The organism is Hyunsoonleella ulvae, from assembly GCF_016827605.1.
GTDB lineage: Bacteria > Bacteroidota > Bacteroidia > Flavobacteriales > Flavobacteriaceae > Jejuia > Jejuia ulvae.
In genome coordinates, this window is the sequence record NZ_JAEPJQ010000002.1 from 634,384 (window position 1) to 692,054 (window position 57,671).

The 57,671-nt window shown below is 35.1% G+C and carries 40 protein-coding genes and 1 tRNA gene (2 of these 41 only partly in view); 15 read left to right on the forward strand and 26 right to left on the reverse strand.

What is annotated here, in order from left to right:
- The 5 genes from JS605_RS08200 to JS605_RS08220 form a co-directional block, all read right to left on the reverse strand.
- Positions 1-1,605, reverse strand: partial view of a T9SS type A sorting domain-containing protein gene (locus tag JS605_RS08200; protein ID WP_203257211.1) — the 5' portion only. 1,491 nt of this gene lie to the left of the window's left edge; 1,605 of the gene's 3,096 nt are visible here — the first part of the coding sequence; the start codon lies at positions 1,603-1,605; its stop codon lies off the left edge, out of view.
- A gap of 327 nt (positions 1,606-1,932) precedes the next feature.
- On the reverse strand, positions 1,933-3,180 hold the full coding sequence (locus JS605_RS08205; protein WP_203257212.1) for an NAD(P)/FAD-dependent oxidoreductase: 1,248 nt from the start codon (positions 3,178-3,180) through the stop codon (positions 1,933-1,935).
- An 8-nt stretch (positions 3,181-3,188) separates the two neighbouring features.
- Positions 3,189-4,199 carry a 4-hydroxyproline epimerase gene (locus JS605_RS08210; protein ID WP_203257213.1) on the reverse strand — a complete coding sequence of 337 codons (1,011 nt, stop codon included), beginning with the start codon at positions 4,197-4,199 and terminating at the stop codon, positions 3,189-3,191.
- A 6-nt stretch (positions 4,200-4,205) separates the two neighbouring features.
- Positions 4,206-5,729: an aldehyde dehydrogenase (NADP(+)) gene (locus tag JS605_RS08215; protein ID WP_203257214.1), complete on the reverse strand. Its 1,524-nt coding sequence runs from the start codon at positions 5,727-5,729 to the stop codon at positions 4,206-4,208.
- 72 nt (positions 5,730-5,801) lie between these two features.
- Positions 5,802-6,758: a dihydrodipicolinate synthase family protein gene (locus JS605_RS08220; RefSeq protein ID WP_203257215.1), complete on the reverse strand. Its 957-nt coding sequence runs from the start codon at positions 6,756-6,758 to the stop codon at positions 5,802-5,804.
- Positions 6,759-6,922: 164 nt separating this feature from the next.
- Here JS605_RS08220 and JS605_RS08225 point away from each other — a divergent pair, with 164 nt between their 5' ends.
- Positions 6,923-7,765: an AraC family transcriptional regulator gene (locus JS605_RS08225; protein WP_203257216.1), complete on the forward strand. Its 843-nt coding sequence runs from the start codon at positions 6,923-6,925 to the stop codon at positions 7,763-7,765.
- A gap of 443 nt (positions 7,766-8,208) precedes the next feature.
- Here JS605_RS08225 and JS605_RS08230 read toward each other — a convergent pair whose 3' ends face one another.
- The 16 genes from JS605_RS08230 to JS605_RS08305 all read right to left on the reverse strand — a co-directional run bounded on the left by JS605_RS08230 (position 8,209) and on the right by JS605_RS08305 (position 39,340).
- Positions 8,209-9,663: a hypothetical protein gene (locus JS605_RS08230; protein ID WP_203257217.1), complete on the reverse strand. Its 1,455-nt coding sequence runs from the start codon at positions 9,661-9,663 to the stop codon at positions 8,209-8,211.
- A 598-nt stretch (positions 9,664-10,261) separates the two neighbouring features.
- Positions 10,262-11,707 (reverse strand): hypothetical protein, encoded by a 1,446-nt coding sequence (locus JS605_RS08235; protein WP_203257218.1) that lies wholly within the window; start codon positions 11,705-11,707, stop codon positions 10,262-10,264.
- A gap of 276 nt (positions 11,708-11,983) precedes the next feature.
- Entirely contained in the window at positions 11,984-14,767 is a 2,784-nt protein-coding gene (locus JS605_RS08240) for a sugar-binding domain-containing protein (RefSeq protein ID WP_203257219.1), read from the reverse strand.
- Between the two features lie 34 nt (positions 14,768-14,801).
- Positions 14,802-16,676 carry a sulfatase family protein gene (locus tag JS605_RS08245; protein ID WP_203257220.1) on the reverse strand — a complete coding sequence of 625 codons (1,875 nt, stop codon included), beginning with the start codon at positions 16,674-16,676 and terminating at the stop codon, positions 14,802-14,804.
- A gap of 5 nt (positions 16,677-16,681) precedes the next feature.
- Entirely contained in the window at positions 16,682-18,193 is a 1,512-nt protein-coding gene (locus JS605_RS08250; protein WP_203257221.1) for a sulfatase family protein, read from the reverse strand.
- A gap of 14 nt (positions 18,194-18,207) precedes the next feature.
- Positions 18,208-21,510, reverse strand: a complete 3,303-nt coding sequence (locus JS605_RS08255) for a DUF5107 domain-containing protein (protein WP_203257222.1) — start codon at positions 21,508-21,510, stop codon at positions 18,208-18,210.
- A 27-nt stretch (positions 21,511-21,537) separates the two neighbouring features.
- Complete coding sequence (locus tag JS605_RS08260) at positions 21,538-24,384, reverse strand: sugar-binding domain-containing protein (RefSeq protein WP_203257223.1); 2,847 nt, start codon at positions 24,382-24,384, stop codon at positions 21,538-21,540.
- 23 nt (positions 24,385-24,407) lie between these two features.
- On the reverse strand, positions 24,408-25,130 hold the full coding sequence (locus JS605_RS08265; RefSeq protein ID WP_203257224.1) for an SGNH/GDSL hydrolase family protein: 723 nt from the start codon (positions 25,128-25,130) through the stop codon (positions 24,408-24,410).
- Positions 25,131-25,143: 13 nt separating this feature from the next.
- Positions 25,144-26,544, reverse strand: a complete 1,401-nt coding sequence (locus JS605_RS08270) for a sugar porter family MFS transporter (RefSeq protein WP_203257225.1) — start codon at positions 26,542-26,544, stop codon at positions 25,144-25,146.
- 41 nt (positions 26,545-26,585) lie between these two features.
- Positions 26,586-28,151: a sulfatase gene (locus JS605_RS08275; RefSeq protein ID WP_203257226.1), complete on the reverse strand. Its 1,566-nt coding sequence runs from the start codon at positions 28,149-28,151 to the stop codon at positions 26,586-26,588.
- Between the two features lie 77 nt (positions 28,152-28,228).
- Positions 28,229-29,800, reverse strand: coding sequence for a glycoside hydrolase (locus JS605_RS08280; protein ID WP_203257227.1), 1,572 nt, complete (start codon positions 29,798-29,800; stop codon positions 28,229-28,231).
- A 126-nt stretch (positions 29,801-29,926) separates the two neighbouring features.
- The gene (locus JS605_RS08285) at positions 29,927-31,354 is read right to left on the reverse strand and encodes a hypothetical protein (RefSeq protein WP_203257228.1); all 1,428 of its coding nucleotides are present in this window, start codon (positions 31,352-31,354) and stop codon (positions 29,927-29,929) included.
- A gap of 87 nt (positions 31,355-31,441) precedes the next feature.
- Entirely contained in the window at positions 31,442-33,067 is a 1,626-nt protein-coding gene (locus JS605_RS08290) for a glycoside hydrolase (RefSeq protein ID WP_203257229.1), read from the reverse strand.
- 32 nt (positions 33,068-33,099) lie between these two features.
- Positions 33,100-34,683: a RagB/SusD family nutrient uptake outer membrane protein gene (locus tag JS605_RS08295; RefSeq protein ID WP_203257230.1), complete on the reverse strand. Its 1,584-nt coding sequence runs from the start codon at positions 34,681-34,683 to the stop codon at positions 33,100-33,102.
- A 4-nt stretch (positions 34,684-34,687) separates the two neighbouring features.
- Positions 34,688-37,726: a SusC/RagA family TonB-linked outer membrane protein gene (locus JS605_RS08300; protein ID WP_203257231.1), complete on the reverse strand. Its 3,039-nt coding sequence runs from the start codon at positions 37,724-37,726 to the stop codon at positions 34,688-34,690.
- A gap of 183 nt (positions 37,727-37,909) precedes the next feature.
- The gene (locus tag JS605_RS08305; RefSeq protein ID WP_203257232.1) at positions 37,910-39,340 is read right to left on the reverse strand and encodes a hypothetical protein; all 1,431 of its coding nucleotides are present in this window, start codon (positions 39,338-39,340) and stop codon (positions 37,910-37,912) included.
- A gap of 460 nt (positions 39,341-39,800) precedes the next feature.
- Here JS605_RS08305 and JS605_RS08310 point away from each other — a divergent pair, with 460 nt between their 5' ends.
- Positions 39,801-40,688: an AraC family transcriptional regulator gene (locus JS605_RS08310; RefSeq protein WP_203257233.1), complete on the forward strand. Its 888-nt coding sequence runs from the start codon at positions 39,801-39,803 to the stop codon at positions 40,686-40,688.
- 136 nt (positions 40,689-40,824) lie between these two features.
- On the opposite strand, the gene JS605_RS08315 is transcribed toward JS605_RS08310, so the two are convergent.
- Positions 40,825-40,899: transfer RNA gene (locus JS605_RS08315), tRNA-Pro, on the reverse strand.
- 115 nt (positions 40,900-41,014) lie between these two features.
- Between JS605_RS08315 and JS605_RS08320 the strand changes: the two genes are divergently transcribed.
- The 11 genes from JS605_RS08320 to JS605_RS08370 all read left to right on the forward strand — a co-directional run bounded on the left by JS605_RS08320 (position 41,015) and on the right by JS605_RS08370 (position 52,169).
- Positions 41,015-43,312, forward strand: coding sequence for a TonB-dependent receptor family protein (locus JS605_RS08320; protein ID WP_203257234.1), 2,298 nt, complete (start codon positions 41,015-41,017; stop codon positions 43,310-43,312).
- 28 nt (positions 43,313-43,340) lie between these two features.
- Entirely contained in the window at positions 43,341-44,468 is a 1,128-nt protein-coding gene (locus tag JS605_RS08325; RefSeq protein ID WP_203257235.1) for a PQQ-dependent sugar dehydrogenase, read from the forward strand.
- Between the two features lie 11 nt (positions 44,469-44,479).
- Positions 44,480-44,884 (forward strand): c-type cytochrome, encoded by a 405-nt coding sequence (locus JS605_RS08330; RefSeq protein ID WP_203257236.1) that lies wholly within the window; start codon positions 44,480-44,482, stop codon positions 44,882-44,884.
- Between the two features lie 67 nt (positions 44,885-44,951).
- On the forward strand, positions 44,952-45,557 hold the full coding sequence (gene udk / locus JS605_RS08335; RefSeq protein WP_203257237.1) for a uridine kinase: 606 nt from the start codon (positions 44,952-44,954) through the stop codon (positions 45,555-45,557).
- Positions 45,558-45,887 (forward strand): FtsB family cell division protein, encoded by a 330-nt coding sequence (locus JS605_RS08340; protein ID WP_203257238.1) that lies wholly within the window; start codon positions 45,558-45,560, stop codon positions 45,885-45,887.
- Positions 45,880-47,247, forward strand: a complete 1,368-nt coding sequence (locus tag JS605_RS08345) for a methylmalonyl-CoA mutase subunit beta (RefSeq protein WP_203257239.1) — start codon at positions 45,880-45,882, stop codon at positions 47,245-47,247. Before JS605_RS08340 ends, JS605_RS08345 begins: the two co-directional genes overlap by 8 nt.
- A gap of 5 nt (positions 47,248-47,252) precedes the next feature.
- The gene (locus tag JS605_RS08350; protein WP_203257240.1) at positions 47,253-47,933 is read left to right on the forward strand and encodes a hypothetical protein; all 681 of its coding nucleotides are present in this window, start codon (positions 47,253-47,255) and stop codon (positions 47,931-47,933) included.
- A gap of 12 nt (positions 47,934-47,945) precedes the next feature.
- Complete coding sequence (locus tag JS605_RS08355; protein ID WP_203257241.1) at positions 47,946-48,587, forward strand: hypothetical protein; 642 nt, start codon at positions 47,946-47,948, stop codon at positions 48,585-48,587.
- Positions 48,587-50,707, forward strand: coding sequence for a methylmalonyl-CoA mutase (gene scpA, locus JS605_RS08360; RefSeq protein WP_203257242.1), 2,121 nt, complete (start codon positions 48,587-48,589; stop codon positions 50,705-50,707). Before JS605_RS08355 ends, scpA begins: the two co-directional genes overlap by 1 nt.
- A 126-nt stretch (positions 50,708-50,833) precedes the next feature.
- Positions 50,834-51,364 (forward strand): RNA polymerase sigma factor, encoded by a 531-nt coding sequence (locus JS605_RS08365; RefSeq protein WP_203257243.1) that lies wholly within the window; start codon positions 50,834-50,836, stop codon positions 51,362-51,364.
- Between the two features lies 1 nt (position 51,365).
- Positions 51,366-52,169: an anti-sigma factor gene (locus tag JS605_RS08370; RefSeq protein ID WP_203257244.1), complete on the forward strand. Its 804-nt coding sequence runs from the start codon at positions 51,366-51,368 to the stop codon at positions 52,167-52,169.
- A 161-nt stretch (positions 52,170-52,330) separates the two neighbouring features.
- Here the strand turns inward: JS605_RS08370 and JS605_RS08375 are convergent, their stop codons facing one another.
- The 3 genes from JS605_RS08375 to JS605_RS17630 form a co-directional block, all read right to left on the reverse strand.
- Positions 52,331-53,629, reverse strand: coding sequence for a tetratricopeptide repeat protein (locus JS605_RS08375; RefSeq protein WP_203257245.1), 1,299 nt, complete (start codon positions 53,627-53,629; stop codon positions 52,331-52,333).
- A 76-nt stretch (positions 53,630-53,705) separates the two neighbouring features.
- Positions 53,706-54,260: a DUF4331 family protein gene (locus JS605_RS17625; protein WP_203257246.1), complete on the reverse strand. Its 555-nt coding sequence runs from the start codon at positions 54,258-54,260 to the stop codon at positions 53,706-53,708.
- Between the two features lie 28 nt (positions 54,261-54,288).
- Positions 54,289-54,939, reverse strand: a complete 651-nt coding sequence (locus JS605_RS17630; RefSeq protein ID WP_203257247.1) for a DUF4331 family protein — start codon at positions 54,937-54,939, stop codon at positions 54,289-54,291.
- 148 nt (positions 54,940-55,087) lie between these two features.
- Between JS605_RS17630 and JS605_RS08390 the strand changes: the two genes are divergently transcribed.
- Together JS605_RS08390 and JS605_RS08395 are read left to right on the forward strand one after the other, a co-directional pair.
- Complete coding sequence (locus JS605_RS08390) at positions 55,088-56,260, forward strand: LETM1-related biofilm-associated protein (RefSeq protein ID WP_203257248.1); 1,173 nt, start codon at positions 55,088-55,090, stop codon at positions 56,258-56,260.
- Between the two features lie 218 nt (positions 56,261-56,478).
- Positions 56,479-56,976, forward strand: coding sequence for a hypothetical protein (locus JS605_RS08395; protein ID WP_203257249.1), 498 nt, complete (start codon positions 56,479-56,481; stop codon positions 56,974-56,976).
- Positions 56,977-57,165: 189 nt separating this feature from the next.
- Here the strand turns inward: JS605_RS08395 and JS605_RS08400 are convergent, their stop codons facing one another.
- Positions 57,166-57,671 carry the 3' portion of a Fic family protein gene (locus JS605_RS08400; protein WP_203257250.1) on the reverse strand. The gene runs 448 nt beyond the window's last position, so the window shows 506 of its 954 coding nt (coding positions 449-954); its start codon lies beyond the right edge, outside the window — the gene reads right to left on this strand; the stop codon is at positions 57,166-57,168.

A 57,671-nucleotide genomic window follows, 5' to 3' on the forward strand; every position in this document is an offset into this window, starting at 1 on the left:
CACTCTTAAGACATCAGTGTTAGCCTCTCTTGCTGCTGGTATAGGTATGGTTTTATCATAGTCATTATCTCCTGAAAAACTTTGCGACCCTCTGTCTTGATTACCTGTGTAAACCAAATTATACTTTTCGCTAGTTTCAGCATCATAGCACATAGTGGTTGGGTTACCCCTACTTACACTTATCCAAGAATTCCAATCTTCTGGTGCTCCTGAATAATACGTCCCGAAATCGTATCCAGATATAGTAAGAAATGTACCATCTTCTTTATCAAAAGTTTTGAAATGTTGTAAATCCCAAACATAAATATCATTATTACTTAAAACATGTTGATTTCTCGTCCAATTCACACCATAATCTGTAGAAATCCATAATTCAACAAATCCTTTAAAAACTATATTAGGTTGCGTTGGGTGCACCTCAATAATATTTCTACCAGTATCACTTGAGGTAACACTTTGTGTCCATGTTGCTCCTTCGTCTCCTGAATAAAATATGGTAGTATTACCATAACTGATATAAAAATGTGTATTTCCTGACACGGTAGTTCCTTGTACAGAATCAAGTGCATCAACAGTTGTTGTTGGTTCATGGATTAGAGAAAAATCAGCGTCATTTTCTCCCATTTTATAAACATACAACTTAGAATCACTATTGCGTTTTGCTAAAAGGTATACATCTCTACTTCCATGAGGTTTAAGTATCTCAACATCAAATGCATTACTCTTGAAATTCAGTGTGGATGTTGTATAGTTTAACCCATAATCTGTGGATATATAAACATAATCGTACCAAGCGTTACTATCTGCAGCATTTCTTCTCGCACCATGTGCCACTATACGTTTACTACTATTATTTTTTGTAACCGCGGTGGTGTAGTTTGCACCACCTTCAAAAAAAGCTCCATTGGCATCCATCCATGTTCTACCCTCATCATCTGAAAATTCCATGCTACCATTACTTTTTTGATTCAGTAATCTAAAAGAGCCGTCTGGCAAATTAACTCCATTAAATTCATCACCCAAAAAGCTCTTAGAATGATTTCTGAGCGACCACTTTACTGGAGCATCTTCATCTATTTTATAAATATGTCCTGCGGATGAAAGCACATACATTTCTTCGTTTATTGGATCATATAACGATCCATCAGTTCTAAAGCCCCCTTCATTATAACCTGGATTCGTAGTGGACGTCATGTGTAAATATTTCTGATCCCATCGTCCTGAAAGTGTACTATTAGCGTAGTAGTACTTTTCTGGTGGAGGCATAGACATGTTGGTTTTTGCAGATTTGAAATATGTATTAAAATCTTTAGGACTACTGAATGTAAAACCTGATTTTTCTATGTCTGTGTACCAAGAGTTATAGGCATCCAAATCATTACCTTCTAAATTTTGGAAATTAAAAGGTTTTGGAAATGCCTCCTTGTCCATAGCCATTTCTATAGCTATCTCCTCAGGTGTTTCTTCTAGGTAATGTTCATTATCAGCATCATAATCAAAATCTGATGCTCCTACATCTTCTTTTAAAAATTCGCCTCTAAAAAATAAAAATAACGCAATAGTAAGACTGAAGAATACCAGTCCCAACAAACGGTTCTTTCTCATAATAATATCTTGATAATTTAGTTTAGAACGTAAATTTATGAGAACCTAGAAGCAAATACATGAAATAAATTACTGTAAACATGTACAAAAACACTTAAATTGAGACAAAAAACCAATATTCTACAGTGTTTATCATATCGCTGTTTTATATAAGGAATTATGTATGCATAATGTAGCAAACAATCAATACTATTTTATATTTCTATTTAATGTTAGTCACAAAAATTCATATACGAAAACACTACCTTTTCTCCTGCTAAATATTTTCTGTTTGAATGACATGAAAGTGCCACATATAATTTGGAATCATATAAATACAATACTAACTTAAAATTGTCTCTCTGGATGAAAACAAGTAAGTGGTAATGTTGTTTTCTTGTCTGAAATGATTTCTGAAACTAACCTACCTGTTGCCGGCCCTAAACTCCAACCCATCATGGCATGACCTGTAGCTATGGTTAAGTTTTTGTGCTTTGAGGTTTTACCAATATACGGCAAACCATCTGGTGTACAGGGACGCAATCCACATCTTGCTTCTGCTTTTTCTTCTGGAGTAATCTTAAGCTGATTGTAGTATAAGGCACTGGCTTCCGCTATTGCATTTACACGTACAGGGTTTACGCTATGGTTTATGCCTGCTAGCTCCATGGTGCCTGCAAAACGTGTAAAACCATCCATAGGTGTTACGGCGACTTTAGCTTCACATAAAATAGCTGGGATGGTAATGTGAGTATCACGTTTTATATTTAAGCTATAGCCTTTACCTGCCTGAAGCAACATTTTTAATCCTAATCTTTCACTTAGTTTTGGACTCCAACTTCCTGCTGCCAAAACAAGCTCATCGCAAGTTAAACGCTGCTGATTAGTTATAATTTTTGAAATGCTATGATTATTTATTTCTACATCAATAACCTCTTCATTCCTGTAAATTGATACGCCACTATTTATTAGGTACGACATCATCTCTTGCATGAAATTATTTGGGGTCATGTGGGCATCAGAGTGATAATACACGGCACCCTTTATATTTAAATTAGCTTTGGGTTCTAATTTTGAAACCTCTGATGCCGATAAATGCTCAACTTGTAGACCTTCACTTATACCCCGTTTACCAACTTCCCATTCTTCTTCGCCCAACTTATCGGTCTTATAACACATTAAAAGTCCTTTCTTTTCATAATGAAAATTAAAGTCTTTTGAGTGTTTTAAACTTTCATATAAATCTCTACTAAGTAAATTAATATCCAATATGGGCTTTATGGATTTTTCTACTTTTGAAGGTGTTGCCGATTTTTTAAATGCCCAAGCCCATTTTAAGAATTCTGAATCTAATCTTGGTTTTATGTAGAGCGGACTTTTAGGGTTAAACATCCATTTTAATCCTTTTGAAATCATACCTGGGGCAGCTAATGAAATAAAATGACTTGGCGCTATATAACCGGCGTTGATATGAGACGCCCCAGAATCCATATTGGATTTGTCAATAACCGTTACTTGATATCCCTCTTGTAGAAGGTAATAGGCTGAGCACAATCCAATAATTCCACCTCCAATAATAATTACATGCTTTCCCATACCAACATTTATATTACTTGAAATCCGTGCGCATATGGATCATCTTTATCATCTATAATTATGGTGTTGTAACCATAAACTTTTGCCCAACCTTTTATACTGGGAATTATTGCTGGTTTGCCATCAATTGAAACCTCAGCTTCAACACGCCCTACAAATTTACTTCCTATATAACTTTCGTGTATAAAGTCTTCCCCCTTTTTTAATTTTCCTTTGGCATATAATTGTGCTATTCTTGCTGAAGTACCTGTTCCACAAGGACTCCTATCTATGGCTTTATCTCCATAAAACACCGCATTCCTCCCAGAAGAACTGGGATCTAACGGTTCTCCCGTCCAAAGCAAATGCGACACATCCCTGATAGTATCATTTTCTGGATGGATAAATACATTTGGATATTTCTTGTTGATACGTTGACGCAATTCTTGGGAATACTGAATAATTTTGCTTGCTGAAACATCTTGAACTCCATAAAAATTCTCTTGAGGGTCTATTATAGCATAAAAATTACCTCCATAGGCTACATCAAAAGTTAATTGCCCTAGTTCTGGGCATTCTACACTTAAATCGGTTTCAGCCAAATAGCTTTTCACATTGGTTAAACGCACCCAATCTACCTTATTCCCTGTTTGTTGATATTCGATTTCCACTAACCCTGCAGGCGCTTCCATCTTCATTTTACCTGGTGTTTTTGGTGTTACCAACCCTTCTTCTACAGCAATGGTTATGGTGCCAATTGTGCCATGTCCACACATGGGCAAACATCCAGAGGTTTCAATAAACAGGATAGCAAAATCATTTTCAGGATTATGTGGCGGATACAAAATGCTGCCACTCATCATATCGTGTCCACGAGGTTCAAACATTAAACCTTTACGAATCCAATCATACTCCTTTAGAAAATGTTGGCGCTTTTCACTCATAGTTGCACCAAGTAACTCTGGCCCGCCTTTTTTTACAACGCGAACTGGATTTCCACAGGTGTGCGCATCAATACAAACAAATGTATTTCTAGCCATTCTTGTTTATTTTAAAGCTTCTGGTAATAGTTCCTTTGGAAAGGATTGATAACTTAAGGGGCGTACCCATCGTTTTATAGAATTAGTTCCTACTGCCGTAAATCTAGAATCTGTTGATGCTGGATACGGCCCACCGTGCTGCATTGACGGACACACTTCTACTCCTGTAGGCACACCGTTAAAAATAATTCTACCAACGCGCAACTCTAAGGCATCTATAATATTTTGCAAATTAGAATACTCTTCTTCTTCAGCAATCACGGTTCCTGTTAATTGGCCTTCTAAAGCATTGATGATAGCGATTAATTCTGATTCATCCTTTGCTTTTACCACCAATGAAAAAGGCCCGAATACTTCTTGTTGTAATTTAGGATTTTCTAAAAAGTCTTCTCCCGAAACACTTACAATTTGTGATACTGCATAGTTAGTTGCTACTTCGGTATCAATTTTAGCAATAACTTGGACACCTTTTTGAGAGGTTACTGTTAATCCATTTTGCTCAAAACCTTTTTTAATTTTTGGATGTAACATACATTGCGCTTCTGCAGCAATGGTTTTACTTGCCAGATCTTTTATAAATTCTTTTGTGTTTTCACTATCAATCGTCAAAATTAAACCTGGGTTGGTACAAAACTGTCCCGTTCCTAAAGTAATTGAACCCGCATACTGAGATGCTAAAGCTTCTGAACGGTTTTCGATAGCTTTGGGAGTAATAATTACAGGGTTTATACTGCCCATTTCTGCAAAAACAGGTATAGGCTCATTACGTTGTGACGCCAAATCGTAAAGCGCTCTTCCACCTGTTACACTACCCGTAAAACCTACAGCCTTTACATTTTGATGTTTTACTAGCTGCGTACCAACCTCTACTCCATTACCATTTAAGTTGGAAAATACGCCGTTTGGCATTCCTGTTTCTTTAGCTGCTTTAAGTACTGCCTTAGCCACCAATTCTCCTGTACCAGAATGCATAGGGTGAGATTTTACAATTACAGGACAACCTGCAGCCAACGCGCTTGCCGTATCCCCTCCTGCTGTTGAAAATGCGAGTGGAAAATTACTAGCACCTAGCACCACTACTGGACCAAGTGGAATGGATGTTTTTCTCAAATCTGCCTTTGGCAATGGTGTTCTATTTGGGTCTGCAGTATCAAAACTGTTATCTCTCCATTGCTCATCTGCAATTAATTCAGCAAAAGAACGCAATTGAAAAATGGTTCTTCCACGCTCGCCAATAGCTCTTCCTTCAGGCAGTCCAGATTCGGACATATACATGTCGATAAGTGTTTGGTCCAATGCTAAAATTTCATCTGCTATGGCGTTTAAAAATTCGGCACGTTTTGCTCCCGATACTTTTCTGTATACTTTAAAAGCGTCCCAAGCTAGGTTTACGGCTTCATCTATTTCATCTTCAGTCGCATCAATAAACGCCGTATCGTTTTCAATGTTCAATTTTGGGTTAACGGTTTTATATGTTTTAGCTCCAGAGGCTTTTAAGGTTTGCCCGATATAGTTTTTTCCAGTAATCATATTGACTTATTTTTTTATTCTTTATCCAAATTTACTCGTTTGCAAACTTCTTTTTTTCACAATTTAAAAGAATCAACTTATTAAGTCCAGTGCTTCAAGCCTTTCTTTTGCTAGAATATATCTTGCACGGACATCATCAATTTGCTGTTTAGTTAATTTCTTACCAAAAGTACGCAGTCCTCCAGCAATATCATTATGATGAATTCCCATAGCAAGTTTAAGATATTCCAAAAGCAACGGCTGAGCATCTAGATACGATATGGAATTTAAAGCCTGAGAAATTTTATTTGCCTTAGTCCATTCTCCATTTAAAACATATTCCTGCATGGTAACACTTGCTTTTGGGAAGATATTGCCTACACCAGTAATCCCACCACATGCTCCAGCAAGTCCTGCATGTACTGTAACTGTATCTACTCCTGCCAAAACTTTTAAATCTTTGTTCTCCAGCATCAGAGTTTCAATAATCGAAACATCTATAGTCGATATTTTAAGAGCAGTTACTTTAGGAAGCACAGAAAGTCTTAAAAGAAGATCAGTTGAAAGTGAATGGTAACCAGCTGCATCAGGATTGTTATAAGGCATCATTGTTACACCTACATCCTTTGCAGTTGCTTCAGAAAGTTCATAATACTCATACATTTCTTTTTCAGAAGGAACCGCCTTAGTTGTTGGTGGCATGACCATAACCGTATCAACTCCAACTGTTGCAAGTCCTTCAATAATTTTGGCAAGCTCTTCCTTAGTTTCTGCTGAAGCGCCGCTGATTAACGGAACGTTGTATTCTTTAGCAACCTCAGAAAGGCATTTAAGTAAAGAAAGACGCTGTTTGCTACTTAGGTAGCTATTCTCACCCAGAGTACCAGAACCTACAAGTCCGCTCATTCTGCTTCCGCCCTTTCCTTGAGCTTTTAAGATACCTGCTGCCTGTTTTTGTGTTGTATCAAAGTCAATTTCAAGAGTACCAGACTTTGACTCTTTCAACCATGTAAACACTGCAGGCATTACGCCATCCCAATTGGATTTCATCTTATTTTATTCTTATTAATGAGTCATAAAACTATATAAATATTACTAGCAACAGTACTACTAAATTATTCATTTATAGTATTATATTATCCATTAATTTACATCATTTTTATATTTTTGGAATATTATTCATGTATTTTTAACATGAAAATTGAGAATAAACCATGAAGGTTTTACCCTTTAAAATACCTAAACCCGAGTTAAATGCTGTTGTTTTTCAAGAAGACAGGGGAACGACTTTCTTTGGAAAATTACATCAGCATGAAGAAATCCAAATTAGTTTAATACTTTCGGGCGAGGGCAATTTGATAGTTGGAGATACTATAAATCGGTATAAGGAAGGGGATATTTTGGTAATAGGGAGCAATATTCCGCATGTATTTAATAGTGACACTCAAAAGAAAAAACAATCTAGAATGTTCACGGTATTTTTCTCAAAACAGTTATTGGGTGATGCCTTTTTTAAGTTGAATGAACTTAGAGAAGTTTCCAATTTTTTTAAGCGTTCAGAATATGGATTCAAAATTAATTCTAAAAAAAGATGGGCTACCGATTTAATTCTAAAAACTGAAACTGCAAGTCAATTAGAGCACCTTATCATTTTAATCCAACTCTTAAAAATTGGAAGCGAAGCCAGATATACACCACTTTCTACGTTTATATATACCAAGAATTATACTGATAATGAGGGTAACAGAATGCGTGATGTTTTTGAATATACTATGGCCCATTACAAAACCACTATTACTTTGGAAACCATTGCTAATGTCGCCAACATGACCAAAAATGCGTTTTGCAAATATTTTAAAAAACGTACCAACAAAACCTATATTACGTTTTTAAATGAAATACGTGTGGAGCATGCCACTCGATTATTGGAGCACCAAAAAGATTTATCTATAGTTGAAATAGCTGAACTTTCGGGATTTAACAATCTATCTAATTTCAATAGGCAATTTAAACAGGTAAAAGGGTTGGCGCCTTCTGAACTTAGAAAGACTACTTAACATCTTCATCTTGTAGTTCTTAGATGTCTTGTGCTTCTCCCAAATCTTGATTTAAAGCCTATTAGATAAATACCTTTTAAAGTCCCTAATCTTTACCTTTTAATGTTTCTATGATTGAAGAAAAACTATAAAATATTGTTCTGGGTCGCTCTCTATCAATTTGGAAAAAATCTCTGGATTTTCTCATTCTGGGTCTTCCCATAATGCTAAACCATAAATCACACTACAAATAAAAAAGTGAGCTTCTCTTTATTATTTATTTAATCTTCAATTAAATAACAATCCTTGTACTCATGTCTATTATCAGTCCAACTTAATGTTCCTATTATGTGCTTTATCTTAAATTAACAAACACGTAATTGTTTTTACATATTTAGCTGAGATACCTCGATACTTTGTATCGAGGTATCTTCATCCAGTAAGTTATGAGACATAAATTACTACTAATTCACATCGAAAATTAAGCGATGTATTGAGTATTCTGATTGTGCATTCACATTAAATTGATATCCAGTAAAACTGCTATTATAGGTAGAAGGGTTTGTTGTTATTGTCATTGGTACCGCTGCTGCTGTATTAGAAGTATTTCCTGGTAGGAAAATATTTGATGACACTGGTGTTGTTTGTGGATTAGATCCCACTACACGTAAACGTACCAATGTATTTGGTTCATCCATACCTGCAACATATACCGTAATTCTATTACCATCTCTTGATGCAACAGCTCTTATGTCTCCATTTGTAGTCGTAGCCAAAGCATCTCCTGTATAGTTTTGAGACATGTCTCCAAAAAGTTGTGCCGTTGGATACGTTACATTATAATTATCACTAAACAAACCAAGTCCTGGGATAGATGGATTTTTTGGTGGCCAAAATGCTGCAGCATCAGCACCAGATCGTGCAAGTTCATGTGTAAGTTCCACCAAAACGTTTGCTCCTTGAGCGTATACTTTATTGTTATTATAAGCCTTAGATGGTGCCCACTCTGATAAATGCACGTAATTTTTTCCAAAGTTATCTCTACATGCTATAATATTAGATTTCACATCAACAATATTATGGGTTGTAGTATTATAACCTGCATAAGGATGTAGCGCAACTCCATCGGCAAAACTAAGGTCGCTTCCAAATATATTACTCATAGTGGTAAACTCACTAGGAACCGTAAAGTCTCCATTAACTAATATTTTAAAGTTAGCATTTGGAAAGGTTTGACGAATATGCTTCACAACACGTTTTGCTATATGAGAATAACTACTCAATTTTGAAGCACGCGAAACGCCTCCTCCCCATTGTAACCACCACTCATTTCCTACTTCTACGCTTAGTATATTGTTGGCCTCAGCAGTATTGATAGCATCTACAGCTTTTGATTTTAGTGTTTGAATGGCAGCCCACCACCCTGTTGACCACTGCGCTAGATTCATAGCGTCAACCGTTGGCACAACAATACTTAGACTAGGTGGGTTAGTTCCCAGTACAGTGGAGATAGACGCTCCAGGAGTTGCTGGGGCATTTGGCCAGGTTGGAGTTGTATTAGTACTCCAATCATAATATTCAGATTCCCAGCCTCCTGGAAATCTTATGCCCTGATAATTTATAGATTCTAATTTGTTTTCAAAAGTAGCATAATCAGAATCTGTTATTGTTCTCCAATTATTATTTACACCAAAAAACTCGTTAGATATAGCTACTCGGTTATTAGTATACAACCAAATATCTACGGTTTGTTGTGCTGTCATTTGACTGCTAGAATTTGCAGTCAAACTCATTTCGGCAGTATTTTCTGCATTGTTTTGATCTAGCATATCTTCTTCATTTGTGTTACATGACACAAAGCCAAAAATTATGGTAAATAAGATTAAAGTTGATTTTTGTAAATAAAAATTTTTTTTCATTTTGGAATAGTTTAGTTGTTTAACTGACTAAATTACAGAAAACAACACGATACACTTATGGATAATTTTTCTCATTAGATAGACGTTAACACTTTCATTTTTTATTATATCCTGAAAAAGTTATGTGATTTTTTTCCTTAAAATTAATGGTTTAAGGACTGGGGAAACACATAATATTTTAAGTTATACTTAGTTATGTAGCCCTAACTACCACCAGAATAAATACATTATGAGCGACGAGATCTCTAAATATGATTGGGTTCCTACTTGGTTACCATAAAACAAACTTTTAATGAGAATATATGTTGACTTCTGTAACGTTTGGAAAAGCCTAGTCGTAATATTCAAACAAACAAGCCATTGATTAATAAATGATTAAACATCTAACTGAATTAAAACATAAATTACTACTGTTCAAAAGAGTTTACTATTTAAGTTAGAATCTTTTGCAGCACCTCTTTTACCATAAAAAAGCTTGGTGCAATGGAACACACTAAAAAAAGACGTTATCGTTTTAGCAAAGAACCTCGACACTTTGAGTGTCGAGGTTCTTGATTTTACTAACTAAATTTTATACTGTAACTATTATATAGTCACACTATTTTAACTCAAAAATTAAACGTTGAATTGTATATTGAGATTTCTCATTTACATTAAACTCAAAGCCTTTAATATCCTCATTATAGCTAGAAGTATTTGATGTCAATTCCATAGGTAATGACTTTGCTGTATCAGATATATCTCCTGGCAGATAAATGTCTGATGACACTGGATTTGTTTTGGGATCAGACCCAACTACTTTTAAACGAACTTTTGTATTTGGTTGCGCCATACCAGCTACATATACTGTAATTCTATTTCCATCCCTAGACGCTACAGCTCGTATATCACCATTTGTAGAGGTCTCTAACGCATCTCCTGTATAGTTTTCAGCCATATCTCCAAAAAGTTGGGCTGTTGGGTACGTTACACCAAAATTAATATTAAATAAACCAAGCCCAGGAATTGATGTATTTTTTGGAGGCCAAAAAGCTGCAGCATTAGCACCAGACCTAGCAAGCTGATGTGTTAACTCCACTAACACATTAGCTCCTTGAGCATAGATTTTATTATTGTTATACGCCTTAGACGGTGCCCATTCAGATAAATGGATGAATCTTTTTCCGAAATTATCTCTACATGCTATAATATTAGACCTTACATCAGCAATATTATGTGTATCACTGTTATACCCAGCATAAGGATGTAAAGCAACCCCATCTGCATATTTAATATCTTCCCCAAAGATATTTTTCATTGTAGTAAACTCGCTTGGCACTGTAAAATCTCCATTTACTAAAATTTTAAACTTGGCATTAGGAAAGGTTGTGCGAACATGTTTTGCTAGCACCTTAGCTATATTAGAATATTTATCAAGACTCTTAGAGCGTGTTGCACCACCACTTGCTTGTAACCACCACTCATTTCCTATTTCTATACTTAATATATTACCCGCTCCTGTAGCATTAACAGCATCTACAGCTTTAGTTTTTAGAGTTTCTAAAGCTTTCGTCCAATTAGCATCCTCTTCTCCATCTTTTAAATTCATAGCATCAACTGTAGGTATAACTATACTAAGTGTTGGTGGTTTAGTACCCAATACAGTGGAAATAGACGCCCCCGGTGTTTCTGGATTATTTGGCCAATTTGGAGTTCTATCCGTATTCCAATCATAATATTCTGATTCCCATCCTCCAGGGAATCTTACACCTTGATAATTGATTGATTCTAATTTGCCTTCAAAAGTGGTATAATCAGAATTTGTTATTGTCCTCCAATTATTATTCACACCAAAGAAAGCATCAGATATTGGCACCCGGTTATTGGTAAAAACACTAATATCTACGGTCTGTCCATTTGCTTGGCTACTTGAATTTGCTTCTAGATTACTTTCTGCTGACGGTTCGATTACTTCTTCCTCTTTTGCGTCGCATGAGACTAAACTGAGAGTTGCAACTAATAGGATAAAGATTGTTTTCTGTAGTTTTTTTTTTGTTGTTTTCATGATAAGTAGGTTTTAATAAATTTATATGTTATCCAAAATTAGAAAAAGAAAGAGGTCTTAACATGGACTATCATTTTGATTAAATAGACAATCTGCCTTTTAACAACTTTTAACATAACATACTGTTTTTCAATATTTTAACAAGAAAAATAATCATAAAAAAGTCACAAAAAAACCTGAACCCTTTTCTTGGGTTCAGGCTGTATTTATAACTCCGTATACAATTTCTAAACTACATAAAGATTAATTACATATGTAGTCTTAGTAACTCTAGTATCAATCATATATATCTTCTGTAGAAAACTTGTTTTGTTTCTTAACTGATCTTACAGCTTCTAAATCTTTCATGGTTAAAGAATTTGTTGGTGCAAAAGCATCACTTTCCATATATTCTAACAAACTATGGCGTAGTTGTCTAGCTACTGGTCTTTCATTTAAATTTGAAGTTAGATCTATAGATGAGAACACCAAGGTACCGTTGCCAACCTTAGCTTCAAAAACATTTGCTAAGTGATGATTGGTAACAAAATTATCTATTACCCTAACTATAGGCTTAATATTTATGCCATCTGTAATTACAGACTTCGAGTTGATACACAAATCCCACCATTGCCAGTCGCTATGCGTATCGGTTGGAAATTTATTTAAAGCTGGGTGCTCTACATCTGCCATTACCCCCATAGTTGCTGGTTGATTTGGAAAATGTACTGGACTCCAAAATACAGGCACAAAGCGTCCTTCGATGCCATTCAGTGTTTTAAAATCTGGATTTAACAGCACTTTACTCCCTTTGTTTAACGCCTGTTCAGCCACTGCAAAAGACGATGTAAATACCACATCTTTCTTAGACAAATCTACAGTTTTAGGATACACCCAAATATTCCACGAGTTTTTGTACTTAGTACCTTCTATACTTACTTCTATTTTAAGTTTTTTAGCTGTATCTGTATTAATATTAAAAGCAATTTCTCCTAAATTAGTATTGTTGCCAATGGTTAAATTGGCTTGGATTTGAGAATTGCTCAATGTATTTCCAGCTTCATCAGTAATGGTCCAATTTATATTTTGGTTTTCCATTGGTTTAAAGAAATTAGCTACCTCGATTAAGGCTTTAAAAGTGTCTCCACTTTCGTAAATTGCTTTTTCAAACCTTAAAAGTGATACCAACTCACTATTAAATTGACTAAATTCCTCTGCTGAAATAACCCCTTTAGATTCCCAAAAAGCATTCAGTAAACCTACAAGTGCCGTACCTTGGCCTGGGAAATCTTGTAACTGTAATAATTGAAACCCATCAAAACTTGGTGTTTTCATGGCGCGCTCAATTTCTTCTTTATATAAAATGGCCGCTAACTTTCCTGAGTTATATGTAAAATCTGGAGCCAATTCCAACAAACCTTTTTTCTCCAAATCATTTTTTACTGCTATGAAGTTTAATGGTTCTAAAACTCCAGTATATTTTTCAATCTCGCTCAAATCTGGATAAACAGAATATTGCCCTATCTCATGAGACACTAATGGAATTTCAACAAATTTGGCTCCCGCTGTAAAATCGGCATCAAAATGCGGTGGCTTATTATTAAATACCCCTTGACCACGAATCCAACCATTTTTGGTCCATTGGGCTATAAAAAATTCATCTTCTGGTTCAGGACGTGTTCCTGCTGGTCGTTGAAATGAAAAAGCTGTAGTCGCATACAAATGTCTATTATCCGTTGGTTTTAATTCTGCTACCAAACTATTAAGTTGTGCCATATCTCCCTGTAACTCATTCCCCATAGCCATAAAAATAAACGACGGATGGTTACCATAGTCTTTGAGTATTTTGTGTGCTTCAGAGGTTAAAAATTCAACTGTCTTAGCATCTTCTCCAAATTTTAAACTCCAATGTGGTAATTCCACTTGAAAGTAAAACCCAGCTTCATCAGCTGCTTGAAAAGCAGTTTTTGGAGGACACCAAGAATGGAATCTTAAGTGATTTAAACCATAAGCTTTAGCTTGCCCAATAAGTTTAGCCCATTCTTCTTTTGTTGTTGGTGGATGTCCTGTTAATGGAAAAATAACACACTCTAAATTTCCACGTAAAAAGATACGTGTACCATTTAAGGTAAGGTTGCCATTATCATTTGCTACAAATTTGTAACCAAATCTAGTATTTACTGCCCCAGTTGAAGTGGCAACAACTACATCATATAAATTAGGGTTAAACTCATCCCACAATTCTACATCCTCTGGTTTAGCAATTTCTAATGCATATAGATTTTTACCAGCTTTAGAAACTTTTACTTCCTCGCTATAAATAGTATTTCCTGCAACTGTTTTAATCTCCAATTTCACAGGAGTTTCTTCTGCTACTGATTGATTAAAAGTAACTTTTAATTTGTCTAAATCTTTACTAGGATATACTTGTAGGTTATTTGGTGCATTGTTGCTTGAAGCTTTTAAAATGATGTCTCCCAAAATACCATTCCATTTAATTTGGGTATGATTGGTATAGGCATGTGCCATATCCTGATTTACTTTAACAGGATACTTGGTCCCTGCAACATTGATATCTGGAAATTTATTTGAGTTATCGATTACGATGGTAAGCGTGTGTTTTCCCGGGGTTATGTCTGTTAATTTAAACTCATGTGTACCAATTAAGCTATTAGCTGAGCCTATTTTTTTGCCATCTACATAAACGGTTGATTCCCAAAGCACGCGCTCTAAACTCAATGTTATTACATCACCTTCCCAGTTAGAGGGTACTTCAATTTCTTTTTGATACCATGCTTTACCAATGTATTGATGTTTTCTGGCTAAATTGGACATTACATAGTTGTTGATAGCTGGTTCCAACGTATTGAGAGCTCCTAATCCTGCTTCATCTAAAGTTCCAGGTAAACTCATCGTTGTGCCATTAATTTTTGATGAAGCCCAATTTTCTCCTTCGCCAATATTGGTAGCATCTAATTTAACCTGCCATTCTCCTGACAAATCAATTTGCCCTACTTTAGGTGTTGTACAAGCGCTTAAAACTAGGGCAATAATAATAACTGTGGTTTGAAATAATCTCATTGTAGTTTAATCTATTCTGTTTAGAAATTAAAATTTAAATGTTGTTGCTAAGTCTTTCGCTTTCTTTAAAATCTAAACATGCATTTTTTACATGCGAGTTTAGTTTAGAATTTCTAAGTAATGCGTCAATAGTAGCTTCAAATGGTGTTCTATCTTGAAAATAGAGCATGAAATTTATAGCCATTAAAGACAAATGCCAATTGTTATCCTTGCTAAAATTGTTTAAGATTTTTGAAGCTTGCTCACTATCAAATTTCGTATATAAAATTACTGAAATGGTTATTGAAACTGGAGCATAATTATCTTGAATCGCTTTTTCCAATTCCCTCATATACGGTTTTAATAGCATCTTATCTTGAGACACCAAGCCAATACTTGCCCAATACCTAACAATTTCATCTTGATGTTTTAGGTAATCTATTTGAGCTTTAATAACGTCTTCTCCTTTTTTACCTGACAAGGAAGCAACTTTGTAAATCTCGTTAAAATTATAATGGGTATCATCTAGACGATATTCATAGGGTGTTTGCGTTTTTGAAATTCTAGCCATGTCGTACTCTGGCATAAATAATATGTCCTTGGATTCTAAAAGAGTACTATCTAAAAACTGTCGCATACCTTCTAAAACGGACTGGTACTTTGGGTTTTTAGCTAGGTTGTTTTCCTCCCAAATGTCGTTTTCAATATCATACAACATCTCGAATGGACGTTCCTCAAAAATACGTGATTGAAATGCATTCAGATTTCCTTCTTTTAAATCTTTACGCATGTGTTTTGTGATATCGGCAATCTCTAAATAATTGATATAACGTACTTCTGGAATAAATGGCATATAGTTTCTTGAATACACAAACCTACCATCGGTTACACTTCTTGTCAAATCTAGACCATTATCCACCCTGTCGTTGGACAACGTTACGTATTTTGGTATTGCTCCGGAATCACTCTTTAAAAAAGATCTTCCATTCATATAATCAGGTACTTGACCACCTAATGCATCAATCATTGTTGGTCCTAAGTCCTCAAAACTTATGAGTTCATTTGTTGTTGTTCCTATTTCCCACGGTGATAAATGCTTAAATTTTTCAGGGAACCATACTACAAAAGGCACGCGATACCCTAAATTTATGCCATTGGTTTTCGCTCTTGGAATCCCCTCTCCATGGTCGGCATAAAAGAAGATTATGGTATCATCTTTTAAACCATCGTCCTCTAGCTTTTGTAATAATTCGCCTATTCTATTATCCGTTAGTTTAATGGAATTATAGACCCTTGCAAATTGCTTACGCATGTCTGGTGTATCATTGTAAAATGGTGGCATTTCAAAAGCATCGTCTGCTATTCTATCTTCTTCAGATAAATGGTTCCAAACATGTTTTTCATATTGTTTAAAAGTCCAAGACATGGTACGCGATTGGTGGGACTCTGCAAAATTAAATACTGCAAAAAAAGGTTGTCCTTCTGCTCTATCTTTCCATGTGGCTTCGTTAGAGCTTTCATTCCATGCTTCTTTTACAAATTCCTTTTCATTTGCAATGTTATAATCTGTTTTTGAATTATTAGTAGTGTAGTACCCCAATTGCTTTAAGTAATAGGGAAAACCTTTGATGAAACTTGGGATAGGATACTGACTTCTTTGATGCCCAGTACCCATCTTGTAAGTTCTGGTGCCTGTAATTATGGTGGATCTGCTTGCTGAACATACCGTACCTGTAGAAAACGCATTAGTAAAACGCACACCTTCTTCCGCCAGTTTATCAATAACTGGGGTACTGGCACTTTCGTTCCCATAACAGCCAATAAATTGTGGAGAGGTATCCTCAATAGTAATCCAAAGAATATTGGGTGTATCTTGAGTTTTACAGGAAAAGATTGAAACGAAAGACAATATGTAAAAAAGCTTTTTCACAGGCATTATTCTCCAAGAGTTTCTTTTAATTTGGATTCCATTTTAGCAACGATTTCAGGATTATCACTGGCTATATTAATTGATTCTGAAGGATCATGTTCTAAATTGAACAACTGTGGTTCGGGTCTAAATCCAGGGTCGACAAACTTTTGAACAATCCATTTAGGTACAGGTTTATCCTTAGGTTTGATGTATTTCCAGTTATCCATTCTAAAACCAAAAGTGTATGACTCTTCCAATAAAAATTTGCGCCCTTTATTTGATTTTCCTAACCATGAGCTCATGAAGTTTTTACTATCAATAGCATCTTCTTTTCCAATCTTTTGATTGACTAACGATGCTAAGGAAGCATATAAATCTACTTGGGATAACAATGCAGAACTTGTACCTGGTTTTACTTCTTTGGGCCAATGCACAATTGTAGGCATTCGTGTTCCTGCTTCGTAAGCAGAATATTTGCTCCCTCTGTAAATACCTCCAGGTTTATGATCCCCAACTAGTTCTCGAGCGTAATCTAAATACCCATCGTCTAAAATTGGGCCGTTATCACTGGTAAATATAATCAGGGTATTTTCTAACAAACCTTGCTTTTCTAATGTTTCTGAAATTTGACCAACACACCAATCCATTTGCGCAATAACATCGCCTCGAGGCCCCATGGTACTACTTTCTACAAACTTGATGTTGGCTATCCTAGGTTGGTGGATATCATGTAACGAAAAATACAGAAAGAAAGGCTTACTCTTGTTGGTATCAATAAAAGCTTTTGCTTTATTGGTTAACACATAAGGAATTTCCTCATCGACCCACAATGCATCTTTCCCACCTTTCATATACCCGATTCGGCTTATACCATTTATAATAGCCCCTTGATGGTAAGGGTCTGTGTGTTGTTTTAAAAGTTCAGGCCGTTTAAAGCCCCATGGATATCCTTCAATCCTAGTTCCGTAACTTACTGTTATGGGATCGTTAGGATCTAAACCAACTACTTGTTGGTTTTCTAAAAACACACAAGGCACTCTATCTCCAGTGGCTGGTATTAAAAAACTATAATTAAAACCAACTTCTTCAGGACCTAACGGTATTCTTTTATTCCAATTGATTTTTCCTTTACCAAGCCCCAAATGCCATTTGCCCACCACACCAGTTTCGTATCCTGCTTTTTGAAGCATTTTGGGCAAGGTCTGCATATTTGGATCTATGATCAAAGGCGCATCACCTTCTAAAATTTGCGCTTGATTCCTAAAAGCATAACTACCTGTTAACAGTGAATATCGTGATGGTGTACAGGTGGATGCCGAACAATGGGCGTCTGTAAAATTTAAGCCATTTTTGGCTAGTGTATCTATATGCGGTGTTTCTACTCCAATAGCACCATTCACACCAATGTCCCCAAAGCCTAAATCGTCAACATAAATGATAACAATATTGGGGTTAGTTCTTTGTGCGCAAGCATTAAATGCTATACAACACAAAGAAGCTAACACTAGACTTTTAAGACATGCTAATACATTCATAGATTTTAAAAAAATTAAGATTTAATACCTACTAGTGCCTGATGTATATGTGCAGGAATATGTGACAAATTAGTATTGATAACTTTTCCGAAAGACTCAGTTGCTTCAGAATCGTTGCCTTTTCCTAATTGCCCTAAACCAATCATATAGTTACAGTGAATATTGTTGATCACATTAAGATCTTCTTCCCAAATTAATAAATCCGGTAATGATATGGCGAAGTAATCCAGCTTCACATTATCATTAATATGCTCTTTACCATAGTTCAACAAATTATCGAACCTCTTGTTAGCTTCATCGCTACGTCCTAATTTTAACAATGCCAATCCTTGATAGAATATTTTGTCTGGTTGTTGGTCGTTGTAAAAAATCGCTGGGCTTGGGTCACTTAACCCTTCTGAGGCTAATTCAAAATAGGCTTTGGCTTTCTCATCATTCCCTAAGCCTTCATAAGCACAACCTAACCAGTAGTCTATATCATTTTCTACAGTTCCATGTAACTTACCTTCGCCTAAATTGTGTGGGTAATCTTTTGACTGTATTAAAAGCTCAATAGCCCCATCGTAATTTTTAACTGCTATATACTTCTTAGCTAGTTCTATATTGCTTGTTAAATACTGAAATGGCACCTTTCCTTCACCTCCTTCCCATGGATGGAACTGACGTTTATCTATTAGTGATTTAGCTTTTTCAAAATTACCTAATAAATTATATAATGCAATACGCTCCAAGTACAAGTCGTCTCTAGAATTCGTCAAATCAATATACTCTTCCAATAATGCTAAACGTTTTTCTAAAGGCACATTAATTTTTTTGTATAACTGATCTAACTCCATAAGCAACCTAGCATCGGTATTGTCTAATTCAAACGCTTTTTCCAAGTGCATTACTGCTAAGTCTTTTTGTTCTGCTTTGTTGTAGTACAATAATGCCAAATTACGGTGCGTAATAGCAAAACTATCGTCTAGTTTTACCGATGTTTCCCAACATGCTTGCGCCTCAGTGTATTGCCTGTTAGCATACCAGAAGTTCCCTAGGTAATAGAATGCCTTTGCATCTGATGGGTTAGCTTTACTTGCCGATTGTAACGCTATGACTTCTTCAATTTTATTAGGGAAACAATAGGTATCAGACATTTGTGAAGCCTTTTTGTATGCTTCTAAAGCACCAGCACTATCTCCTTTTTGGTCTAAATACCATCCCATAAAATAGTATACCATTGGGTACACTCCGGTATTGGCATCGGTATGTATTTTTAATAGGGCAACAGCTTCGTCATATTGCCCTGCTATAGCATAATCTAAAGAAAACTCAATGTAATTATGCGCGTAATTCCTAAGAATATCCTTAAATGCTTGCAAATCTTCTTTAGCATTTGATAGTACATATTTTTCAAAAAGTACACCAAAATTGAATTTATCAATAGCTAGCGAATCTTCAATTAACTGTTTTGCTTCTTCAATTTTACCTGTTTTTCTAAGTAAAACAACTTTTAAATGTCTTGCTTTATGGTTATGCCAGTTTTTAATTAAAGCTCTGTCTACCAAATCCATGGCTTTTGCCAAATCGCCTCTAGAACAATCTATTTGTGCTAAATTAAAATACCCCGCATCTTGCCATTGTGCATTCCAACATGCTTTAAAGAAACTGGCGTATGCCTCTTCTTTTTTACCTAAATAACTTAAAGCCATTCCTTTGTTAAAATAAGGCTCTCCGTCATACGGATTAGGGTTATGGCTTGTTAATGTTTCTATAGCTGTATCAAAATACTCAATTGCTTTTTCTAATTGTCCTTTACGCATATACCAAAGCCCCATGGCGTTATTATTGCGTACATCTTTTGGAGAGCGTCTTAACGCTTCTTCATAATAATCTGTAGCTACAAAGGTGGCGTGTCTGTATTGCTCTAAATGAAGCCCTCTTAAATATAAACCTTCAACAGTTTCAATATCTTTAGGGTCTTTGGCCGCTTTGGCTGGTTCTGGAATTTCATCGGATAAATCCTTATCTGGTTCCCATGCCACTAAAACTTTACCTGTACTGTCATTCACTGAAATTTTTAAATCGTCAAATGTATTTCCAGCAATATCAATCAATTTTTCAAAACCAACTTCTGGCGAAAGGTTTAACACCTCTTCGTGCAACACCTTACCATTAGCACTTAAAGTGATAACACAATTATCATATGTAGATGTAACATATACTTTAACCTGAGCTTTACCATCTACCATTTCAAGGTTTACCAAGGCCTCTTTTGTTGCATTTTTTACAACACCTACGTTGTAGTAGGGCATAAAGTATTGCTTGAAACTCTTCTCTTCGTATGGATGCATCCAAGAGAAATCTGGTTGATTATCTGTATAAACACCACACATCAATTCAATGTAAGGTCCGTCTTCATCTGTTAAGTTTCTATCCCACGCTTTTCCAAATTCTCCATTGCCCCAAGTCCATTGTTTTTTACCGGGAGATACATTATGGTCTGCAACGTGCAGTAAGCCTCCTTTTGAATCGTTTTCATATCCTCCAACAAAATCATATTTAGAGGTAATTGCCATGTAACTTGTTGGTACTGGAATATTCTTGTATCTAGATATATCTGTTCCTGGAGAATAATCTACTTTGTAATACTCTCCCTTAGCAATTGGGAATTCAGACACATCGCGTTTACCGTGGTCAAATACAGCATTTACATCCGGCGGGAAAACCGATTGATAATGGTCGTTTACCGCAACTGCTGGATTTGCCCACCATAAAAAGGTTTGTGGATGTGGGGTTCTATTATATAAATGTGCTTTTATTTCTATATATGCCTTATCTGGATGTAGTGTAAAGCCTGCCATACCTTTAGTACGGAACATACGCTCTAACTCACTTACCCAAACGGTTTTACTTCCGTCCTCATTCTCCTCAATATAAAAATCTGTTGGGTCGTATGTACTTGGTCTATGGTGTTGTGGCCAGTTAAATTCTATTCCTCCTGAAATCCAAGGCCCTGTTAACCCTACTAACGCTGGCTTAATTACATGATTATAATAAACAAAATCCCGTTGACGAATCTTATCATAGGCTCTTTGGATTCTTCCTCCAAGCGCTGGTAAAATCATCAATTTTATATAATCGTTTTCAATGAAAATAGCATCCCATTCTTTGTCTACTTTTTCATCACTAATTTTTTCTATCACGGGATGCGGATATACTGCTCCACTACTTGCCTGATATACACGTTTTTCTAAAAAAACCGGATATTTTTCTGGGGTTCCCACTTCATAAGTTGGAATGGTTACTTTTTCATGCCAAGCCTTGACTGTCTTCATAATCGTAATAATTTAACCTTGTATGTTTTAATATTTTAATAGCCTTTTCAATTGGCTTATTTCTATAGTTGTTTTAGGACTAAAGGCCTCACTTGCCATATAGTGTTTTAAACTATACAGGAGCTGTTGTGCTTCTAGTCTGTTGCGTAAATTGGTATGTAAATCTATAGCTGAGAATATCAATTTTCCTTTACCAACTTTACATTCAAATAAAAGTGTGGTCTTTCTATTTTTAAACCAGTCATCTATTACCCTTATTATAGGCGTTATTTCTGGTATCTCATCAAAAATGATAGCGTTGGAATGACTCATGGCATCCCACCACTGCCAATTGGAATGATATTCTGTTGGAAAATGTGCTAATGCTGGATGCGATGGATTACAAAGAATTCCCAGTGTATGAGGTTTCTGCTCTTTAGTCCAAGAAGTATTCCAGAAAATACTTGAAAAACCTATACCAATATTACCTCCATAATTTGGAGATATATCTCCTTTGGTAATGTTTAAAAGTACATTGCCACCGTTTTGTAAATAGCTGATGGTTTTAGCATCCAGTTTATTTACAATTTTAATGGATGCTTCATTTTCAATGGCTTCTTTTTGATTTGGATACACCCAAACGTCCCAACTATTCTTAAAATCTTCTACTGAAACAGTTAACGTTAACTTTTTGGCTATACTTATAGAACTTAAAGATTGATTTATAGTACCCAATTGAATGCCATTCCCTATTGGAATATCTGTTTTATCTAATTCGCCTTCAGAAAACACACTACCATCTGTATGAGTCAATTGCCATTTTGGAACCACCTGTTGCATAGGATTTTCACTAAAATGTGCTATTTCTATTTTTGCTGTAAGCGTTTCTGAATTCTTGAAAGTGCGTTTTTCCAGTCTTGCCAAAGGCACTGTATTTCCACTAAATGATTTAAATTCATCTGGCGACACATAACCTTTTTCATCCCAAAACGCATCCAAAATACCAACAAGTGCTGTACCTTGACCTGGAAAATCATGCAAATCTAATAGCTGATATCCTGCCATTCCTTTGGTTCGTAATCCTGCCTCTATATCAGCTTTATAACAAAGTGTTTGTAATTTTCCTGATGCCAATAAAAAGCTATCTGCTAATTTCAGCATCCCGTTTTCTTCCAAAGATTCTTTAAAAATTTCGAAGTTCCTAGGTTTTAAAACTCCCGTATACTTGGACATTTCTTTAAAGTTTGGATATACGCACCACTGACCCATTTCATGGCTCACATAAGGCATTGGTGTTTTATCTATAAATTTACTCCAATCAAATTCTGTCTGGGGTGGTTTAGCATTAATGATGCTTTCTAAGTTCTCGTTCCAACCTTGTATTCTTGGACCTCTATGGTTATAATAATCCATATTTTCAAGATATGGGTAGCCCGCACCACTTGTGTATAGCCTTCGGTTATCCAATGCCTTAAAATGGTCAACATACTTGGTTAAATACTGCTTGTGATTTTTTCCACTTGGTTCGTTACCATAGGTCATGAGTACGAAAGATGGATGATTTCCATAAGCGTTGATAATATCTTCGCCTTCTTTGTACAACCAGGCATCAACAGGTTCTCCATCCCCTAAACCAGCGCGCCACGCAGAAGCTTCGGCCTGAATATAAATACCCATCTCATCAGCAGCTTGAAATGCTGCTTTTGGAGGACACCAAGAATGAAAACGTATATGATTTAAACCATGCGCTTTTATAATTTTCATAATTCTTTTCCAAGAATCTACGTCTGTTGGAGGATAACCAGTTAATGGAAAAATGGCACATTCTAATGTCCCTCTAAGATAAATAGGTCTGTCATTAATGGTAAAAACCGTACCATCCGTTTTAAATTCTCTCATTCCAAAGGTTTCCATTTTTTTTTCTAAACCCTTTTCGGAATTTAAAGACAAATACATGTCGTATAAGTTGGGATTAAACTCATCCCATAGTTTAGGTGCATTGCCCATTGAATATTCTAATTCAACTACTTTGGAATCGTCTATTTGAATGGACTCTTTTACAATTTCAAGAGTTTGCCCATTTTCTGATTTCTCTTTAGCTTGAAGTGATAATTCAGCCATTTGGGTTTTCCCCGTTCCGTTTTCAATTTGAACTACAACCCTAACAGTTTTATCTGAAACGTTAGGGTACAATTTGATATTTCCAATGGATAATTTTGGAAGTGCCGAAAGCGATATATCCCCCACAATACCATTCCAATTGGTCTGTGTATTATCCGAAATACTATGGGCATCTAAACCAACGTTAATATCCTTTATACGGTTATCTACACGTATTGAAACAGTATGCTCACCAACTGATAATTTACCTAAATTATAATTATGGGCAGTAGCTAAACTATTCTGCATGCCCAGTTTCTTATTATCCACCCAAACAGTAGATTCCCAATGCACACGCTCTAGATGTAAATTAATGGTTTTGTTTTTCCATGCTTGAGGAATTACTACTGTTTTTTGATACCAAGCAGCACCTTTGTAATCTTTCACAGGTGTTAACCAAAATGGTACTTTTACGTTACCCTCTTTTCGATACTTTTCCATTTCGGGGTCTTTATACCAAAGGCTATCGTTCCACATATTACCAGTCCAATGGGTATTTACGGTAATATCATCCCCCTTACCATTCTCTGCCATGGAACTAGGCAATTTAACTACATCATCCAATTTTTTAGAAAACCATTTTTCCTGCTCTCCAACATCTAGAGAATCAATTTTAAAGTCCCAATAACCTGATAAATCAATTGACATCTGCTCACCACTAACACCAGCACATGCATTAAGCATAGGTACCAATACGCAAATAGATATGACTTTTATGGTTTTTAAAAACTTCATGTAGTAATTAGCTTTCGCTTTTATTATATTTTGAAATATTCAAAAATGGCATCAGCAACAAACTGATGTCCTTTTTGATTTATATGATTGTTCTGCGACATATACCCTTTTAGTGGCTGTATTTCTGCTAAAGCTTGAAATAATGCATAACTATCAACCAAACCAACATTATATTTTTTAGCTAATGCTCTAATCTGCTTACTGTGCTTAGCTAGAGGAGTATCTTCTGATGTAATGTCTTCTTTTAAATCTGGTGTTGGTGTTAAGAGTATTACTTTAGTACCATACGCTAGTGCCTCAGTTATCATTTGTTCCCAAGCTATTTTTGCACGCTCTAAACCAATACTTCTGTCATTTAAACCATAATCTATAAACAATACATCTGGCTTGTAAGTCAAGACTTCTTCCTTGAAGCGTTTGGCGCCTTGTTCGGCTTGTTCTCCCCCAATTGACGTAGTAATAGTATTTACTACTGAATAAGGGTAAAAATCATTTACTTTTTTTAAGGTTTTATATGGATAAGAGTTGAGTCTATCTAACACCCCTCCTGTGGTATACCCAGTAGGAACTGAGTGCCCATGAAACACTAAATTTATTGTACGGTTTTTGGGCCATTTTACTTTCAATTCTTGTTTTAAAGAATCTAAATAATTAGACGCCATGTTTTCTTCAGGCTGAGCACAGGCGTTATTTAAAGCCATCAATAAAAAAAATCCTAGAGCGATATGTTTTTTGAAAATTGACATTATCTATTAGTGTTTACTTCTCTTTTGTTAATTCCTGTTCTATTTCCTCCAAAGTCTTTCCTTTTGTCTCAGGTAATTTTATTCTTATGAATAGAAACCCTACTATACAAATGAAACTATAAACCCAAAATGTTCCTGAAGCTTCCAAGGCATCTTTCAAAATTGGGAATGTAAAGGTTAGTACAAACGAAGCTACCCACAGTGAAAAGGTTGCAATAGACATGGCAACACCTCGAATTTTATTTGGAAATATTTCTGAAAGTACTACCCATGTAATAGGCGCTAAAGACATTGAGTAAATAGCAATAGCTGTAATTACCATCAATAATACAGGCCAGCCGGTAAATTGAAAATAAAAAGCCCCTCCTAAAATCAGATATACTATACCCAATCCAATAGACCCAAAAAGCATTAATTTTCTACGCCCCCAACTATCTACAGTTCTCATCGCTACTAGTGTAAATATTAAATTCACACTTCCAGTTATCACAATATTGAATAGCATATCACCAACACTGTAACCAGCCGCAGTAAAAATCTCTTGGGCGTAATTAAAAATGACATTGATGCCACACCATTGTTGAAATATTGCTAAAACAATTCCTATAACTAAAATTGGTTTAATTTTTGGATTTTTAAAATCCGAAAAATTGATTTTTGATGTGCTACTCTCTTTTAAAGTCAACTTAATATTACTTAATTCCTCCTCAGCATAAGCTTTGCCACCAATTTTTGAAAGTATACTTTTAGCCATTTCAGGCTGAGCAATTTTCACTAAAAACCTAGGACTCTTGGGTACAACAAACATCAAAATAAAAAATAGAACAGCTGGAATCAATTCTGCCCAAAACATCCAACGCCAACCAGTTTGACCGTTCCAAGAATTTAAAATCATTTCTGGCGAAAAATCTTTCGGTATAGATTCAGCGATAAAAAAGTTAGCTATTTGCGCTGCTAAAATCCCTATAACAAGTGTTAACTGGTTGATTGCCACAAATTGGCCTCTATATTTTGCTGGTGCAATTTCTGCAATGTACATAGGAGATAAGGTAGAAGCTAATCCAATACCTAAACCACCAATAAGCCTGTAAATTATAAAAGGCGTAAATTCATTGACATATCCCGTACCAAACGCCGAAATTATGAATAAAGCAGCAGCAAGTATTAGAGGTTGTTTTCTTCCGAACTTATCAGCAACAAATCCAGAAACAACTGCTCCAAAGATGCAACCTATTAAAGCACTACTCATAGCCCAACCTTGTAATGTTGGCTCTGAACTTATGTTAAAAAAAAGCTCATAGAAAGGCTTTGCCCCTCCAATTACTACCCAATCATACCCGAATAGAAAACCACCCATTGCTGAAACAAGCGCTAAAAAGAGAAGGTAGGTAAAATTAAATTTTGGTTTAGACATTATTTAGTTTGGTTTTGTTTGTTTATGTTAATATTAATCTCCTAATCCTTAGTTGATAAGCTACTGTTATACCAATCCTCATTAGGCTTAAAATCTTTACTTAAAAAGTCTTTGCGCTGTTTTTCTAGACGCTGTAACATCTTGACCTTTCTATTATTTTCCTTTGTCTCAGCTTTGATAAGATCATAATCAGTATAAATGCCTGGAATTTTGGCATTAACACTAACCAAATAATTATCCAATTCAGCCCTTAAACTTTTAGCAATTGTTTCGTTTATTTTCGAAATATCGTTTTCCTCTCCTAGGTCAGCTGATAGATCATACAACTCATCATGCCCATCTTCCCAATAGTGAATAAGTTTGTAGTTTCCTTTTCTCACGATACTTACTGGATCTCCTCCTTGATTTCCATAATGCGGATAGTGCCAAAATAAAGCTCTGGTATCTAATGATTTGCCTCTTAAAAGAGGAACCAAACTTATGCCATCGATAACGTGACTAGGGTCTTGATCTATTCCAGCCAAGTCTAAGAGTGTTGGATAAAAATCGATTCCAGAAACAGGATAATCTACTTTCTTTAGTGCACTTTTTAACATAGGTGCTTTAATAAGGTATGGCTCTCTAATACCACCCTCCCATTGATAACCTTTTCCCCCTCTCAAAGGGTAATTCGTAGTAGAAAATGCATCGCCACTAGCTACTCCACCATTGTCAGAGGTAAATATTACTATGGTATTTTCTTCAAGACCAAGCTCTTTTAACCTATCCAAAACTACTCCAACTGCATCATCCATAGATTCTATCAAACCTGCATAAATTGGATTGTCTTGTACTGTCCTTATAGGCAACCTAGCTTCCATTGTAAAACCTGATTCTGGAATACCTTGTGCCTCTGCCTTATTTCTATATTTACTCCATTTCTCTTCTGTAGTCTCTATAGGTCCATGAACTGCATAAAATGATAGGAATGCAAAGAAAGGCTCATCTTTATTCGCAGTGATAAAATCTGCAGTTTCTAATGCCAAACGTTTGGTTAAATTCTCTCCTTCATACTTATAGTCTAATTTAGGGTTTTTCCAAGGTGCGTAATAGCCTCCTTTAGGACTACCAACTTCCCAACCTCCTTTGTTTATGTCAAATCCGTTTGTTTCTGGCATGTATGGTTCATCTCCTAAATGCCATTTACCTGCAAAAAACGTTTTGTAACCATTTTGCTTCAGTGCTTCTGCTATTGTAACACTCTCCTCCTTCAAGTTATATTCATACTCTGGAGGCATAAGCTTAGTGTTATTATTTTTCGCCCAAGTACTACCAGTCTCTGCACCAATCCAGTCTGTGATACCATGACGTGCCGCATCTTGACCTGTCATTAAACTAGCCCTTGAGGGGCTACATACCTGACATGCCGCATAACCTTGAGTAAACTGAATCCCCGTATTTGCAATCTCATCAATCTTTGGTGTTTCGTAGTACTTACTTCCTGAATAACCAAGATCATGAGCTCCAAGATCGTCAGCTAGAATAAAAACTATATTCGGTTTTTTTTGTTTAAGATCTTCTTTTTGGGACAGATCCTTGGCTTTACAGCCACTAAAAAAAGTGACCATAAAGCAAAGACCAAAAAATAAAACTAACTCTAACTTAACTAAATTTATTCTGAAAAAATTCATATATTTTTATACGTTTACAAAACACTACCCGTCAATGTATTGATAGATTTTGCTTTTAATATTATTGTGTTGTTGGTTATTTTTTTGTGGGCTAAATTATTATCAGCCGATGTAGTGTAAACACCGTTAATCTTACAATTTGAAACATCAATAGTTTTGTTTTCATCACTGTAATTCAAGGCAACAATTACTACTTTTGATGATGTCTTGTCCATATAAGCAGAATACATAAGATTTTCATATTGCTTTTCTATTGGCATATCATTCTCTTCTACTTTGATACCTACCCTAACCATACCGGGTTTAATAAATCTGGAATAATTTCCAAAAGCCCATAAAAGTCTAGATTCATGGTAATTGCCATCTTTTTTCATTTTATCTAAATTGAACAAATCGGATGATTCTCCAGAATCAAGATAAATTAAACCGTCTTTGTAATCGGCATTTGTCAACGCTGTCCACCATTGCCATGATGAAGCGTTTGCTATGGTTAAGTCGGCATGTATTACCCTAGCTACATAAAGTGCAGTATCAATACCCAAATCTCTTTTATTCCCACTACCTATGTCATCAGTATTTTCAAGAATACAAAATTCACTTTGCCAATAATCAATATCATCCTTTTTCAGTGCTTTAAAAAGCTTTTGTCTTATTTGAATCAAACTATCAACAGGCCAAGTCGTGAAATAACTGTGACCTGAAATCGTAGGTTTTACATGCTTTAGGTGTTTAACCGATGTTTCGTCATGAAAAAAATACTTGATTTGATTACCTCTATTAGGCTTGTTATATGAAGAATATAGCCAACGTAAATCTGCTGCCTCCCCTAAAACAATTTCTGTACCCAATTTATTTTTATCTATCTGTTTGTCAATAAGTTTCACTAATCTTAACATATCATCATTAGTAGCAGGAGTGCCCTCTTGCGTTTTTTTCTCCCATTCCCATTGAGGTTCATTTATGGGACTTAAATAATTGAAAGATATACCTTTGGAATCAAAATGTTTTAATATTTCAACCATAAACTCGGCATAATCATCATATTTATCATCTCTTAGATTTAGCTTCCCACTGATTAAATCATCATTGTAACCTTTTCCGTTTTTTGTCCAGTATACTGGTGCTGAAATCGAAAAAGCCAAAAACTTTTCCACTCCATAAGATTTGGCTTTTTGCAAAAACCACTGCTGTCCTTCATGTTTGCTCCAGTCATAATTTCCATTAGCATCGATAAATGATTCTGCTCGTCTCCATTCATTTTTTATATCGGAATTTATTCCCTGTTCAGATGTGCCTGCACCTATATAAAATCGCCACATAGATAAGCCAATACCTTTTGGATTTCCTTTGGAATCCAAATCATTACTGAATAACAATTCAGCTATTTTTTCTTTTTTTTCGACTGGCCAATATTTTCCAATAAATTGACATCTCCATGCATCTGATGCACCAAAGCCTTCCATAGTTTGAAACACGTTCTCACTATCAATACTAATCTTAGCAGATTGCGCGTTTAGACTATTTGTAAAAGTACATGCAATCAGAATCAGTACATGTATTATATTTTTTAAATTATATTTTAACATTTTTTGTTCTCACACCAATTACATAATAATCAATAATACTATTATTGTTAAGCAAAATTAGATATATTACTAGAACAAAAAATAGATGACAAAATTTAATATATGGACAATAATACTTTTGTTGTTTTAGTTACCTTTTACTATAATTTTATAAATCTGGTACAAACCTTGTTTATTAACATCTACTACTATGGCATTATCAGAACTGATTTCAGCAGATGCTGATTCTGTAAGGTAGGGCTCTGATTTTGCAGTATCATTATAATCAGCTGGTATGTAACGCTCAACGCTTTGTATAGAACTTAAGGTAAAACCATTTACTTTCACAGCCACTTTCTTACCGCTCTCCTTACCTCCTGTTATGTATAGCACCATAGTACTATCATCTTGCAAGGCTGCAGCTAAATGAAATTTATTTGATGTGGTTTTTAACGACTTACCCTTGTAAGATTCCGCCATATTACCTAAAATCTGCCCTGTAGGAAATATTTTAGAATAATTCCAATTAGTTACACCCAAACCAGGCACTGGACTATTAATAGGTGGCCAGTATGCAGCTGCTTGAGCTCCAGATCTAGCATAGATGTGGATAATATCTGGAATAATATTAGCTGCTTCCATATATAATGCTCTGTCATTATAATCCCTAGAAGGCATCCACTCTGAGAGATATTTAAAATTCTTGTTCGAATTAAAGTTATCTGCACAATCCTTTATTCTCTGTTCCAAATCAGCGATGTTATGTGTGTCCGTAACATATCCTGTGTAGGTATGTAACCCTACCCCATCAATAGCATCATATGCTCTGGTAAACTTATTTTTCATAGTAGTAAATTCCTGTGGCTGGGTATAATCACCATTAATAAGCAGCTTAAACTTACGGTTTGGATATTCGCTAACTATATACTCTGTCAATTCCATAGCAATATTGACATATTTATCTAATTTTTGAGCTCTGGTTACTCCACCAGCCCATTGCAACCACCATTCATTACCAATTTCTAAAAGACCACCATCTACAGAATTAATACTAGAAAGGTCTATAGCCTGTTTCGCTCTATCTTTTAACAGCGTTATGGCGTTGTTGTATTGATTGGACCCAACCGCTGTATTCATGGCATTTGTGGTAGGGATCACAATACTATAGTTAGACACATTAGCTTTTAAGGTTGCAACTGAAGCTCCAGGATTCGTTGGTGTTTTATCCCAACCTGGAGTTGTGTTGCTCGTCCAAGCATAAAACTCAGATTCCCAACCACCAGGATATCTTACCACAGTTGTTCCTATGTCTCCTAAGGTAGAAACAAAGCTTGCAAAAGTCTCATCAGAAACTAGACGCCAATCATTATTAATCCCAAAAATATCAGGGTAAATATCTACCGCATCTGTAGCGTCAACTGTTAATGTAATATCAGCATCTGCTGACCCTCCAGTAATTGGACCATCGTCTGTATCATCAAATTTAGGGTCGTTAGGATCTGTAGGACTACTGGTACTACAAGCCATAACCAATCCCATTAAAACGAATACCAATGTTTGTCTTATCTTAATCATATCTTTTTTTTTAAATTTATTTATTATAGTGGGAAGTAATTAAGCACTAAGCTTGAGCTTAACACTAATAATATCTCACAGTTAATTTTATTTAAGCACAGCTTTTAATGTTACGATGGATTTTCTAGGTATGTCAACACCATCATATTGCATTGTTGACTTCTTTAGGTTAGTTCCTGATGATGTTGTGAAGGCCTCAAAAGTATCATTCACAACTTCAAAATCGACACCATAGTTTTCAAAAGATATACGCCTTGTTGAATCAGTGTTATTAATACAAACAATAACCAAATCTTTATTTGAAGCACCTCCTTTATATCCCGAAATCATAAAATTTTCTACAGAAGCATTATCACTATAATCAGGATCATTAATTTCAAACCTAACCATACCAGGCCTAATAAACCTACTAAAGTTCCCTAAAGCCCAAAGCAATTTATTATCTGACACTGTTCCATCTGTGTGAGAGGGCCCATTAGAATTTGGAGTCCACAACACAAGATTAAACCTATAACGATGATCGCCAAATGTGGATCTATTAAGTGCCGTCCAAAAACTCCAACCAGTAGCATTACCAAAAACTAAATCTGTATGAATAATTCTACTCATCCACAAAGCGTAATCTATTTCCGATAGATCACTTGCCTCTCTTCCATTGAGGTATGCCGTACCCAAAAGACTATATTCTGTTTGCCAATAATCTAAACCATAGCTCTCCACAGTTGTTTTTAGAGACTTTCGTTGCCTTAATGACTCACTTGTAGTACCATTACTAAAATAACTATGTCCTGCAATATGTTTTGACAAATTATCCAAATCTCCAATATAGTTTGAGCTGGACGTGTTAAAAAAATCATTAACCTGATTTTCTCTGTTAGTACTACCTTCAAACAAATACTTTAATTGAGCAGCTTCAGGAATCATAATTTTAGCATTCACTCCTTTCTGTGCAAATACACCATCAATAATTCTTGTAACTGTTGCCATCTCTCCGTTAGTTGCTCTTGTTCCAGATTGTTGTGCCTCTCCTACTGTTGCATTCCACTCGTATTGAGTTTCATTAAAAGGACACACTGTAGTAATATTGTAACCGTCGTCCTCATATTTTTTAACCACATCTGCTAAGAAATTAGCAAAATCATCATATTTATCTGGTTCACAATTAAAAGTAGGAACATCTGCTGTACTAAAAACATAGCCGTTTTTAGTCATGAAATATGGAGGAGAACCTGTCCATGCTGTAAATTTGTCCACACCATACTCTTTGGCTTTAGACATAAACCACCTTTGTCCTTCTTGCTTATTCCAATCGTAAGTACCATCCGGCGCCAAATAACATTCCATCTCACGAAACCAATTCGAAGCTTTAAAGCCACTATTAACCTGGTCCGCAGACCCTTCTCCTATGATAGTTCGCCACAAAGACAACCCAATACCCTCGGGATCTCCCAAAGCATTAGTTTCTGTACTAAATAACCATTTAGCTACTTTATTTCTGGAGGCATCGGGCCATTTTCCAACCCATTGGTCTTGAAAACCGCCCGAAGCTCCAAAATGATCTATGACTTGATATGTAGTGTTTAAGTTTAAACTAATACCATCTTGAGGCACTTCAAACTTTGGATCATTAGGATCCGTAGCATTATCCGAAGTACACCCCATAAATAGTGCAACATGTGTAAAAACTAAAACATACTTATATAATCTCAACATTCATTCTCTTTTTCAAAAGCTTAACAAAAAAATTAATACCCAGGGTTCTGCGTTATATTACCTCTGGATAATTGAATTTCTCTAGGAGGAACAGGCCACAACATATGGATATCTGGATCGAATAACGCTCCACTATCTTGTGATTCTAATAAGTTTGTAGTCTCAAAAGGATCAGTACTCTCTTCAGTATTATACTTCACAAAGGAACCATTTGGGCCCAATATTAATGCTATTCTTGGCACACCATTTATCTTTTGCCTTCTTAGATCATATAACCTGTGTTGCTCCAAGGCCATTTCTAGACGTCTTTCTTTCCAAATTGCATCTCTTAAAGCATCTCCAGACAAAGACATATTAGTACTCAAACCAACACGATCTCTCACAAGTTTTAACGAGTTTCTAGCAGATGAGGCGTCTCCATTAAAATACGCAGCCTCAGCATGAAACAATATAACATCTGCTAATCTTATGTGAATATATTGTCCAGGAATCTGCCCTCTTTGATACGGTTCTGGTCTTTCCCCAACTGGTGTATAATATTTTCTGTTTGTACGCCCAGATTTATTTTCAGAGGGTTTTCCATCAAACTCAGTTACAGCTGGATCACCAAAAACAGGCTCACCATGTTTAATGATTGTAGACCTTAATCTGATATTATCACCTTCACTTAAAAATGCATTTTCCAAATCGCTAGTTGGAGAACCCCAGCCCCAGCCACGGTCACCACGACTACCATTGGTAATAGAGAATTGCCCTCCTATATCTTGAAACGTAGGATTGTTAATAAATTCTATTGCAAATATCGATTCTATACCATGAGCATTGCCAATTCTATATAGGTCTGCAAAATCAGCCTCCAAAGCATACTCTCCTGAATCCATAACCGTTTTAGCCATAGCTTGTGCTTGAGCCCACTTTTCTTGGTATAAATACACTTTAGCCAATAGCGCTTGGGCAGCACCTTTGGTAGCCCTACCTAAATCGTCTGCCGCATACTCACTTTTTCTTGGTAAATTGTTAATAGCAACCTCTAAATCCTGTTCTATAACAGCATATACCTCTTCAACTGATGCACGAACCTTATCATTGATAGAAGGGTCTAATATTTCTTCATAGGAGGTTACAATAGGCACTCCCCCAAAATTACGCACCAAATCAAAATAGAAAAACGCCCTTATAAATCTAGCCTCACCAATATACTGGGTTTTCTTATCTTCTTCTATACTTTCTATTCCAGGAATTCGATCTAATGAAATATTAGCCCTTGTGATACCTATATAATGGCTTTCCCATAAAAAATTAAAATACCTAGAACCTGCGAATACATTATATTGCGCTATTCCAGTAATATCTGGTCGTGGTTGAGCTGTGTTACCTGCCCAGTTATCATCCGTAGCCATTTCGTTAATTTGGCGCTGAAAATTAACTTGCCACCAACTTTCACCATTTACCTTTCTGTATATACCGTTAATAAACGCCTCAGCCTTCTCAGCAGTTGAAAAGAAATCATCCAACTCCTCTTGACCTTGTACCGGTTGATCTAAAAAATCCGACGGATCACAACTCGCAAAAAATAGAGTTGTGACAATACCTAATAATAAAAAAATCTTTTTCATAGTCTTATAATGTTAAATTTAGTCCTAATAAATATGTTCTAGACACTGGGTTTCTACGATAGTCCACCCCATAACGATCAATAATACTCAATTGGCTAGGGTCTCCCCCTGAAACTTCAGGATCAAAACCACTATAGTCTGTAATTGTTAAAAGGTTTTGCCCTGACACATATAACCTACACCTCTTAAATCCTTTAACTTTGAAATTGTACCCTAATTGCACATTACGCAATCTTATATAAGATCCATCTTCAACAAACAAATCTGATGGGTTTTGGTAGTTCCCGTTTCTGTCTAATTCAGTTAACCTAGGAAACCTTGCACCTGTATTCGTAGGAGACCACACTACATCTCTAGTACCAGCAAGCACATTGAGATTTTGTGTTCCTGAATATATGTATTCTAGATTACTATTCCACACATCATTACCAAAAGTTCCGTACCATTGCATGGACATATCAAACCTTTTATACTTCATGTTGATATTTAACCCCGTAAAGAAATCTGGAAACGGATTTCCTATTCCAACCAAATCCTCGTCAGTTAACTCACCATCTCCATTTTGATCTACAAAACGCAAATCTCCTACTTGAGCATTAGGTTGTATAATGGTACCATCTTCAGAAGTATGAGAATTCAACTCTGTTTGGTTTTGAAAAATCCCATCTGTCTCATAACCTAGAAATTGCCCTACTATACCACCTAACTCCGTTCTTTTTATATCCCTGTTCCCTAGAGTAGATCTTCTTTGTGCCAAAAGCACTTCATTTCCTGGAGCTAGCTCAATAGCTCTACTTTCATTGGACGATACTGTTAAATTAAGCCCTAAGGTAAAATCATTCCAATTTTTGTTGTAACCTAAGTTAAGATCGAATCCTTTAGACTGAAAACTACCTACATTTTGAGACACCACTCCCGGTACCCCCGTATAGTTTGGTAATTCAACATCGAACAATAAATCCTCTGAAGTTTTTTCATAGTACTCCGCAGATAGCGTAATAGCATTATTGAATAACCCTAAATCTACCCCAACGTTTTTATCTCTTACGGTCTCCCATTGTAAAAGCGGGTTTCCTAAGCGATTTAAGAAATTAGCAGGCACTCTATCTCCACCAAATACAAAATCTCCACTCCCCACAAGAGAGAACTGACCGTTTCTGTCTATCTGTTGATTTCCAAGCTCTCCAGTACCTATCTTGAAACGAAGATTGTTTATAGCTTTACTCTTAAACCAATCTTCTGAATCCACATCCCAAGCAAAAGAGATTCCTGGGAACACTCCTGTATTTTTGTCTTTTGCAAAACGGGAAGCTCGATCCACCCTTACCGAAGAGTTAAGCGTATACTTACCATCAAAACTGTAGATTGTTCTAAATACAGCAGACCAAATATTATCAGTCGCATCATTACCCTCTACCCTTACCGTTTCACCTTGAGCTGCATTTAACTGCCTTAAATTTACGTTAGTATTACTGGGTAATCCATCCGCAAAACCTTCAACATACTCCCAATTTCTAGAATCGTATAAAATACCGCCTAAAACATTAAAATAATGTTTTTCATTGATAGTTTTCTCAAAAGTGATGGTGTTGTTTATAACATAATCAAAATTAGTGGTCTTTCTTTCCCTGTAGTTATTTATTTCTAACTGACGATTTGGACCTAAAAAATATTCTGGTTCAAATCGTTCTCTGGTCCTAGATGACATATTAACCCCAATCTGTGAAGAAAACGTTATGCTTGGTGTTATTTTAACGTTTAACTGTGTATTTGAAAAAATACCAAAAAAGTTGTTATCGTCAAAATGTCTTGCCAGAGCATTCACAGGATTGGTTACTAAGTTAAGAGGTAAACCATGTATACTAAATTCATTACGCCCTTCACGTTCACTTTGAGGGATAAAAACTGGTGTTAAAGGATCAATTCGTAATACGTTATCCAATAGACCCTGCGTGGTTTCCCATCGTTCTATTCTAGGGCTTATATCTTGTTTCAGAGTTACTTTATCTGATATTTTAAAATCCACATTAAATCTTGTGGTAACTCTTTGGTACCATCCTTTGGCATAGTTAGATTGCTGGTCAAAAAAACTAGCACTAGCCGAATACTTGATATTTTCACTACCACCAGAAGCTCTAATATTAGCATTTACAACGGGCGCATAATCCTCCACTACTTCATCCCACCAATCAGTTCCTTCTCCAAAATCATTTGGGTCATACAATGGCGCTGTTCCATCATTAGCCCTTCTTGTATTGATTATGTCTATATACTCCTGCGCTCCTGCCATCTCAACTTTTTCCCACTGTTGAGCACCATAATTAAAATCGAAGTTTACTACTGCTTTACCTTCTTTACCTCGCTTTGTAGTTATAAGAACCACCCCATTTGACGCTCTTGAACCATAAATAGCTGATGCCGCAGCATCCTTCAATATGTCTACGCTTTCTATATCTTGAGAATTAACAGAGTTTAAAGAAGTACCTGATGGCTGCATTACTCCATCAATTACTATAAGCGGACTAGTGTTTGTGGTTCCAGTCACTACACCTCGAATAAGAATAGTCGGCGATGCTCCTGGAGCTCCTCCAGATGACAATACTTGAACCCCTGACGCTCTTCCCTGTAGTGCTTCCGCAGGGTTACTTGCCACTTGAGTCACTATATCCTCCCCCTTGACAGAAGATATAGAAGTGGCTATTTTATCTCTTTTTACCGCCCCATAACCAATTACAACTACTTCATCCAATTGCTCATTATCTTCTAAAAGAATTATATTGATGTTGCTTCTATTATTTACCGCAACTTCTTGCGTTTTAAAACCTACATAACTAAATACCAAAGTAGCGTTACCCCCAACTGTTATGGTATAATTTCCATCAAAATCTGACACAAAGCCATTGGTTGTATTTTTTTCAAGGATATTGACCCCAGGCAATGGCACACCCTGATCATCCGTAATAGTTCCTCCAATAGTACTTTGTGCCATTATCGTAAAACTGAAGCACAACATACTGATTGCAATTAAAGTTATTTGTTTCATTTAATTTGCTTTTTTAAAGTTTAGTTGTTATAAAATTTATTAGTGCGAAAATCCAAAAGAAATATTACCAAAATCCATTACCAATGGTATTATTTTGCTATTTCTTTCTAATATTTAAATCTAAATTCTGAGAAAGTTCAGTTAGACTTCTCTAAAACCAAACATTCTCAGACCTTAGTTATATTATCTATCTTTTGCTATAACCCTATTTAAATGTGTATCGAAGATAAAAGTGTAATCCTTATTTAAAGCGCTATCATCAAATACATAGTTATTACCTCCTCCCGGAATAGTTTTAGAAGGATCTCCTCCATTAACATCTACTCGCCAGAACGGCGCCCAACCAGACGTATTAGCATTCAATATGAAACCATTTGCTCCATTATCATTAGGTTGATCTTGCAACGTTACATCAATAGTCCATAAATAACTATTGTTTGCATCTTGAGTAAATGGCTTACCTGAATTAAAATGCCAACACTGAGTACTTCCATCGTTATTATTTGTACATGTAGAAGTTGTGGCATCTATATAAATTCCTCTACCTAAAATGTAAACTTGATCAAAAGCTGCATCAGTTGGCGTATATGGTGTTACCGTATAACTTAAATCCCTAACATCCATAGTAATTTCATAATATCCTACATTAGGAATTACTATAGGTGCTACCGTAACATCCTGTCCTAAAACCAGTTGCCCTGGTATGTTAGGATTAGCTCCAAAAGTAAATGGCTCAAAAGATCCTGCTTGCGGAATAAACCTAACCTCTGAGTTAGCTACAGTAGAATAATACCTACCCGTGAAAACATATCCATCTTCACCTGATACCTGACTTCCCTCGGTTGTAAAAGGTATTCCAAAAATATCTTGATTTAACGCTGCATCTGTAGTTTCATCAGTTAAAAACATTGCACCAAATTGTAAATCTGTAACTATACTTACTGACACAGAAGCTGTAGCTTCATTTCCAGCTGCATCTATTGCCGTTATCGTAAAATCGTAATTTCCTGGATTAGCTACATCTAAGCTATTACTATAGTTATGTGAAGCACCTGAAACAGGAATTGTCTCGTTTAAAATATCACTTTCAATTCGCAATTCAGCCAATTCTCTATCGGCTAAATCAATATTTAAATCTATTTCATTTCCAGCACCTATTAAAACTGTAGCTCCATTAGCAGGACTATTTACAGTAATTGTTGGAGCAGAAATATCCCTATCTAAAGTAACTACAACATCTCGAGTCGTTTCTACATTCCCGGCATTTGTAATAGTTACCGGAATAGTGTGCACACTAAACTCCTCTGCATCATCTGGAACTTTAAATTTATAGGATATGGTGTAAGTTTCAGGCAAGGAATCTTTTAAAATAGTTTTATCAAGAAACCAAGACTCATACTTAAAGTTTACAGTTTTAATCCCCGCAGGATCTGTAACTATTCCCTCAAAAACAAATTCCTCCCCTGGCAGAGACGATATCTCTTGTATTAAGGTCTGAAATGCCGGTGTAGAATCTACAGTAACAGAATCATCATCATTATCGCAACTAGCCAATATTAATGCAAATACCAAGCTAATGCCTCCTAGCAATTTTAATTTAGTTGTTCTCATCATTTTTATTTAGTTTATTGTTTTTAAATCTTTATTAACATAGACATTTTTAACATCAAGAAAGACTTTTTTGTAAAATTATGTTTTGGTTTAAAAAAATGTTATTGACAAATCTTAACACCCTTTTTGACATTATTCTCAAAAAGCAAAACAAATATTTACATTATTACAAATATACAATGCATTAAACCTAAAAGTAATAGACAAAAAAATCCTAAATATGGATAAAAATACTTAACTTTCAGCATTTAAAATCAATTAACCAACTGAAAATAAAATCATTTCTTATGGACTAGTAATATTATTCCTCAAAAGGACGTTCTGTAGTTATAAGTATTAATTAGCAATGCAGCATCATTGTATCATGCCTTGTAATACAATAACTTGTAAAAAAACACAAGAAAAAGCCTTTACAATTTAATAAAACTAGCACACCTCTTAACTAAATTTAACAATTACAAAAATGGATAATGCATTAGTAAAAGAAGGGTTCCTGGGTCAAAAGATGATTGCTCTACCAGAAGCTGTCATAAACATCATAAAGAATAATGCTATTACTAAAAAATTCTACATTACTGATTTAGGTTATTATCCAGTAGCACACAATCATTTTCGTTATAGAAAAAAAGGAGCCAAAGAGTTTATTTTTATTTACTGCACCAAGGGCAAAGGAGAAGTAATTATCAACAATTCTAAGACGGAAATAGGGCCTAATCAATTTTTTATCATTCCCAAAAAAGTTAAACACGAATACAGAGCAGATACCACAGACCCTTGGAGTATTTATTGGTTTCATTTTAACGGTACAATGGCCCCAAAACTTTATAACCGCCACAAGACGACCCACTACAGCAACTATAAAGATGTTTTATTTTCAACCGATAAGATCGATTTATTTAATAAAATATTTGATTTATTTGAGAGAAACTATTTAGAAAAGCAAATAGAATACGCAAATTTATTAAGCCTTGGTTTTATTAGCTCCTTTGTTTACCACAATGCTAATTCTAGTACAGTAATCAACCAGAAGGACACACTCGTTGACCAGATAAAAAGCTTTTTATTGTCCAATTTGGGAGAGAATTTTACATTAATTGAAATTGCAAATAAATTTAATTACTCAAAATCATATTTACATACTAAGTTTAAAAAAGAAACCGGTTACCCCGTGATGGTATTTTTTAATTTAAAAAAAATACAAAAAGCATGCGAGTATCTAAACTATACAGACATGAGCATTAAAGAGGTTAGCTATAAAATTGGGTTTGATGACCCTTTATATTTCTCTAGGATTTTTAAGAATTTTATGGGTAAATCCCCTAGGAATTATAGACAAAGTAAAAGAAAATAACCCAAAAATCTTTGCTTTCAAAGTTTCAGCATAAATGGTTCACAAACTTCTACCTATCATCCAACTCAATGATTAATAAAAAAACACTGCCAGAAATACAACTAACAGTGTTTTTAAAATTACCTGAATAATTTTGTCGGGGTGGCAGGATTCGAACCTGCGACCTCCGCGTCCCAAACGCGGCGCGATAACCGGGCTACGCTACACCCCGATGCAGCTATCTAAGCGGGTGCAAATATACTTATTTTAGTCAGTTTAAAATGATTTTTTTAAGAAAATTTTAGTTCTCTAAACTTTTTCGTTTTTTATAAAACATCTACTTTACGATGGTGAAAACAAATCTATTTCTTTCTATCTTTTTCATCATCATATTAAAATCATGTTTTTATGCACAAAACATAGATCGCAATACAATAATAGACAGTGAAAATGGTAGCTTATTACTTAATGTTAGCATTACTAAAATTGAAAACGATTCTATATTTGCAAGTGACGATGGCTATTTTACAATTAAAATCTCAGGTTTTTATACGTTTAGCAAAGAGGGATATACTACTCGTAAGGTCAAACTAAATTCTAAGAAAGGGTACAAAATTGCACTTCAAAAAACACCTTCAGCATTGAACGAAATCATAATTAACACCCACCACTTACCAATCAAACTTAAGTCTTCCACAACAAGTACAGCCCTTGTTTCAGCAAAAGATATAGAGAGAGGCAACTCTGTTAACATTAACGAAGCATTAAATAGAGTACCCGGAGTATTTATGCAAACAGGTGCACTAAATACTAATCGTATCACAATACGTGGTGTTGGAGCAAGAAACCTATTTGGCACCTCTAAAATTAGAGCATATATTAAGGATATTCCTTTAACCAATGGTAGTGGGGAAACTAGTCTTGAAGACTTCGAGCTAAGTGCAATCTCCAGAATTGAAATCACTAAAGGTGCCACTTCCAGCGTTTATGGTTCAGGGTTGGGAGGCGTTATACAACTCATGCCTAAAAAAGCAATTTTAAACAACTATAGCATCAGTAATGAAACTACTATTGGCTCTTTTGGATTATTGAAAAATCTTTCCCAGCTTAACTACGGAGGCGCTAAACACAATTTAAAATTGGTGTACAGCCATACAAATAGTGATGGCTACAGAAACAACAATCATTATAAGAGAAGTAGTTTAACCTTACTTAGCTCTCACAGCTTTAATACTAAAAACGAACTTTCTGTATTTGGAGCATTTTCAGGTTTAAAGGCTTTTATTCCAAGCTCTTTAAATGAAACTGATTTTAGAAACAACCCACAAAAAGCAGCATTTACTTGGTCGGCAGCTAAAGGCTTCGAAGATACCAAGCGTAACATAATAGGTGTATCGCTGCAACATAAATTTCACGACAGGCTTAAACAAACCACAAGCATATTTGCTTCCTTTAGAAACTCTTACGAACCAAGACCCTTCAATATTTTAGAGGAATCTGTTTTTGGTTACGGACTTAGACATCGTTACATTGGCAATTTTAATATTAATGACAAAGCAGTTAATTGGACATCAGGGATAGAGCTTTTCAAAGACCAATACAAATACCAAACTTTTGAAAACCTGTATCAAGATTTTCCTGAGGCAAATGGCAGCATTCAAGGTGAAGCCTTATCAAACTTTAAAGAAAAAAGATACTATTACAATCTATTTTTTGAGGGTAGGTATAGTATGTCTTCCAGAACAGATATTGTACTTGGAATAAACTATAATAAAACAGGTTATGACCTTGAAGATGAATTTCCAACATCAGCTTCCAACCCCGATCAATCTGGAAGCTTTACCTTTAAAGGTATATTTTCCCCTAAGTTTGGGCTGTTATATAGCTTAAACACAACATCTAATATTTACGCCAATGTTAGCCACGGGTTCTCTCCTCTTACATTACAAGAAACACTACTACCAAACGGACAAATTAATAACAATTTAAGCCCTGAAACTGGTTGGAATTTAGAACTAGGCTTAAAAGGACAAGCTATAAAAAAACGTTTAGAATACAATATTTCAATCTATCGATTGTCCATAAAAAACCTTTTGGTTGCCAGACGTACTGCCGAAGATGAATTTATTGGTATTAATGCTGGAAAAACCCAGCATGATGGTTTAGAGGCCAACTTAAACTATAACATCATAAACTCTGAAAAAATACAACTTTCTATATTTGGGAGTTGTACACTTAATCAATATAAATTCAGAGATTTCGTGGATGGTACTGCAAATTTTTCAGGAAATGATTTAACTGGTGTACCATCTCACGTTCTTAATTTGGGGATAGATGTTAACACCACTTCTGGAGTGTATGGTAATATCAACGTTCAAAACGTTGGTGCAATGCCAATCACCGACAGCAACTCTATTTATAGTGATACTTACACTATTTCAAATTTTAAAATAGGATACAGAAAAACACTTTTTCCGCAATTAACCGTCCACACATTTTTGGGTATCAACAATATATTTGATGTCTCTTATGCATCCCAAATATTAATTAATGCCAGTAGCTTTGGTGGCAATGCGCCTCGGTATTTTTATCCTGGAAATCCGTTAAACTATTACGCCGCTATGGCTTTAAATTATTCGTTTTAATGTATATTTACTGTATAAACCTATGAAAATGAAACAGTTTATCTCTCTATTCTTAATGACTTTAATATGTTTATTCTCATGCGCTCAACAAGTTCCCTCTAAGGTTTCGGCAGAAAAACCAATAAAAAATAATTACGTTACCAAAGTTGTTGTTCCTGAATTGAATATACCTTGGGGTATGGCCTTTTTGCCAAATGAAAGTATATTAATCACTGAAAAAACAGGAGAATTAATTATGTTTAAAGATGGCAATAAAACAACAATTGAAGGACTCCCAGATATATACTTGAGAGGACAAGGAGGCCTAATGGATGTAAAACTACATCCTGACTACAAAAATAATGGTTGGATCTATTTTTCTTATGCCTCAGCAGAAGGTAAGGGCGATGGTGGTAATACAGCCATTATTCGCGCACAATTAAACGGAAATTTACTTTCTAATATTGAGTATCTCTACAAAGGCGTGCCTAACACAAAAAAAGGACAACACTGGGGATCTCGAATAGAATTTGATAAAGACGGTTACCTATACTTCTCCATAGGAGATAGAGGTAATCGGGATGTTAACCCACAAGATATTACCAAGGATGGAGGGAAAATATATAGGATACACGATGATGGCTCTATTCCAGAGGACAACCCTTTTATAGATAGTCTCAATGCCAAAAGTGCCATTTTTAGTTATGGGCACAGAAACCCACAAGGTATGGTAATGCACCCAATAACTGGCAAAATTTGGATAAACGAGCATGGGCCAAAAGGTGGAGACGAGATAAACATTATAGAAAAAGGGAATAATTATGGTTGGCCAGTAATTTCATATGGTATTAATTACAGTGGTACAAAGTTTACAGAAATCACTGAAAAAGAGGATATGGTACAACCACTATTCTATTGGGTGCCCTCCATTGCACCAAGTGGCATGGCAATAGTTAACTCGGATAGATATCCAGATTGGAAAGGAAGTGTTTTAGTAGGCTCGCTTAAATTCGAGTATTTAGAACGGTTAGTTATTAAAGACAACAAAGTTATAAAACGAGAAAAATTATTTGAAGGTTTAGGCAGGTTTAGAAACATAAAACAAGCACCTGATGGTTATCTCTATGCTGGCGTAGAGGGTGTTGGTATTGTAAAACTTATTCCTGATTCATTTTAAATTACAACTCTATGAAAGTATTTATATTTCTATGCTTAGGAAGCTTAACTGTATTGAGCTTTACAATAACACCCCAACAAGACAAACTACAAGAAAGCATCTCCAAAGGGCAAGATATCTACACAGATTTTTGTATAAATTGCCACATGGCTAATGGCGAAGGTGTAGAAAAAACGTTTCCTCCTTTAGCGAAGTCCGATTATTTAAAAAACAATAGGGAAGCCAGTATCAGAGGTATTAAATATGGTCAAAAAGGAGAAATTACCGTAAACGGCACTGTTTACAATGGCTATATGGCACCCATGGGTCTAGATGATGATGAAATTGCCGACGTCATGAACTTTATCAATAATAATTGGGGCAATTCAAATACAAAAATGGTAACTAAGGAAGAAGTTGCTGCAGTAAAAAAATAGCAGAAACCCCAACCATATAATTTAACATTTACTAACTTTGTTTATAGCCTAAAAATCGTAAAATTATATGTTGGTAATAGGAATTGCTGGTGGTACAGGGTGTGGTAAAACTACGGTTGTAAATCAGTTACTAAAGGAGCTTCCAGAAGGAGAGGTTGGGGTTATTTCCCAAGATTCTTATTACAAAGACACGTCTCATTTAAGCTATGACGAACGTGTAAAAATCAATTTCGACCATCCTAGGAGCATTGACTTTGATTTATTAGTACAACATTTAAGAGCCTTAAAAAATAGCGAACCTATACACCAGCCTGTATACTCGTTTGTTAAGCACAATAGAACTGGGGATACTATATTAACCCACCCCAGAAAAGTGATGATTATTGAAGGAATTTTAATCCTCACCAATCCTGAGCTTCGAGATATGTTCGACATTAAAATATTTGTGCACGCCGATAGTGATGAACGCTTAATAAGGCGCTTAAAACGTGATATTTCTGAACGTGGCAGGGACTTAGAGGAAGTTTTAACACGATATAAAACCACTTTAAAACCAATGCACGATCAGTTTATAGAACCCATGAAAGAATATGCTGATATTATAATACCAAACAACCATTACAATACCGTAGCTATAGATATTGTTCGTACCATTATCAACGAAAAATTATAAATGAAAACGTTTAACACCAATAACAAATACTTAAAACCATTCAAGAATATATACATCCTTGCACTGGTAGTCTTTGTAGTTTGGATGATTTTTTTTGATAGTAATTCGTGGTTTATCCATAATGAATTAAACACAGAAATTAACGATTTAGAATCAGAAAAAGAGTACTACCGAAAAGGAAAGGAAAAAGACGATAAAGAGTTTAAAAAGTTAAGTTCAGAACAAGGTTTAGAAAAGTTTGCTCGTGAAGAGTACTACATGAAACGTGAAAACGAAGAAATTTTTATTATTGAATACGAAGACAGTTTAAAAACAAAGGATAGTGAGTAACTCGTTATTTAGTGAATTTGAACCCGTTTCCATGAAACAATGGAAACAAAAAATACAATTTGATCTTAAAGGTGCAGATTACAATGACACACTTGTTTGGACCACTAACGAAGGTATTCAAGTAAAACCGTTTTATCACTCTGAAGATGTTGCTAACTTACCCCAAAATATCACATCAAGTACTGCAAAATTTAAAATATGTGAAACCATAAAGGTTGATAATGCAAAAACAGCAAATCAGTTAGCATGTTCGGCCATTTCAAAAGGTGCAGAATCCATAAAATTCGTGTTAACCCATGAGAATATTGAAGTCAACACTCTTTTAGCTAACATAAATCTAGACGAAATACCTATTCATATAGCCTTACAATTTTTAAACACAGACATTGTTGAATTGTTTACTGCATCAGGATCAAAAGCAGGTATTTTTGTCCATAATGATATTATCGGAAATCTAGCCGAATCAGGGAATTGGTATGTAAACTTAAAAGAAGATTTTTTAAACTTTAAAAATGGATTAAACCATTCTAACACCATATCGATTAACGGGTTATTGTACCAAAATGCAGGAGCAAACATGGTACAACAATTGGCCTATACCTTGGCGCACCTTAATGAATACCTTAATTATATCGAGAATAGCACTTTAAATGAAACATCAAAATACAATGTAGTTTTTAATGTTGCCCTAGGCTCAAACTATTTTTTTGAAATTGCAAAATTAAGAGCATTGCGTTTACTTTTTAACACCATTAGCAAAGTATACACACAAGATTACTCATGCTCAATTTTTGCTACACCATCCAAACGAAATAAAGTTATTTACGATTATAACACCAATATGCTACGTACTACAACAGAGTGTATGAGTGCTATTTTAGGCGGTGCAGATACCATTAGCAATTTACCCTATGATGCTTTATTCCATAAAAACAATGCATTTGGCTCTAGAATTGCCAGAAATCAATTGCTGATTTTAAAGTATGAAAGCTATTTTGATGTGGTAGACAATCTTACAGATGGAAGTTATTATATTGAAACAATAACACAACAACTAGCCGAAAAAGCCTTAATACTTTTTAAAGACATAGAGGCTAACGGCGGGTTTTTAAAGCAACTTAAAAGTGGTACCATACAACGTAAAATAAAAGAAAGTGCCACGAAAGAGCAACAGCAGTTTGATGCAGGTAGTGTAGTTATTCTTGGCAGTAATAAATACCCCAACCTAAATGATACAATGAAAGATGATATAGAAGTCTCTCCGTTTTTAAAAATTAAAAAAAGAAAAACCTTAATAACCCCAATAATTAAAAAACGTTTAACCGAAAATTTAGAACAAGAACGATTAAAAAAAGAGTAAGTATTATGAAATTAAAATTTATTGCATGTTTGGCAATCATCACTTTATTTAGTTGTAAAAAAGAGCCACAAGAAAAAACCTTAGAAACCTATAAATTCTCTGAAAAAGGTATCGTATTAAACTGTGATCAATTCGATGTAAAACTATTAAACGAAGCCCTTTTTTCTTTTGAAGATGATATCTTAAAAAAGTATGGTAATACAGGGCAAACCGGAAACCCTAACCTTACTCGAGCTTATTCGCAGTTTATAAGAAATGCCATGTATGGTCGTATAAAATATGCTGAGGTCGTATCCCCACATTCAGTTAAAGTTTTTGATGTTTTAAAATCCAGAGCAGAATTATGGGACTTAAATCATCCAGATACTAAATTAAATTACAATAGTGTAGTTATGGAATGTATCTCAAAAAACATGATAGATAAAAGTTTAAAAACCACTTTTAATGCCCTAATCGAGACCAATAGCATGAGTCCAAAACTATACGGACCAGCATTACAATCTAACTATGGCGCAGCTATTCGCGATAAATATCTATCAGCCTATGTAGCTTTAGAGTTTTTCTATGGAAAGTTATTTGATGTGGACTTATCTCAAGTTTCTGAAACACCTGAATCTAAGGTTGATTTTAATAAAATCCCGCAACCAACAACTCAAAACGATCCTCATGCAGGACATAATCATTAAGCGTTATTTTTGATGTATAAAAAATTACTATCATACCTATTCATTCTTTTGTATTCATTAACATTGGCTTCTTGTCTTAATGGAACCAGTGGTATTGAAAACTGGATTGAAATTAAAAATTCTGAAGATATTTCTGGAAAATATCATTCACTAAGCGATGATGGTATAAAAGTGTATTTACCCAATACATTTAAAAAATATAGCACAAACGAATACCTACAGCTTTTAGATTCGATATCTTCTAAAAAAGATTACGAATTCGAATCTAAAGCTGTTGAAACGTTAAGAGATCTTGAAGGTAATTTTTATATCTATTTTGACGACACTTATGGTATTACCTATACCATAAACACCTTACCCTATTTTCCGTTTTCTAAAAGGGACGCCTCCCAACTATTAGGTATTATTAGATTGAATAACGAAAAGGTATCAGAAACTCAAAACATAGACTTTACTAAACTTACCGCTAAATACAGTGGTAATAAAAAACAACAAATCTTTAAAGCTATATACAAAGTAGATTATACTGAAAAAGGTTCATCATTATTTAATACCTCGTACATTATATCATCAAATCGTAAAACCGTAATGATTAAGCTTTCTAGTATTTATGATATAGACTTTAATCCTTACATTCAAAAAATGGTGTTGTAGTGTCGAGAAAACCTGTAGAACATATAAAGATTCAAACTGACATCAGTTCTAATAACCCTGATGTAAAAACTTATGATACCGCAGAAGGCATCAATATAAAATCTTTATACTCTAAAGAGGATTTAAAGCATATTGAACATCTAAATTTCGCAGCAGGCATACCACCTTATTTACGAGGGCCTTACAGTACCATGTATGTAAAACGACCATGGACCATTCGTCAGTATGCAGGATTTAGTACCGCCGAAGAGAGTAATACCTTTTACAGAAGAAATTTAGCCGCTGGTCAAAAAGGGCTATCCGTGGCTTTTGATTTGGCCACACATAGAGGTTACGACTCCGATCATGAACGCGTGGTGGGTGATGTAGGTAAAGCAGGAGTAGCCATAGACTCCGTGGAGGATATGAAAATACTCTTCGATCAAATTCCACTAGATAAAATGTCGGTCTCTATGACCATGAATGGCGCAGTACTCCCCATTATGGCGTTTTACATTGTAGCCGCTGAAGAACAAGGTGTTACATTACAAGAGTTGTCAGGTACAATTCAAAATGATATTTTAAAGGAATTTATGGTGCGTAACACCTATATCTACCCGCCTACACCATCCATGAAAATTGTCTCTGATATTTTTGAGTTTACCAGTAAACAAATGCCTAAGTTTAATAGCATTAGTATTTCTGGTTACCACATGCAAGAAGCTGGAGCTACCTGCGATATAGAGCTCGCTTATACTTTGGCAGATGGTTTAGAGTATTTAAAAACAGGAATAAAAGCTGGTATGGATATAGATACCTTTGCCCCTCGCCTGTCATTTTTCTGGGCTATTGGCATGAATCATTTTATGGAAATTGCTAAAATGCGAGCCGCACGAATGCTTTGGGCTAAAATTGTAAAACAATTTAACCCTAAAAACCCTAAATCCTTAGCATTGCGCACACATTGTCAAACTTCTGGATGGAGTTTAACCGAACAAGACCCGTTTAACAATGTTGCAAGAACGACAATAGAAGCCACTGCAGCAGCTTTTGGAGGCACACAAAGTTTACATACCAATGCTCTGGATGAAGCTATCGCACTACCAACTGATTTTTCTGCTCGAATTGCAAGAAACACACAACTATACCTACAAGAAGAAACTAAAATAACCAAGACAGTGGATCCATGGGCAGGTAGCCATTACGTTGAAAAACTAACCCATGATATTGCAGAAAAAGCTTGGAATCTCATTCAAGAAATTGAAGATTTAGGTGGTATGACTAAAGCAATCGAAGCAGGTATACCTAAAATTAGAATAGAAGAAGCTGCAGCAAGAAAACAGGCCAGAATTGACTCTGGACAAGACATTATAGTAGGTGTTAATAAATACCAACTAGAACAAGAAGACCATATAGCCACTTTAGAAGTAGATAATCAAACGGTAAGACAAGCTCAAATTGAGCGTTTAAAACATATTAAATCTACCCGAAACTCCAATGAAGTTAAGGCTGCACTATCAAAATTAACAGTAGCTGCTAAAACAGGACAAGAAAATTTATTAGCTTTAGCTATTAAAGCAGCAAAACAACGTGCCACTTTAGGAGAAATAAGTGATGCACTAGAAGCAGAATTTGGAAGGCACAAAGCACAAATAAAATCATTCTCAGGAGTGTACAGCAAGACTATAGAAAACGACGATACATTTAAAAAAGCACAGCAATTGGCAGATGTCTTTGCTGAACAAGAAGGCAGAAGACCTCGCATCATGATTGCAAAAATGGGACAGGACGGTCATGATCGTGGTGCAAAAGTGGTAGCTACAGGTTACGCTGATATTGGTTTTGATGTTGATATTGGTCCGTTATTCCAAACCCCAGAAGAGGTAGCTAAACAAGCTGTTGAAAACGATGTACATATTCTTGGGGTATCCTCACAAGCTGCTGGACATAAAACATTAGTCCCAGAGGTTATTAAAGCCCTAAAACATTTTGGACGTGACGACATTATGGTAATTGTTGGTGGTGTGATACCCAAACAAGATTATCAATTTTTATTTGATGCTGGCGCCATAGCTGTTTTTGGTCCTGGCACAAAAATTAGTGATACTGCTATCGCTGTTTTAGAAATTTTGATTGACTAACTATACTCTTATTCTCCTACACTAAATAAGGCATTTATATTCTAGCGACCTCATTTAAATTTTAAACTACATATATTTACGAATTAGTGAATTATTTAGTACTTTTCAATAAATTATTTGCCGTGAATGGATTTAGATAGCCTGATAGAAAAATTTCAAAAAAAAGACGAAAAAGCCTTTGAAACTCTTTACGGGATGTATAGTGAAAGTATTCATGGTGTAATTTATAATATAGTTAGAGATGATACTATTGCAGAAGAAGTTATGCAAGATGTTTTTATAAAAGCATGGTATAAATCTGATAGTTATTCTTCAAAAAAAGGGCGTTTTTTTACATGGCTATTAAACATTGCTAGAAATGCTGCGATAGATAAAACACGTTCTAAAGCGTACAAGACCTCAAAACAAAACCTCGATGCCACTTTTTTCGTAGATATCATAGAAACCAGTGACAATCTAGATAAAAAAACTGATGCCATTGGGATAACAAAGTTTGTAGCCAAGCTTGCCAAAAAATGCAAAGAAGTTATAGAGCTACTATACTTTAAGGGCTACACGCAAAGTGAAGCATCCGAAGCTCTTGATATCCCCATAGGTACAATTAAAACAAGAAATAGAAACTGTATTCAAGAACTTAGAAACATAGTTTTAAATTAAAATGGATATTAATGCATACATAGCGTCAGGAGTTTTAGAGCTATACGTAGCAGGTACACTCTCTGAAAAAGAAAATAAAGAGGTGTACGCGCTTATGCAAAAACATCCTGAAATTCTACAAGAGGTTTTAGATATCGAAGCAGCCATAATTAAATTAACAGCTGCAACCTCAAAAGGCACAAACACACATATCCTACGGGAAATTAAAAAAGAACTGAATCTTAGCAATGAAATACCTAAAGTAATCCCTATTTCTAAACCAAGATATAATTGGGTAACATATACAGGTTGGGCTGCATCTGTTATTTTAGGTTTAGGTTTGCTATGGACACTACAACAAAACAACAAACTAGAATCGGATATTAAAATATCTAAAACCCAACAATCCATTCTTGAACAACACATAGAAAACTCTAGAAATAATTTACAAGAAGCCAATACACTAATTTCTGTGTTACGCGATGATAACATTGCAAAAATACCTCTGGATGGGCAGGGTAATTTTGCCAATGCTTATGCAAAAGTATATTGGGATAAAACATCAAATCGTATATTTTTAGATGCTCTAGGATTACCAGAACCTCCTGAAGGGATGGTATACCAAGTATGGTCCTTAAAATTAAATCCGCTAACACCTACTAGCCTTGGCACCATTGATAGCTTTAAAACAGATGCAAATAAAATCTTCGAAATAAAAAATACCAACCAAAGTGAAGCCTTTGGTATAACCCTTGAACCTGCTGGTGGTAGTGATACTCCAACGATGGATCAACTATATACTCTAGGTGTTGTTAAAACCAGTTGATGATTTCTGCAGAAGTATAAAACTATATCCAAAAAAATCACTCAACCACATTTCTGCGATTGAGCGACTTCCATCAAACAAAAAACCTAAAAACCAACCTTTTAAGGTGTATATTTAGTCACAATCAATTCCCTCAAATTAATCTGATGTTTCGTTGTTTACTATATATTCTTAATCGTTTCTGTGGTTAGTGGCCCTAATTCAAAACTACTTTTTAAGAGTTCTTCTTTTATATCTTTGGCTTTATTTAATTTTCCACTAGCTTTATATATTTCAGCCATATGGTATAACACTTCTGGTTCTGAAGTATGACCTGCAACATGGTTTTCCATGATGCTAAGCGCCTCTCTTAAATTACCATGATTGTAATGGGTCCATGCTAGTAAATCATACGATTGTGCTGTTGGTCTGTTTTCAATCTCATGATATGCAATCTTTAGGGCTTCAGCAGTTTTTGCTTTATTTTCAGCGAGCAGTAGTATATTGTATTTATTGTACATATTACCATATAATGTATTACCCATTGCTTTCTTATACAAAGCAATTTCTCTCTCTTTCAAATTAATATCATCTGTAAAATCAGCTATTTCTGCTTTTAGCAAATGATAGTCTGGAGCATGGTAATTTTTAGTAATAGAATTTAAAATACGTAATGCCTCTTCGGTATTTTTTTCATGAGAGTATGCTATCCAAGCAATGCCTTTTTTGGCATATGCATCGTTAGGGTTTAGCGCTAAGGCTTTCAAATAATGGCTGTATGAGTCTTCTAAGCGACCTGCATGACCATAATAATCGGCTAAATTCGTGTAAGACCATTGCATCAAACCTTTATTTTTATTAGCCTCTGCCATATCAGTAGCCTTTTCTAAATACAGAATTGCCTTGTCTAAATCGCCATTATGGTCACTCCATTTAGACAATCTTATTAAAAAATCAAAATCTTTATAGTTTTCAATCTTATTAAGATATTGTTGTGCTTCAGCTAAATTCCCTAATTCTAAATGTACATCAAACAGCATTTTTTGGGTAGATGCTAAACGATCTCCATGTACTTCTGCTTTTTCTAAAAGCTTTAAGGCTTCTTTAAATTTATGTTGCGAAATATGGTTTCTCGCCAAGGCTCTTAGGTAACCCGAATTACTATAGTTTGTCGCTTTATTAGCTGCTATCAACTTTCTTTCAGCATCAATTAAATATTCAATTTTACCTGTTTCGCTGAATAACAGAGATTGAGATGCTGCAACTTTTGCCAAATAAGGAAACTGATTTGGCGCTTTCTCTAGCTTTTTTTCCCAAAATATATAATCTTGTTGTGCAGCATCCAAAATCTCATTGTTCTTATTTTGTAAATACTGGTTATAGTCGGTTTTGTTTGTTACTAGTTTAGGTGTCTCGGTTTTGGTTTTACAACTAAAAACACAAAGTATAACGGTACAAAATATTAGATTAAAAAGTTTCATATTATATGTTTTTGTTTGAAGTTAACTATCCGAGTATGCCATGGTTAACATACCCGGAAATTAGATTAATTTAGTATTACCAAGGCGATGCGAGGTAAGGAAATGTGCTTAAAAATGCTTTGTCATTAGCATCCACATTGTCATTGGATAGTGTTGGATTTTCAGAAAAATCCTCTCCTCCAAAAATCAATAGAAGCTCTACGGTAATAACATCGTCTGCCAAAGCACGACCTGTTAATACATTAGTTCCATCAAAAAAAGTGGTTGTTCCATCCAGTGAAACATTTAAAACATCTGTAGCAAGTAACCCTGTAAAGGCTGCTGCATCAAGTCCTAATGCATTTTGGTCACCTGGGTTAGCAAATGCAGGACTTAACCCAGTTAGGTTAGTTTCAAACATACTTTGAAACGATGCGTTTTGCTGAGATGGTATTGTAGTATTAAACATATCTTTACTGGAAGAGGATACAAATACGGTATTTACTGCTGGTCTTCCCATTTGGTCTTCTTGTTCATAAGTTCCAGAAAAATCTGGGCCTTTTGGTGTCGTTACACCGTCATCATCATTAGAACAGTTAAATGCTAAAAATGAGAGGCTTAATGTTAAGGTTAATATTTTTAAAGTTTTCATAATTACAATCTTATAAGTTAATACCTGTTTACTTTGTCTTGGTTTCCACCCAAGTATTTATGGTGCCTGTTCCTCCAATCATAGACTTTGGCACCTCAACTACAATAGACATCACATTGGAACCTGCAAATGTGTCGGTCCCTGGATCGTTAAAACCAGAGGCGTTACCAGCAATAATTTCAGAATACTGTGCAAAGTCCATAAAGAATGGGTCGTCTCTAGGTCCTGCGAAAAAGCTCATACCTGCACTTGTACCAATTACTGGGCTTTCTCCATATTTTGTAATTGCTACAACTCCACTAGCTTGAGAGTTTGTTTGTATCACACTATTTAAACCTGTTTGCGATGGCACTACTGGACCAAAAAAGTACATTTTACCATCTCTTGGAATAGCCTGTATTACCAAGTCTTCCACATTATCGCCAGTGTTGTCAATGTTAATTTCTACCAAAACACCTTCATCAAAAGAAGCATTAGCAGTATTGGCAGGGCTTATCAACCCTTGTACGTTAACCACAAAGGCTAGGTTAGATGTGTTTTCGCCTTGGAAGGCATAAAAATCGGTAATATCACTTGTACCACCTTGTACTGCAGGTGCATCAATATGGTCTGCAGCAATAACGAAAAAGCTGGCTATTGCCAAAACTCCCACGCCTAGAATTGTTTTTAAATTTTTCATGATTTTGAGATTTTGTTATTATTAATTTTCACTCTCAAGCATACCTACGAAAAAAGGATTTTAGCGGTTTTGTTAAATTTTTGTTAAAGAAAAAACTAGGGTAGTTTTCAGCTAAAAGTTTATTTTTACATCATTGTGATAATAAACTATGAACCCTTCAGCATCTGGTTGGATAAAAAAACTTGAAAGCGAGCTAACTTTAAATAATCTTTTTTTAAAGTTTAGCAGAGCCACATTTTATGATGCGCTAAGGGATTGCGGATTTATTTATGGTAGTAATCAAGATATTGCATCTCAAATCTTACCAAAACGAGACCTACAAGAAGAAGAAATCTGTAAAGTTAACTTGTGTATAGCACTGTACTATGCGCATTACAACTCTAGTTGCAAACAGCCTTTTGTAGAGAGTGTCATCAATTTTTATTCGGAAATAAGCGATATAAAAACATCATTTTTTAAAGGCCTATTAGGTGGTATAAAATCTAGTGAACAACTTGAAAACATCATTCATAAACGCATTCAAATTGATGCTAATATACTTACCAAGAATTTTAATTACTTCATCATTAACGCATTACTTTATGTAGATGTGTTAGCCTATCAGCAGTATTTATCCAAAGAGGTGTTTTCCGTGGCTTATGTAAAACAATTAGAAGCAGCTATTGTGACTATTGCCTTGGACGTTTTAAATGCTAAGGAAGAAAAGCATAGTTATGATGAAAGTTTAGTAAAGCTATTTCAATCGTCGTTACGCTTTAATGAAAACGAGAATTTAGATTACAAAAAAGCCATTAATTACATAGTATCTGAAGAGGAACGGTACTATATTCTAGACCTAGCATGTATGGCAACTTGGAGCGACCAAATGATTGATGTGGACGAACAGCACTTTCTAGAAAAACTGGGTACCGATTTACAATTACCGCTCTCTCGCACTTTACAGGCCATAAAAGTTGTAAATCGCTTTTACACCGTAAACAAGGATAACATTGCCCTGTTGAGTTCTAAAAATGTAGTGCAGAGCTTTTACAATAACTCCAGTAAAATGGTAAAGAAGTTGATTACCCGCAACAGTAAACGTTTATACCAAGAACTTAAGGACAGTAAAGAACTCATGGTATTACTCACACAGTCTACCGTTAGGGATTTAAATAAAGAAGAACAGCAAAAAGTACAAGAACAGCTTTTAGATATTTTTAAATCCATACCTAGTCTAGCGATTTTTATGTTACCTGGTGGCGCTTTATTATTGCCTTTAGTAGTAAAATTTATACCTAAATTGTTACCATCTGCTTTTGATGAAAACCGAGTAGACGAGTAGCTTAGCATTTGACTTTGTAAAAATTTTCTACTAAATTCGTTCGCAATTGATATGCGTGAACACTCTAGTGAAAATTTGCAAAATGAAAATAACTATAACCGTCTTACTAATATGCTTCTATAACCTTATTTTATTTGGTCAGAAAAAAGAGCTTTATGTTAATGATGATTTTGAATATATATCGAAAACTGAGTTTGACAAAATGTCTAAAGAGCCTCTTGATTATAAATTTAAGATTCGAATTAGACTCAGCTTACTTAAATGTAAAAGTATCTAGATACAAAAAAGGCAAAATTGAGTTAAAAATACTAGACTCAATTAAAAAAGTATTTTATAAAAACAAGAAGTTTAATGATAATGAAATATTCCTGATAAACTATTATCCAGGAAATGACAGATGTAGTACAGATGGATACAAATCAAGTTTTAAATCATACTATAGTCAGTATCGACGAAAATTTGATAAAATAGAAAATTTAAAACAACTATTTGTCTATAAATCAAATGACGGATTAAAAGGGTTTGGTAATAAGATCAATTGGCAATCTGATATTGACAATTTAATTGAAAAGACATTTTACCCTATACCTTATCCTTGTGGAGGTTATGTAATAATTGATAGTAAAGGCAATTACATCTCTGAAAGAGGAGAATATGGCTATTGGAAAGGGTTGTTAAACGAAATAAAATCTTTTACTAACAATGACCCAAAGTAATTTACTTATTCTGATATACCTCAGAAGATCTTTTAGTTTTTTAGCTTCATGCACTGCTAATATTAGTAGTTAAAATACGGACTATTCTTATTGCTAACTATTAACTAAATCCAAAATCACTTACAATTCCCCCTTAAACTGTAATCTTCCCAAAGTTGGTTTTTTTTAGTTGAAAAATGCAAGCTAACACTACCGTTTACGCTTTCTTTGTTTTATGTAATCATCAATAGCCTTTTTGGTGGTGTACCAATTGCGACCTTCTTTATGGGCATCAATTTTACCTTGTCTTGCTAATAAACTAATGTATTCTTGCCCATAATGTACATCGGGCTCTTCAACAATATCTGAGATTATTTTGTAATCTTCGGTGTTATCTGGCAATGCACTTAAATAAATATTAAGTGTACGCTCTAAGGACTGGCACATTAACAACATTAGTTTAGCATAGTTGCCTTTATTAGCAAGATTTAAAGCATCGTAATATTTCTTTCTATCATTTTTTAAAATAATAGCTGGAGGAAAACCATGTGCCATTAAAATTAAGTTCATGGATAAGCGTACAGTTCTACCATTACCATCAAAAAACGGATGTATCCACACAAACTTATGATGGAATACTGTAGCCAATTCTATAACATTTAAACCCAAAGGGTTTTTAGTTACAAAATGCACAAGATCATCTAATAATTGAGATA

What these genes read in the sequence shown, in the direction of transcription:
- JS605_RS08330 (WP_203257236.1), top strand. Translation starts at nt 44,480, where the DNA reads ATGAAAGTATTTATATTTCTATGCTTAGGAAGCTTAACTGTATTGAGC.
- JS605_RS08275 (WP_203257226.1), bottom strand. Translation starts at nt 28,151, where the DNA reads ATGGTCACTTTTTTTAGTGGCTGTAAAGCCAAGGATCTGTCCCAAAAA.
- JS605_RS08280 (WP_203257227.1), bottom strand. Translation starts at nt 29,800, where the DNA reads ATGTTAAAATATAATTTAAAAAATATAATACATGTACTGATTCTGATT.
- JS605_RS08375 (WP_203257245.1), bottom strand. Translation starts at nt 53,629, where the DNA reads ATGAAACTTTTTAATCTAATATTTTGTACCGTTATACTTTGTGTTTTT.
- JS605_RS17625 (WP_203257246.1), bottom strand. Translation starts at nt 54,260, where the DNA reads ATGAAAACTTTAAAAATATTAACCTTAACATTAAGCCTCTCATTTTTA.
- udk (WP_203257237.1), top strand. Translation starts at nt 44,952, where the DNA reads ATGTTGGTAATAGGAATTGCTGGTGGTACAGGGTGTGGTAAAACTACG.
- JS605_RS08225 (WP_203257216.1), top strand. Translation starts at nt 6,923, where the DNA reads ATGAAGGTTTTACCCTTTAAAATACCTAAACCCGAGTTAAATGCTGTT.
- JS605_RS08355 (WP_203257241.1), top strand. Translation starts at nt 47,946, where the DNA reads ATGTATAAAAAATTACTATCATACCTATTCATTCTTTTGTATTCATTA.
- JS605_RS08220 (WP_203257215.1), bottom strand. Translation starts at nt 6,758, where the DNA reads ATGAAATCCAATTGGGATGGCGTAATGCCTGCAGTGTTTACATGGTTG.
- JS605_RS08365 (WP_203257243.1), top strand. Translation starts at nt 50,834, where the DNA reads ATGGATTTAGATAGCCTGATAGAAAAATTTCAAAAAAAAGACGAAAAA.
- JS605_RS08215 (WP_203257214.1), bottom strand. Translation starts at nt 5,729, where the DNA reads ATGATTACTGGAAAAAACTATATCGGGCAAACCTTAAAAGCCTCTGGA.
- JS605_RS08265 (WP_203257224.1), bottom strand. Translation starts at nt 25,130, where the DNA reads ATGTCAATTTTCAAAAAACATATCGCTCTAGGATTTTTTTTATTGATG.
- JS605_RS08310 (WP_203257233.1), top strand. Translation starts at nt 39,801, where the DNA reads ATGGATAATGCATTAGTAAAAGAAGGGTTCCTGGGTCAAAAGATGATT.
- JS605_RS08230 (WP_203257217.1), bottom strand. Translation starts at nt 9,663, where the DNA reads ATGAAAAAAAATTTTTATTTACAAAAATCAACTTTAATCTTATTTACC.
- JS605_RS08240 (WP_203257219.1), bottom strand. Translation starts at nt 14,767, where the DNA reads ATGAGATTATTTCAAACCACAGTTATTATTATTGCCCTAGTTTTAAGC.
- JS605_RS08205 (WP_203257212.1), bottom strand. Translation starts at nt 3,180, where the DNA reads ATGGGAAAGCATGTAATTATTATTGGAGGTGGAATTATTGGATTGTGC.
- JS605_RS08320 (WP_203257234.1), top strand. Translation starts at nt 41,015, where the DNA reads ATGGTGAAAACAAATCTATTTCTTTCTATCTTTTTCATCATCATATTA.
- JS605_RS08325 (WP_203257235.1), top strand. Translation starts at nt 43,341, where the DNA reads ATGAAACAGTTTATCTCTCTATTCTTAATGACTTTAATATGTTTATTC.
- JS605_RS08250 (WP_203257221.1), bottom strand. Translation starts at nt 18,193, where the DNA reads ATGAATGTATTAGCATGTCTTAAAAGTCTAGTGTTAGCTTCTTTGTGT.
- JS605_RS08300 (WP_203257231.1), bottom strand. Translation starts at nt 37,726, where the DNA reads ATGAAACAAATAACTTTAATTGCAATCAGTATGTTGTGCTTCAGTTTT.
- JS605_RS08350 (WP_203257240.1), top strand. Translation starts at nt 47,253, where the DNA reads ATGAAATTAAAATTTATTGCATGTTTGGCAATCATCACTTTATTTAGT.
- JS605_RS08235 (WP_203257218.1), bottom strand. Translation starts at nt 11,707, where the DNA reads ATGAAAACAACAAAAAAAAAACTACAGAAAACAATCTTTATCCTATTA.
- JS605_RS08270 (WP_203257225.1), bottom strand. Translation starts at nt 26,544, where the DNA reads ATGTCTAAACCAAAATTTAATTTTACCTACCTTCTCTTTTTAGCGCTT.
- JS605_RS08370 (WP_203257244.1), top strand. Translation starts at nt 51,366, where the DNA reads ATGGATATTAATGCATACATAGCGTCAGGAGTTTTAGAGCTATACGTA.
- JS605_RS08340 (WP_203257238.1), top strand. Translation starts at nt 45,558, where the DNA reads ATGAAAACGTTTAACACCAATAACAAATACTTAAAACCATTCAAGAAT.
- JS605_RS17630 (WP_203257247.1), bottom strand. Translation starts at nt 54,939, where the DNA reads ATGAAAAATTTAAAAACAATTCTAGGCGTGGGAGTTTTGGCAATAGCC.
- JS605_RS08285 (WP_203257228.1), bottom strand. Translation starts at nt 31,354, where the DNA reads ATGATTAAGATAAGACAAACATTGGTATTCGTTTTAATGGGATTGGTT.
- JS605_RS08210 (WP_203257213.1), bottom strand. Translation starts at nt 4,199, where the DNA reads ATGGCTAGAAATACATTTGTTTGTATTGATGCGCACACCTGTGGAAAT.
- JS605_RS08255 (WP_203257222.1), bottom strand. Translation starts at nt 21,510, where the DNA reads ATGAAGACAGTCAAGGCTTGGCATGAAAAAGTAACCATTCCAACTTAT.
- JS605_RS08295 (WP_203257230.1), bottom strand. Translation starts at nt 34,683, where the DNA reads ATGAAAAAGATTTTTTTATTATTAGGTATTGTCACAACTCTATTTTTT.
- JS605_RS08390 (WP_203257248.1), top strand. Translation starts at nt 55,088, where the DNA reads ATGAACCCTTCAGCATCTGGTTGGATAAAAAAACTTGAAAGCGAGCTA.
- JS605_RS08260 (WP_203257223.1), bottom strand. Translation starts at nt 24,384, where the DNA reads ATGAAGTTTTTAAAAACCATAAAAGTCATATCTATTTGCGTATTGGTA.
- JS605_RS08305 (WP_203257232.1), bottom strand. Translation starts at nt 39,340, where the DNA reads ATGATGAGAACAACTAAATTAAAATTGCTAGGAGGCATTAGCTTGGTA.
- JS605_RS08290 (WP_203257229.1), bottom strand. Translation starts at nt 33,067, where the DNA reads ATGTTGAGATTATATAAGTATGTTTTAGTTTTTACACATGTTGCACTA.